The sequence below is a fragment of the Sphingobium sp. D43FB genome (assembly GCF_002312805.1).
Taxonomy (GTDB): Bacteria; Pseudomonadota; Alphaproteobacteria; order Sphingomonadales; family Sphingomonadaceae; genus Sphingobium.
The window spans coordinates 54,082-111,752 of sequence record NZ_NMUA01000014.1 but is presented as its reverse complement, the minus strand read 5'-3'; the positions used below and the strand labels follow the sequence as shown (position 1 = coordinate 111,752).

Annotated in this window: 39 protein-coding genes (2 of these 39 only partly in view); 21 read left to right on the top strand and 18 right to left on the bottom strand. The window is 61.5% G+C overall.

From position 1 onward, the window contains the following. The 6 genes from SxD43FB_RS13605 to rpoC all read left to right on the top strand — a co-directional run. Positions 1 to 902 carry the 3' portion of an MFS transporter gene (locus tag SxD43FB_RS13605; RefSeq protein WP_096062633.1) on the top strand. Its footprint begins 403 nt before the window's first position, so 902 of the gene's 1,305 nt are visible here — the last part of the coding sequence; the start codon falls outside the window, past its left edge; the stop codon is at positions 900 to 902. After that, on the top strand, positions 899 to 1,828 hold the full coding sequence (cysK, locus tag SxD43FB_RS13600) for a cysteine synthase A (RefSeq protein WP_069065095.1): 930 nt from the start codon (positions 899 to 901) through the stop codon (positions 1,826 to 1,828). Before SxD43FB_RS13605 ends, cysK begins: the two co-directional genes overlap by 4 nt. Positions 1,829 to 1,879: 51 nt before the next feature. Then, positions 1,880 to 3,175: a cell wall hydrolase gene (locus SxD43FB_RS13595; protein ID WP_096062632.1), complete on the top strand. Its 1,296-nt coding sequence runs from the start codon at positions 1,880 to 1,882 to the stop codon at positions 3,173 to 3,175. A 66-nt stretch (positions 3,176 to 3,241) separates the two neighbouring features. Beyond that, positions 3,242 to 4,585 (top strand): aminotransferase class V-fold PLP-dependent enzyme, encoded by a 1,344-nt coding sequence (locus SxD43FB_RS13590; protein ID WP_096062631.1) that lies wholly within the window; start codon positions 3,242 to 3,244, stop codon positions 4,583 to 4,585. 307 nt (positions 4,586 to 4,892) lie between these two features. Beyond that, complete coding sequence (gene rpoB / locus SxD43FB_RS13585) at positions 4,893 to 9,059, top strand: DNA-directed RNA polymerase subunit beta (protein WP_096062630.1); 4,167 nt, start codon at positions 4,893 to 4,895, stop codon at positions 9,057 to 9,059. Positions 9,060 to 9,138: 79 nt separating this feature from the next. Beyond that, on the top strand, positions 9,139 to 13,395 hold the full coding sequence (rpoC, locus tag SxD43FB_RS13580) for a DNA-directed RNA polymerase subunit beta' (protein WP_069066851.1): 4,257 nt from the start codon (positions 9,139 to 9,141) through the stop codon (positions 13,393 to 13,395). 155 nt (positions 13,396 to 13,550) lie between these two features. Here the strand turns inward: rpoC and SxD43FB_RS13575 are convergent, their stop codons facing one another. After that, positions 13,551 to 14,453: a hypothetical protein gene (locus SxD43FB_RS13575; RefSeq protein WP_141249515.1), complete on the bottom strand. Its 903-nt coding sequence runs from the start codon at positions 14,451 to 14,453 to the stop codon at positions 13,551 to 13,553. 230 nt (positions 14,454 to 14,683) lie between these two features. On the opposite strand from SxD43FB_RS13575, the gene SxD43FB_RS13570 reads away from it, so the two are divergent. Continuing rightward, positions 14,684 to 15,778 (top strand): GSCFA domain-containing protein, encoded by a 1,095-nt coding sequence (locus SxD43FB_RS13570; RefSeq protein WP_096062628.1) that lies wholly within the window; start codon positions 14,684 to 14,686, stop codon positions 15,776 to 15,778. After that, positions 15,775 to 16,467 carry a hypothetical protein gene (locus SxD43FB_RS24805; protein ID WP_141249514.1) on the top strand — a complete coding sequence of 231 codons (693 nt, stop codon included), beginning with the start codon at positions 15,775 to 15,777 and terminating at the stop codon, positions 16,465 to 16,467. The genes SxD43FB_RS13570 and SxD43FB_RS24805 overlap by 4 nt, the downstream gene beginning before the upstream one ends. A 23-nt stretch (positions 16,468 to 16,490) precedes the next feature. Here SxD43FB_RS24805 and SxD43FB_RS26300 read toward each other — a convergent pair whose 3' ends face one another. Genes SxD43FB_RS26300 through SxD43FB_RS13555 form a run of 3 tightly spaced genes read right to left on the bottom strand, consistent with a single transcriptional unit; the run spans position 16,491 to position 21,518 of the window. Then, positions 16,491 to 17,225 carry a CatB-related O-acetyltransferase gene (locus SxD43FB_RS26300; RefSeq protein WP_096062627.1) on the bottom strand — a complete coding sequence of 245 codons (735 nt, stop codon included), beginning with the start codon at positions 17,223 to 17,225 and terminating at the stop codon, positions 16,491 to 16,493. A 31-nt stretch (positions 17,226 to 17,256) separates the two neighbouring features. Further along, positions 17,257 to 18,144, bottom strand: coding sequence for a sulfotransferase domain-containing protein (locus SxD43FB_RS13560; protein WP_141249513.1), 888 nt, complete (start codon positions 18,142 to 18,144; stop codon positions 17,257 to 17,259). Between the two features lie 59 nt (positions 18,145 to 18,203). Beyond that, positions 18,204 to 21,518, bottom strand: coding sequence for a glycosyltransferase (locus SxD43FB_RS13555; protein ID WP_096062625.1), 3,315 nt, complete (start codon positions 21,516 to 21,518; stop codon positions 18,204 to 18,206). Between the two features lie 421 nt (positions 21,519 to 21,939). Between SxD43FB_RS13555 and SxD43FB_RS13550 the strand changes: the two genes are divergently transcribed. Further along, a complete protein-coding gene (locus tag SxD43FB_RS13550; protein WP_096062624.1) occupies positions 21,940 to 25,800 on the top strand; it encodes a glycosyltransferase in 3,861 nt (1,286 codons plus the stop codon). Positions 25,801 to 26,138: 338 nt separating this feature from the next. Here SxD43FB_RS13550 and SxD43FB_RS13545 read toward each other — a convergent pair whose 3' ends face one another. Beyond that, positions 26,139 to 30,428: a hypothetical protein gene (locus SxD43FB_RS13545; RefSeq protein WP_096062623.1), complete on the bottom strand. Its 4,290-nt coding sequence runs from the start codon at positions 30,426 to 30,428 to the stop codon at positions 26,139 to 26,141. A 268-nt stretch (positions 30,429 to 30,696) separates the two neighbouring features. Here SxD43FB_RS13545 and rfbA point away from each other — a divergent pair, with 268 nt between their 5' ends. The 3 genes from rfbA to rfbD are packed head-to-tail and all read left to right on the top strand — an operon-like array spanning position 30,697 to position 32,977. Continuing rightward, positions 30,697 to 31,581 carry a glucose-1-phosphate thymidylyltransferase RfbA gene (gene rfbA / locus SxD43FB_RS13540; RefSeq protein ID WP_096062622.1) on the top strand — a complete coding sequence of 295 codons (885 nt, stop codon included), beginning with the start codon at positions 30,697 to 30,699 and terminating at the stop codon, positions 31,579 to 31,581. Then, the gene (gene rfbC, locus SxD43FB_RS13535) at positions 31,578 to 32,123 is read left to right on the top strand and encodes a dTDP-4-dehydrorhamnose 3,5-epimerase (RefSeq protein ID WP_096062621.1); all 546 of its coding nucleotides are present in this window, start codon (positions 31,578 to 31,580) and stop codon (positions 32,121 to 32,123) included. Before rfbA ends, rfbC begins: the two co-directional genes overlap by 4 nt. Further along, positions 32,120 to 32,977 (top strand): dTDP-4-dehydrorhamnose reductase, encoded by an 858-nt coding sequence (gene rfbD, locus SxD43FB_RS13530; RefSeq protein ID WP_096062620.1) that lies wholly within the window; start codon positions 32,120 to 32,122, stop codon positions 32,975 to 32,977. Before rfbC ends, rfbD begins: the two co-directional genes overlap by 4 nt. Before the next feature lie 19 nt (positions 32,978 to 32,996). On the opposite strand, the gene SxD43FB_RS13525 is transcribed toward rfbD, so the two are convergent. From SxD43FB_RS13525 to SxD43FB_RS13510, 4 genes are read right to left on the bottom strand one after another with little or no spacing between them, the layout of a single operon-like run. After that, positions 32,997 to 34,223 (bottom strand): glycosyltransferase, encoded by a 1,227-nt coding sequence (locus tag SxD43FB_RS13525; RefSeq protein WP_096062619.1) that lies wholly within the window; start codon positions 34,221 to 34,223, stop codon positions 32,997 to 32,999. Then, the gene (locus tag SxD43FB_RS13520) at positions 34,220 to 34,876 is read right to left on the bottom strand and encodes an ABC transporter ATP-binding protein (protein ID WP_096062618.1); all 657 of its coding nucleotides are present in this window, start codon (positions 34,874 to 34,876) and stop codon (positions 34,220 to 34,222) included. Before SxD43FB_RS13520 ends, SxD43FB_RS13525 begins: the two co-directional genes overlap by 4 nt. Continuing rightward, entirely contained in the window at positions 34,873 to 35,679 is an 807-nt protein-coding gene (locus SxD43FB_RS13515) for an ABC transporter permease (protein WP_255245721.1), read from the bottom strand. The genes SxD43FB_RS13520 and SxD43FB_RS13515 overlap by 4 nt, the downstream gene beginning before the upstream one ends. Continuing rightward, the gene (locus SxD43FB_RS13510; RefSeq protein ID WP_343228846.1) at positions 35,679 to 36,593 is read right to left on the bottom strand and encodes a hypothetical protein; all 915 of its coding nucleotides are present in this window, start codon (positions 36,591 to 36,593) and stop codon (positions 35,679 to 35,681) included. The genes SxD43FB_RS13515 and SxD43FB_RS13510 overlap by 1 nt, the downstream gene beginning before the upstream one ends. 372 nt (positions 36,594 to 36,965) lie before the next feature. On the opposite strand from SxD43FB_RS13510, the gene SxD43FB_RS13505 reads away from it, so the two are divergent. From SxD43FB_RS13505 to SxD43FB_RS13485, 5 genes are all read left to right on the top strand, one after another. Beyond that, complete coding sequence (locus SxD43FB_RS13505) at positions 36,966 to 38,276, top strand: UDP-glucose/GDP-mannose dehydrogenase family protein (protein WP_096062616.1); 1,311 nt, start codon at positions 36,966 to 36,968, stop codon at positions 38,274 to 38,276. Between the two features lie 20 nt (positions 38,277 to 38,296). Continuing rightward, the gene (gene gmd / locus SxD43FB_RS13500; RefSeq protein ID WP_096062615.1) at positions 38,297 to 39,331 is read left to right on the top strand and encodes a GDP-mannose 4,6-dehydratase; all 1,035 of its coding nucleotides are present in this window, start codon (positions 38,297 to 38,299) and stop codon (positions 39,329 to 39,331) included. A 13-nt stretch (positions 39,332 to 39,344) separates the two neighbouring features. Further along, entirely contained in the window at positions 39,345 to 40,238 is an 894-nt protein-coding gene (locus tag SxD43FB_RS13495; protein WP_096062614.1) for an NAD-dependent epimerase/dehydratase family protein, read from the top strand. 125 nt (positions 40,239 to 40,363) lie between these two features. Next, on the top strand, positions 40,364 to 41,542 hold the full coding sequence (locus SxD43FB_RS13490; protein ID WP_096062613.1) for a polysaccharide biosynthesis/export family protein: 1,179 nt from the start codon (positions 40,364 to 40,366) through the stop codon (positions 41,540 to 41,542). Positions 41,543 to 41,588: 46 nt separating this feature from the next. Beyond that, a complete protein-coding gene (locus SxD43FB_RS13485) occupies positions 41,589 to 42,398 on the top strand; it encodes a class I mannose-6-phosphate isomerase (RefSeq protein WP_096062612.1) in 810 nt (269 codons plus the stop codon). On the opposite strand, the gene SxD43FB_RS13480 is transcribed toward SxD43FB_RS13485, so the two are convergent. Next, complete coding sequence (locus SxD43FB_RS13480; protein ID WP_343228845.1) at positions 42,395 to 43,477, bottom strand: mannose-1-phosphate guanylyltransferase/mannose-6-phosphate isomerase; 1,083 nt, start codon at positions 43,475 to 43,477, stop codon at positions 42,395 to 42,397. The genes SxD43FB_RS13485 and SxD43FB_RS13480 overlap by 4 nt on opposite strands. Positions 43,478 to 43,795: 318 nt before the next feature. Here SxD43FB_RS13480 and SxD43FB_RS13475 point away from each other — a divergent pair, with 318 nt between their 5' ends. Then, complete coding sequence (locus tag SxD43FB_RS13475; protein ID WP_096062611.1) at positions 43,796 to 44,587, top strand: sulfite exporter TauE/SafE family protein; 792 nt, start codon at positions 43,796 to 43,798, stop codon at positions 44,585 to 44,587. Here SxD43FB_RS13475 and SxD43FB_RS13470 read toward each other — a convergent pair. Further along, on the bottom strand, positions 44,584 to 45,672 hold the full coding sequence (locus SxD43FB_RS13470) for a chemotaxis protein CheY (protein ID WP_096062610.1): 1,089 nt from the start codon (positions 45,670 to 45,672) through the stop codon (positions 44,584 to 44,586). The two genes, SxD43FB_RS13475 and SxD43FB_RS13470, sit on opposite strands and share 4 nt — an antisense overlap. An 86-nt stretch (positions 45,673 to 45,758) precedes the next feature. On the opposite strand from SxD43FB_RS13470, the gene cysD reads away from it, so the two are divergent. The 3 genes from cysD (at position 45,759) to SxD43FB_RS13455 (ending at position 49,444) form a co-directional block, all read left to right on the top strand. Beyond that, positions 45,759 to 46,670 (top strand): sulfate adenylyltransferase subunit CysD, encoded by a 912-nt coding sequence (gene cysD / locus SxD43FB_RS13465; protein WP_096062656.1) that lies wholly within the window; start codon positions 45,759 to 45,761, stop codon positions 46,668 to 46,670. 105 nt (positions 46,671 to 46,775) lie between these two features. Next, complete coding sequence (cysN, locus tag SxD43FB_RS13460; RefSeq protein WP_037476644.1) at positions 46,776 to 48,689, top strand: sulfate adenylyltransferase subunit CysN; 1,914 nt, start codon at positions 46,776 to 46,778, stop codon at positions 48,687 to 48,689. Next, positions 48,686 to 49,444: a 3'(2'),5'-bisphosphate nucleotidase CysQ gene (locus SxD43FB_RS13455; RefSeq protein ID WP_096062609.1), complete on the top strand. Its 759-nt coding sequence runs from the start codon at positions 48,686 to 48,688 to the stop codon at positions 49,442 to 49,444. The genes cysN and SxD43FB_RS13455 overlap by 4 nt, the downstream gene beginning before the upstream one ends. A gap of 19 nt (positions 49,445 to 49,463) precedes the next feature. On the opposite strand, the gene SxD43FB_RS13450 is transcribed toward SxD43FB_RS13455, so the two are convergent. The 7 genes from SxD43FB_RS13450 to SxD43FB_RS13420 all read right to left on the bottom strand — a co-directional run. Then, a complete protein-coding gene (locus tag SxD43FB_RS13450) occupies positions 49,464 to 50,600 on the bottom strand; it encodes a glycosyltransferase (protein ID WP_255245720.1) in 1,137 nt (378 codons plus the stop codon). Beyond that, the gene (locus SxD43FB_RS13445; protein WP_096062608.1) at positions 50,579 to 51,667 is read right to left on the bottom strand and encodes a sugar-transfer associated ATP-grasp domain-containing protein; all 1,089 of its coding nucleotides are present in this window, start codon (positions 51,665 to 51,667) and stop codon (positions 50,579 to 50,581) included. Before SxD43FB_RS13445 ends, SxD43FB_RS13450 begins: the two co-directional genes overlap by 22 nt. 3 nt (positions 51,668 to 51,670) lie before the next feature. Then, positions 51,671 to 52,480 (bottom strand): NTP transferase domain-containing protein, encoded by an 810-nt coding sequence (locus SxD43FB_RS13440; protein ID WP_096062607.1) that lies wholly within the window; start codon positions 52,478 to 52,480, stop codon positions 51,671 to 51,673. Then, complete coding sequence (locus SxD43FB_RS13435) at positions 52,480 to 53,511, bottom strand: phosphoribosylglycinamide synthetase (RefSeq protein WP_096062606.1); 1,032 nt, start codon at positions 53,509 to 53,511, stop codon at positions 52,480 to 52,482. The genes SxD43FB_RS13440 and SxD43FB_RS13435 overlap by 1 nt, the downstream gene beginning before the upstream one ends. A 103-nt stretch (positions 53,512 to 53,614) precedes the next feature. Further along, entirely contained in the window at positions 53,615 to 55,237 is a 1,623-nt protein-coding gene (locus SxD43FB_RS13430) for an NAD(P)/FAD-dependent oxidoreductase (RefSeq protein ID WP_096062654.1), read from the bottom strand. 41 nt (positions 55,238 to 55,278) lie between these two features. Next, positions 55,279 to 56,550: a PepSY domain-containing protein gene (locus SxD43FB_RS13425; RefSeq protein WP_255245722.1), complete on the bottom strand. Its 1,272-nt coding sequence runs from the start codon at positions 56,548 to 56,550 to the stop codon at positions 55,279 to 55,281. A 22-nt stretch (positions 56,551 to 56,572) separates the two neighbouring features. After that, positions 56,573 to 57,671: the 3' portion of a TonB-dependent receptor gene (locus tag SxD43FB_RS13420; RefSeq protein WP_096062605.1), read on the bottom strand. It continues 932 nt past the right edge of the window; only the last 1,099 of its 2,031 coding nucleotides appear in the window; its start codon lies beyond the right edge, outside the window; its stop codon occupies positions 56,573 to 56,575.

Genomic DNA, 57,671 nt, shown 5'->3' with positions numbered 1-57,671 from the left:
ATGGCGCGCTCGCGCCCAATCTGGTGCCGCCCGCCGTGCTGCCCAATGCCATCGCCATATCGGCGGTGGGGTGGCAGGCTGGGTCGATCGTGGGACCGGCGCTGGGTGGCTATGCCTATGCAGCGACGCCCTGGGGTGCCTATGCACTGGCCGCCCTGCTCTATGCCGTGGCGTTCGGGGCGATGATGCTGATCGGCCCAGTGCCGCAGCCGCCGCGCGACCGGACCCGTCACCCGATCCGCCAGATGATCGACGGGCTGCATTATGTGCGGACCAATCGCCTGGTGCTGGCGACGATCACGCTGGATCTGTTCGCGGTGCTGCTGGCGGGCGCGACCGCGTTGTTGCCGGTCTATGCGCGTGACATATTGCAGGTCGGGTCGACGGGTCTTGGCCATCTGGCCGCTGCGCCCGGTATTGGCGCGGGGCTGGTGGCGCTGTGGTTTTCGATCCGGCCGATGAAGCGCGAGGTCGGCCTCAAGATGCTGGCCGCCGTCATGATATTCGGCCTGGCCACCATCGTCTTTGGCTGCACCGCCTTCCTGCCGCGCAGCATTGCGATGGAGGTCGGGCTTGGCGCGCTGGTGGTGCTGGGCGCGGCCGACATGGTGTCGGTGTTCGTGCGCCAGTCGCTGGTCCAGCTCCATACCCCCGATGCGATGCGCGGCCGGGTGTCGAGCCTGTCGCAGCTGACCATATCGGCATCGAACGAACTGGGCGAGGCGGAATCCGGTTTTCTCGCCGCGCTGGTCGGGCCGGTTGTCGCTGTCATTGGCGGGGGCATTGGTGCTATCGTCATCACCCTGTTCTGGGCGCGGCTCTTTCCCGAATTGCGCCTTGCACGCACCTTCGACCCACCCGACATAAGGGCGGCGGACCATAGCCAGGAGAAGGCCCCATGAAAGTCACCTCGATACTCGAAACCATCGGTCACACGCCGCATATCCGCATGGCGCGCCTGTTTGGCGATGCGCCCGAAGGCAGCGAAGTGTGGATCAAGTCGGAACGGTCCAATCCCGGCGGGTCGATCAAGGACCGGATCGCGCTGGCCATGATCGAAGCGGCCGAAGCGTCGGGCGAGTTGCAGCCGGGCGGCACGATCATCGAGCCGACATCGGGCAATACTGGCGTCGGCCTCGCCATGGTGGCGGCGGTCAAGGGCTATAAGCTGGTGCTGGTCATGCCCGAAAGCATGTCGATCGAGCGGCGGCGGCTGATGCTGGCCTATGGTGCGAGCTTCGACCTGACCCCGCGCGAAAAGGGCATGAAGGGTGCGATCGAGCGCGCGCTGGAGCTGGTGGCGCAGACGCCCAATAGCTGGATGCCGCAGCAGTTCGAGAACCCCGCCAATATTGCGGTGCATGCCCGCACCACGGCGCAGGAAATATTGGCCGATTTCGCCGAGACGCCGATCGATGCGTTGATCACCGGGGTTGGCACCGGCGGGCATATCACCGGCACGGCGGAGGTGTTGAAGGCGGTCTGGCCCGGCATCAAAATCTATGCGGTCGAGCCGACGCTGTCGCATGTCATCAGTGGCGGCCAGCCGGGACCGCATCCGATCCAGGGCATTGGTGCGGGCTTCATTCCGGCCAATTTGCATACCCAGTTGCTCGACGGGGTGATCCAGGTCGATCCCGCCGACGCCAAGGACTATGCCCGGCGCGCGGCGCGCGAGGAAGGGATGCTGGTCGGCATTTCTTCAGGCGCGACGTTGGCGGCGATCGCGCAGAAATTGCCGGACCTGCCCGCAGGCAGCCGGGTACTGGGCTTCAACTATGATACCGGCGAGCGCTATTTGTCGGTGCCCGATTTCCTGCCGGAATAAGCGGTCGTTACGACACTCGTGAAGAAGAGCGATACGCCTCACCCTTTGGCGATGGTCTTCTGGGCGCTGATGTTCGTCGGCCTGCCCATGCTCGTGGCTGGCTGGGACAGTCGGCAGAGCGTGCGGGCTGTTCCATCAGGCTATGCGGCGGAGGCGGAAGGGCGCGCGGTGCGGCCGCCCAGCCCGCCGCCACCAGTCGAGCCGGTGGCGGTCTATGCGCTGGATGCCGACCGGGCGCGGGCGGTGAATGCCGCCATTCCCTTTTCGCGCCTCGCCAATCCCCCGGCGCGGCCTTTCCTGTTTTCGGGGTCGGAGACGGATCTGGCGCGGGCGGTCGATTGTCTGGCGGCGGCGGAACTCTATGAGGCGGGCGACGATGCCGTTGGCGAGCAGGCGGTGGCGCAGGTGGTGCTGAACCGTGCGCGCCATCCTGCCTTTCCCAAGACGGTGTGCGGCGTGGTGTTTCAGGGGCAGGAACGGCGGACCGGGTGCCAGTTCACCTTCTCCTGCGACGGGGCGCTGACGCGGACGCCGTCGCAGGCGGCGTGGGAACGGGCGCGGGCGATTGCGCGGGCAGCGCTGGCGGGGCGGGTGTTCGCGCCGGTCGGGCATGCGACCCATTATCATACCAATTGGGTGGTGCCCTATTGGAGCGGGAGCCTCGACAAGATCGGGGCGGTCGGCACGCATCTCTTCTTCCGCTGGCGCGGCTGGTGGGGCACGCCGCCTGCTTTTCGCCGAGGGAGCGCGGGCGGCGAGCCGCTGATCGGGCGGATCGCCAAATTGTCGCTGGCGCATCAGGGGGGCGGGGATGTGCTGCCTGACGGAAGTGTTGCGCCGGTCGAGGGGATTGCCGCCAGTGCGCTGGCGGCCCAGCCGAAGCAGGCGATCGGCGAGGCGATGCTGGGGCGGACGATTGCCGGCGTGCGGCTGGCGGTGCTGGGGCCGGATGGCACCAGCTTCCTGGTCGAATTGCCGCGCAGTGGCGCGCCCGACCAATGGCCGGAGCTTGCCAAGACCTTTTGCGCGGGGCGGCCCGAATGCCGGATCATGGCGTGGCGGGCGGGCGCTGCCCCGGCCAGGATACCGCTGAGCGACGGGCAGTTGGAATCGATGAGCTTTGCCTATATCCACAATAGTGCGAGCGGGTTGCAGCGGGCGCTGTGGAACTGTGCGCAGACACCGCGCAGCAGCAAGGCGGAATGTATGCGCCAGCGGGTGCCGACCGCCGCCCCTGTCCCGTCGCCTGACGCCGCGCTGGCCGGGGTGCGGCGCAAGGAGCGGTTCGAGACGGTTAAGATCGCGCCGGTGGAGTCAGCGAACAGTATAGCGACCCGGACAAACTAAACGCATAGTGGCATAGCGAAGTTCGTTCGTTATGATATGCTGTTACATGTTGATGTGGGGCAGTTTATGGTGACGCGGCGGACATTTCTGGGCAGCGGCGGGATGGCGGTTGGCGGCGCGATGGGGCTGGCTGTGGGTAGCGGAACGGCGCGGGCGCAGGCGTTCGCTACGGATGTGAAATGGCCTGAAGAAGCGCGGTTTCACTTTAGCGGCGATATGGCCGATTTCGACGCGGCGCAGGCTGCGCTGGCGAGGCTCTATGCCGTCAATCGCGATGTCGGGACGTTCGATGCGGCCTATTATGGGGCGATGACCCTGCCGGTGCAGGCGGCCTATGCGGCGCGGTCCCACTGGGTCAATCACAACCATGCGCTGTTCCTGCGCAATGGCGCGGCAGGCCATCCGCGCGACGTCGAACTGGACAAGTCGCGCGCGGCGGTTGCCAAGATGCTTGGCGCGTCGGTCGAGGAGATCGCGCTGGCGGGCGGCGGGACCGAGGCACTGTACGCGTTGATCGCCAATTATGCGCGGCTCAAGGCGGGCGACGCGGTGATCTATGCCGATGTCGATTATGACGAGATGCAATTTGCCTGCGACTATCTGGAGCAGAGCCGGGGCGCGCACATCGTCCGCTTCGACCTGCCCGAACCACATACCGAAGCGAACATCCTGTCCGCCTATGAGCGGGTGTTGGAGGAAACGCCGCGCGCGAAACTGCTGTTGCTGACGCATTTGTCCAACCGCAACGGGCTGGTGCCGCCGGTCAAGGCGATCGTCGCCATGGCCAAGGCGCGCGGGGTCGACGTGATCCTCGACAGTGCGCAGGCGGTCGGCCACCTGCCCTTCACCGTCGCGGAGACGGGCGCGGACTTTATCGGCTTTTCGCTGCATAAATGGCTGGCCGCGCCTTTGGGGACCGGGGGCATCTATATCCGCAAGGACCGGTTGCAGGACATAGCGCCATGGCTAGGCAACCGCATCCATGGGGCGGACGATATTCGCGCGCGCATTCCGACGGGTACGGTCGATTTCGCGGCACGGTTGACGGTGCCCTATGCGATCGCGGTGCAGGAGGCGATCGGTCTGCCCGCGAAACATCGCCACCTGCTGGCGCTGCGCGATTACTGGATCGATCGGGTGCGCGATGTGCCGGGCGTACAGATCCTATTGCCCGAACTGCCGGGGCGGCATGGCGCGGTGGCGGCGTTCCGTTTGCCGGGCATGGGCGGGCCGGACGATGCGAAGAAAGCGGCGGCGCTGTTCCTGAACAAATATGGCCTGTTGGTGGTGGCGAAGGCGGGGCTGGCGTCCGGGCCGGTGCTGCGGGTGACCCCCGCCCTGTTCAATAGCAGCGCTGAACTCGACCGGCTGGTGGCGGCGATCCGGGCGGAACGGGGGCTGTTTGCCTGACACCCCCCTTCCCAAAGCCGGACAAGCAGACTATATGGGGTGCAATCCGGTCGTCTTGTCGCCAGTCTTGGCAGTGGGTCGACCGTCTCCCGTATCGTTCGGGGACCGGGGCCGGTTAGCGCGTGGCCAAGGGCAGTATTGAACGAAAACGGCGAGTCATCAGGTGCTGACAGTGCGGATCGGACAGTCCCGACCCGCACTTTTTTGCGTGGACGAAAGCGGTGCGAATCACCCCTTCTCCATCGCGCTTCGACTGAATTTTCGCTGCGATGCGGAAAAACGCGACGAATGAAGGCAAGGACCAAGCATGGCGACCAAAGCTCTCCCCCCGATCAGTAACACCGGCGCGAAGAAGCGCATCCGCAAGGTGTTCGGCGACATCCACGAAGTGGTGCAGATGCCGAACCTGATCGAAGTGCAGCGGGAGAGCTATGAACAGTTCCTCCGTTCGGACCACTCGATCGGCTATGTATCGGGCCTGGAAAAGACGCTGCGCAGCGTCTTCCCGATCCGCGATTTCGCGGGCACCGCCGAAATGGACTTCGTCCATTACGAGCTGGAAGACCCCAAATATGACGTCGAGGAATGCCGTCAGCGCGGCATCACCTATGCAGCGCCGATGCGCGTCACCCTTCGCCTCATCGTGTTCGAAGTCGATCAGGACACCGAAACCCGCTCCGTGCTCGATATCAAGGAGCAGGACGTCTATATGGGCGACATGCCCCTGATGACGGGTAACGGCACCTTCATCGTCAACGGCACCGAGCGCGTGATCGTCAGCCAGATGCACCGTTCGCCGGGCGTCCTGTTCGACCATGACCGCGGCAAGACCCATTCGTCGGGCAAATATCTGTTCGCCGCGCGCGTCATTCCCTATCGCGGTTCGTGGCTGGACTTCGAGTTCGACGCCAAGGACATCGTCAACGTCCGTATCGACCGCAAGCGCAAGCTGCCGGTCACGGCGTTGCTGTTCGCGCTGGGCCTCAATGCCGAAGAAATCCTTGGGCATTTCTACAACAAGGTGACCTTCGTCCGTGGCGAAGGCGGCTGGCAGATTCCCTATACGCCCGAAGCATGGCGCGGGCAGAAGCCGTCGTTCGACATCGTGGATGCCAAGTCGGGCGAAGTCATCTTCCCGTTGGGCACCAAGATTTCGCCCCGCGCCGCCAACAAGGCGGAGAAGGACGGCCTGACCCAGTTGCTGATCCCGACCGAGGAAGTCTATGGTCGCTACAGCGCCTATGACCTGGTCAATGACGCGACTGGCGAAATCTATGTCGAAGCCGGTGACGAAATCAGCCCGGAAAATCTGGAAAAGCTGGATCAGGCGGGCATCGACCGTCTCGAGCTACTCGACATCGACCATGTCACCACCGGTCCGTGGATCCGCAATACGCTCAAAGCCGACAAGGCCGAAGAGCGCGACCAGGCCCTGAGCGATATCTATCGCGTCATGCGCCCCGGCGAGCCGCCGACCAAGGAAACCGCCGAAGCGCTGTTCGCGGGCCTGTTCTTCGATCCCGAACGCTACGACCTGTCGGCCGTGGGCCGCGTGAAGCTCAACATGCGGCTTGAGCTGGATGCCGAAGACACGGTCACCACCCTGCGCGTCGAGGACATCCTCGCCGTCGTCAAGGAACTGGTGAACCTCAAGGACGGCAAGGGCGAAATCGACGATATCGATAACCTCGGCAACCGTCGTGTGCGTTCGGTCGGCGAGTTGCTGGAAAACCAGTATCGCGTCGGGCTGCTGCGCATGGAGCGCGCCGTCAAGGAGCGTATGTCGAGCGTGGACGTGTCGACGGTGATGCCGAACGACCTGATCAACGCCAAGCCCGCCGTGGCCGCCGTGCGTGAATTCTTCGGCTCATCGCAGCTGTCGCAGTTCATGGATCAGACCAACCCGCTGTCGGAAGTCACCCACAAGCGCCGCGTGTCGGCGCTTGGGCCGGGCGGTCTGACGCGCGAGCGTGCAGGCTTTGAAGTCCGCGACGTTCACCCGACCCATTATGGCCGTATCTGCCCGATTGAAACGCCCGAAGGCCCGAACATCGGTCTGATCAACAGCCTCGCGACGTTCAGCCGGGTAAATAAGTACGGCTTCATCGAAACGCCCTACCGCAAGGTCATCGACGGCGTGGTGAGCGATGACGTCGTCTATCTGTCGGCGATGGAAGAGGCCAAGCACACGATCGCGCAGGCGAACGCGGAGCTGAACCCCGACCACACGCTGGCCGAAGACCTGATCTCGGCGCGTGAAGCGGGCGAGTTCCTGATGGCGCCCAAGGATCACATCACGCTGATGGACGTCAGTCCCAAGCAGCTGGTGTCTGTTGCGGCCTCGCTCATTCCGTTCCTGGAAAATGATGACGCCAACCGCGCACTCATGGGATCGAACATGCAGCGCCAGGCGGTGCCGCTCGTCAGTGCCGAGGCCCCGTTCGTGGGCACCGGCATGGAAGGCACGGTTGCGCGCGATTCGGGCGCGGCCATCGCCGCCAAGCGTCCCGGCATTGTCGATCAGGTCGATGCGACCCGTATCGTCATCCGCGCGACCGGCGATATCGAACCCGGCCAGTCGGGCGTCGACATCTACACGCTCCAGAAGTTCCAGCGGTCGAACCAGGACACCTGCATCAACCAGCGTCCGCTGGTGAATGTCGGCGACCTGATCGAAGGCGGCGACGTGATCGCCGATGGCCCGTCGACCGAGTTCGGCGAGCTGGCGCTGGGCCGCAACACGCTCGTCGCGTTCATGCCCTGGAACGGCTACAACTATGAGGATAGTATCCTCATTTCCGAGCGCATCGTGAAGGATGACGTCTTCACCTCGATCCATATCGAGGAGTTCGAGGTCATGGCGCGCGATACGAAGTTGGGGCCAGAGGACATCACCCGCGACATCCCCAACGTCGGCGAGGAAGCGCTGCGCAACCTCGACGAAGCGGGCATCGTCTATATCGGCGCCGAAGTGGAGCCGGGCGACATCCTGTGCGGCAAGATCACCCCCAAGGGTGAATCGCCGATGACGCCGGAAGAAAAGCTGCTGCGCGCGATCTTCGGTGAAAAGGCGAGCGACGTGCGCGACACGTCGCTGCGTCTGCCACCGGGCGTTGCGGGCACGGTCGTCGAAGTGCGCGTGTTCAACCGTCACGGCATCGACAAGGACGAGCGCGCCATGGCGATCGAGCGGGAGGAAATCGACCGCCTCGCCAAGGATCGCGAAGACGAACGCGCCATTCTGAACCGCGCGACCTTCAACCGTCTGCAGGAAATGCTGACGGGCCAGGTGGCAACGGCTGCGCCCAAGGGCGTGAAGAAGGGCGTCGAAATCGACGAGGCCGTGCTGAGCGAAGTCGAGCGGCATGAATGGTGGAAGTTCGCGGTTGCGGACGACATTCGTCAGGCCGGCATCGAAGCCGTCAAGGCGCAATATGACGAAGCGGTGAAGTCGATCGTCGACAAGTTCGAGGATCGCGTCGACAAGCTGCAGCGTGGCGACGAACTGCCGCCGGGCGTGCTGAAGATGGTCAAGGTGTTCGTGGCGGTGAAGCGCAAGCTGCAACCGGGCGACAAGATGGCTGGTCGCCACGGTAACAAGGGTGTTATTTCGCGCATCCTGCCGGTCGAGGACATGCCGTTCCTGGAAGACGGCACCCATGTCGACATCGTGCTCAACCCGTTGGGCGTGCCGTCGCGCATGAATGTCGGGCAGATCTTCGAAACGCATCTGGGCTGGGCTGCCCGTGGCATCGGCCAGCAGCTCAAGCACGCGCTGGAAGACTGGCGCGAGGCCAATCCCAACCCTGAGCCGGGCGTCATGCCCGACGCGGTGCGGGATCGGTTGCTGACCGCTTATGGTCCGCAATATGCCGACGAGATCAACGCCCGCACGGCCGAGCAGATCGTCGACCTGGCCGAACATCTCCAGCGCGGCGTGCCGATGGCAACGCCGGTGTTCGACGGCGCCCGCGAAGCGGACGTGTCGGCGATGCTGGAACTGGCGGGGCTGAACACATCGGGTCAGAGCGACCTGTATGACGGCCGCACCGGCGACAAGTTCGACCGTAAGGTCACGGTAGGCATCATCTATATGTTGAAGCTCCATCACCTTGTCGACGACAAGATCCATGCCCGTTCGATCGGCCCCTACTCGCTCGTCACGCAGCAGCCGCTGGGTGGTAAGGCGCAGTTCGGTGGTCAGCGCTTCGGGGAAATGGAGGTCTGGGCGCTCCAGGCCTATGGTGCCGCCTATACGCTGCAGGAAATGCTGACGGTGAAGTCCGATGACGTGGTCGGTCGCACCAAGGTCTATGAGGCGATCGTCAAGGGTGACGACACGTTCGAGGCCGGCATTCCCGAAAGCTTCAACGTGCTGGTCAAGGAAATGCGCTCGCTGGGCCTCAACGTCGAACTCGCGACGATGGACGCGATCGCCGACGAGGACGACGGCTTCGCGGCGGCGGCGGAGTAAAGGGATTGCGGGCGCTGTTTGACCGCAGCGCCCCTTCCCCTCAGCCCATCAGAATTTCCCTCTCCATGAGGACATGAACATGAATGAACTGACCAACTTCGCCAATCCGGTCGCCAAGACCGAGACGTTCGACCAGATCCAGATCGGCCTTGCCTCGCCAGAGCGCATCCGGTCCTGGTCCTTCGGCGAGATCAAGAAGCCCGAAACCATCAACTATCGCACGTTCAAGCCCGAACGCGATGGCCTGTTCTGCGCGCGCATCTTTGGTCCGATCAAGGATTATGAATGCCTGTGCGGCAAGTATAAGCGCATGAAGTATAAGGGCATCGTCTGCGAGAAGTGCGGTGTCGAAGTTACCGTGAGCAAGGTGCGCCGCGAGCGCATGGGCCATATCGAACTGGCCGCGCCGGTTGCGCATATCTGGTTCCTGAAATCGCTGCCGTCGCGCATCGGCCTGCTGCTCGACATGCAGTTGAAGCAGCTGGAGCGCGTCCTTTACTTCGAAAGCTATATCGTCACCGAGCCGGGCCTGACCCCGCTGGAGAAATATCAGCTTCTCAATGAAGACGAACTGCTCGACGCGCAGGATCAATATGGCGAGGACGCTTTCACCGCCGGGATCGGCGCGGAAGCGGTCAAGATCATGTTGATGGATCTCGACCTTGAGGGCGAGAAGAAAATCCTGCTCGAAGAGCTGGCGACGACCAAGTCGGAGCTGAAGCCCAAGAAGATCATCAAGCGCCTTAAGGTCGTCGAGAGCTTCCTGGAATCGGGCAACCGCCCCGAATGGATGATCCTGGACGTCGTTCCTGTGATTCCGCCAGAGCTGCGCCCGCTGGTGCCGCTGGACGGTGGTCGTTTCGCGACGTCGGATCTGAACGATCTCTATCGCCGCGTGATCAACCGTAACAATCGCTTGAAGCGGCTGATGGAATTGCGCGCGCCGGACATCATCGTCCGCAACGAAAAGCGCATGTTGCAGGAAGCCGTCGACGCCCTGTTCGACAATGGCCGTCGTGGCCGCGTCATCACCGGTGCCAACAAGCGTCCGCTCAAGTCGCTGTCCGACATGCTCAAGGGCAAGCAGGGTCGCTTCCGTCAGAACCTGCTCGGCAAGCGCGTCGATTATTCGGGTCGTTCGGTCATCGTGACCGGTCCTGAGCTGAAGCTGCATCAGTGCGGTCTGCCTAAGAAGATGGCGCTCGAACTGTTCAAGCCGTTCATCTACGCGCGTCTGGACGCCAAGGGTCTGTCCATGACCCTGAAGCAGGCCAAGAAGTGGGTCGAGAAGGAGCGCAAGGAAGTCTGGGACATCCTGGACGAAGTGATCCGCGAGCATCCCGTGATGCTGAACCGTGCGCCCACGCTTCACCGTCTGGGCATCCAGGCGTTCGAACCCGTGCTGATCGAAGGTAAGGCGATCCAGCTTCACCCGCTGGTCTGCTCGGCCTTCAACGCCGACTTCGATGGCGATCAGATGGCTGTCCACGTTCCGCTGAGCCTTGAGGCCCAGTTGGAAGCGCGCGTGCTGATGATGTCGACCAACAACATCCTCTCGCCTGCGAACGGCAAGCCGATCATCGTCCCGTCGCAGGACATGGTGCTAGGCATCTATTATCTGTCGATGGAGCGCGAAGGCGAGCCAGGCGAAGGCATGCTGCTCGCCGACATGCAGGAAGTGCATCAGGCGCTGTTCGCCAAGGCCGTGACCCTGCACAGCAAGATCATCAGCCGCGTGCCGCAGACCGACGAAGCCGGGAACAGCTACCTCAAGCGCTACGAGACGACGCCAGGCCGCATGTTGCTGGGCGAATGTCTGCCCAAGGCGCACAAAGTGCCGTTCGACGTCGTCAACCGCCTCCTCACCAAGAAGGATGTGGGCGACGTGATCGACGAGGTTTATCGTCACACCGGCCAGAAGGACACGGTGCTGTTTGCCGACGCCATCATGGCGCTGGGCTTCAAGCACGCGTTCCAGGCGGGCATTTCGTTCGGCAAGGACGACATGGTCATTCCGGACTCGAAGGAAGGCACGGTCGCCGAAACCAAGGCGCTGGTGGCCGACTATGAGCAGCAATATCAGGACGGCCTGATCACCCAGCAGGAAAAGTATAACAAGGTGATCGATGCCTGGTCGCAGTGCGGCGACAAGGTGGCGAACGCCATGATGGACGAGATCCGCGCCCAGCCCAAGGACCCCAAGACGGGCCGTCTGGCACAGATCAACTCGATCTACATGATGGCGCATTCCGGTGCGCGCGGGTCTCAGGCGCAGATGAAGCAGCTGGCCGGTATGCGCGGTCTGATGGCCAAGCCGTCGGGCGAGATCATCGAAACGCCGATCATCTCGAACTTCAAGGAAGGTCTGACCGTCCTTGAATATTTCAACTCCACCCACGGCGCCCGCAAGGGTCTGGCCGACACCGCGCTCAAGACGGCAAATTCGGGTTACCTGACCCGCCGTCTGGTCGACGTCAGCCAGGATTGCACGATCGTCGAGGAAGATTGCGGCACCGAAAAGGCGCTGGAGATGAAGGCGATCGTCCAGGGCGGCAGCGTCATCGCGTCGCTTGGCGAACGTATCCTGGGCCGTACCACGGCCGAGGACATCGTCGACACCAAGGATGGTTCGGTCATCGTGCCGATCGGCACGCTGCTCGACGAAGCGCTGATCGTGCAGATCGAGGCGATCGGTACGCAGGCGGTCAAGATCCGCAGCCCGCTGATCTGCGAGAGCAAGATGGGCGTCTGTGGCAAATGCTATGGTCGTGACCTTGCCCGCGGCACCCCGGTCAATATCGGCGAAGCGGTCGGCGTCATCGCGGCGCAGTCCATCGGCGAACCGGGTACGCAGCTCACCATGCGGACCTTCCACATCGGCGGCGCGGCGAACTTCAACGAAACGTCGAACCTGGAATCGATGGCGGACGGCACGATCGAACTGCGTGACATGCCGACCATTACCGACAAGCAGGGCCGTCGCCTGAGCCTCGCCCGCAACGGCGAGATCGCGATCATCGACAGCGAAGGGCGCGAGCGCGAAACCCATCGCCTGCCTTATGGTGCCACCATCCTGTTTGCAGATGGCGACACGATCAAGAAGGGCGATCGCTTCGCGGAGTGGGATCCGTTCACCATGCCGGTGATCACCGAGCGTCCGGGTATCGTGAAATATGTCGACCTGATCGACGGCAAGACGCTGGCCGAACAGACCGACGAAGCCACGGGCATCGCCCAGCGCGTCGTCACCGAACATCGTGGTGCCGCGCGTACCAAGGAGGATCTGCGTCCGCGCCTGACCCTGCTGGACGATGGTTCGGGCGAAGCGGCCCGCTATATGCTGGCGGTCGGTGCGACCCTGTCGGTCGAGGATGGTGCCACGGTGTCGGCCGGTGACGTGCTGGCGCGTGTCAGCCGCGAAGCGGCCAAGACCCGCGACATCACGGGCGGTCTGCCGCGCGTGGCGGAGCTGTTCGAAGCGCGCAAGCCCAAGGACAACGCCATCATCGCCAAGGTGTCGGGCCGCGTCCAGTTCCTCAAGGATTATAAGGCGAAGCGCAAGATCGCCATCAATCCCGAGGATGGCGGCGAGCCGGTCGAATATCTGATCCCCAAGAGCAAGGTGATCGACGTCCAGGAAGGCGATTTCGTCAAGCGCGGCGACAATCTGATCGGCGGTTCGCCCGATCCGCATGATATTCTCGAAGTGCTCGGCATCGAGCCGCTGGCAGAATATCTGGTCGCCGAAATCCAGGAAGTCTATCGTCTGCAGGGCGTGAAGATCAACGACAAGCATATCGAGACGATCGTTCGTCAGATGTTGCAGAAGGTCGAGATCATCGAGTCCGGCGACACCACCTTGCTGGTGGGCGAACAGGTCGACCGCGAGGAAATGGACGAGATCAACAGCAAGCTGGCACCGGGCTTCCTGCCCGCCGCCGGCAAGCCCGTGCTGCTTGGCATCACCAAGGCTTCGCTGCAGACCCGCTCGTTCATCTCGGCTGCGTCGTTCCAGGAAACCACCCGCGTCCTCACCGAGGCAGCGGTTCAGGGGAAGAAGGACACGCTCATTGGCCTGAAGGAAAATGTCATCGTCGGCCGCCTGATCCCGGCGGGTACGGGCGCTGGCATGAACCGGATGCGGGTTGCCGCTTCGTCGCGCGATGCAGCGATGCGCGCCTCGCTGCGGGCCGCTAGCCAGATCGACCTGATCGCGCCCAAGACGGCGGCGGCCGAACATGCCGCCGAACTGCGCCAGGGGCCGGAAGCGGCGATCGGCGATGATCCGCTGGGCGCCGTGCAGGGTGAAGACTTCACCACGCAGGACGCGGAGTGATCCGATAGGGTGTTGGGGCCACATGCCGTTCAGGCTGTGGCTCCGGCGCTGACGGTGCTTTGAGCGCCCAGGAAAAAGCCCGCCGGAGCGTTTGACGCTCCGGCGGGCTTTTTCATGAGGGTGCGGCGGGGGCGGTAGCCCCCTGCCCTGCCCGGTTAGCGGTCGATGGTCACATCGTCGAAATAGACGGTCTGGTGGCCCTTGGCATCGGCGGAGCGGTAGCTGCCGAGTTCGACGCCCAGTTTCGGGCTGACGGCATAGGTGGCGGGGTTGAAACCCCATTGCACCGGCCGGTCGAACTGCTTTTGCCCGTCCTGCCAAAAGCCGATGCGGCCCTGCATGGTGCCGCGCTGGTCAGCCGATTGCAGTACGAAGGAAAAGCGGTTCCATTCGCCCTTGCGCACCGAGCCTCGGTAAAGGACGCCCTTGTCGCGGGTGTCGTAATAATAATAATTTTGCGCCTGAGGATTGCGCACCGCGATGATGAACTCCTGCACATCGGGCGACTTGTCCTTGCGCCGCGACAGCGGAACCATGCGCAGCGACAAGATGGGACCGCCCGGCTTGACGTTCTTCACCTTGGACGTCTTGCCGGCCATGGCGGGTTGAAAGACCTGGAAATGGATCATCTGGCGCGGCGGGGTGTCATAGCGCTGGTCCAGCTTCATCGCGAAGCTGATCCGCGTGGCCCCCTTGTCGCCAATCTGCATCCGCCCCTGTTCCCCACCGGGCAGCGGTTTGTAATGCGACCAGAAACTGTACATGATCTTGTTCTTGGCCGCGCCCTGGGCGCTGGGGTCCATCGAGATGCGCAGGCAACTGGGCGGGGTGAAGCATCCCCTGGACACGACCTGCGGCCGGTCAGCAGCCTTGGTGCCCTTGTCGGTGGTGGCGTTGAAGGTCAGGTTGCTGCGCGGATCGACGATCGCGTCCGAACCCTTGGCCTTCATATGCTGGCCCTGGTCGAAATCGACCGAGAGACGGCGTTGGGGTTCGGCGGATACGCCCATCGCGGTGCCGAGGCCTGCCACGAGCAGCGACCAGCGCAAGACTGTCATACGATGCGCCATCCTACCATCATCCTTTTATATGTTGCATACGCGAATATCATAACGTGCCATGTGCAAGCGCGATCCATGAAAAGTCTTAGTGTCACAATGTTGCACCGATGATGAACCGCCTTTTCATTACCAGGGCGATCCGATATGATCCGTTGCAGTGCAACAAACAGAGTTGGTGATCTTCGTTTTTTCCTGTTGCAACAGACAATAAGGTAGGTGAACCGGCGATGGCAAAGAAAGCACAGACAGTGGACGGTGTCAGTTCGACCAATCCTTACGAAGATCTGCCCAAGAAGGCCTTCTGGCGGCCCGCCATCGCTGAACGATCCATGTTCGACATTGCAGAATTATGGTCGCCCAAATTTCGCATTGCGCCGCGCGCCCCGGTGGCGACCTTTGGTTCCTGCTTTGCGCAGCATATCGGCAACGCACTGAAAAATCGCAAATTCAATTGGATGATCGCTGAAACGCCGCCCGTCGGGATGAGTGAGGAAGGCGCAAAGCTGTTCAATTATAATATTTTTTCGGCGCGCACGGCCAATATTTATACCACATCCCTATTGCGGCAATGGACCAGTTGGGCATTGGGGCATAGCAGCCCGCCAGAGGAATATTGGGAGAAGAACGGGCGTTTCTACGACCCGTTCCGCCCGGCAATCGAGCCCAATGGTTTTGCGACGCTGGAAGAGATGCTGCTGTCGCGCGAAGAGACCATCAAGGCCTTTCGCACCTGCATCACGGACTCGCACTTCTTCGTGTTCACGCTGGGGCTGACCGAAAGTTGGTTCAACCAGGAGCAGGGATATGAATATCCCATGTGCCCCGGCACGGTCGCTGGGGAATTCGATGCAGAGAAGCATCGGTTCCGCAATCAAACCTTTGAGCAAGTCCGTTCTGCATTAGCCGACTCAATCCGTATGATGCGGGCGGCAAATCCAAAACTGCGGTTTATCCTGACTGTTTCGCCGGTGCCCCTTACGGCGACAAAATCTGATCAACATGTCCTGATCGCCACCATGTATTCAAAATCGGTTCTGCGGGCAGTTGCTGGTCAGATCGCTGAAAATCAAAAAATCGTAGATTATTTTCCTTCCTATGAAATCATCAATAGCGCTGTTTTTAGAGGCAGTTTTTTCGAACCCAACATGCGGGGAGTTAATAAGCGCGGTGTAGATTTCGTAATGGATCATTTCTTCCAAGGGCTAGTGTACCAGTTTGGCGACTATTTCTCTGCAGGTCCTTCTCGTCCTGCGGCTTCAACCAAGAAGTTGGACGAAGTATGCGAGGAGGAATTGCTCGGTGCTTTTGGAGAAAAAAAGTGAAGATCGCAGTCATCGGCAACAGCCACATTGCGTCCCTCAAGCGTGGCTATGAAACTCTGTCACGTCGCTCCGCTCATGAACTCGTCTTCTTTGGCGGAAGAGGATTAGCTCTGAAAGATATGGAAGTTGACGACTGCTGCTTGGTGCCAACTAGCAATGCTTCTCGAAAATCCATATCTTTCACTTCTGGAGGGATAGACCGAATAAACGTAAATGATTTCGACGCATTTCTCTTATATGGATTGGAAGCGAAAGCGCTTATCGTTCCTCAAAGTCGGTTTTACTCAGACGCGGTCATACGAAGATCCGCGTATGACGTAGTACATGAAAAGCTATGCTACGAAATATTGCTCAAGCTACGGTCAATCACAGAAAAACCTATATTCATTGGCCACAATCCGTTGAGAGGCGCACATAAAAAGCCAGGAAACTCAGACACTTCTTCTTACGAGCGCGGAATAGAATATCTCAACCAAATTGTTTATGCGCATTTGAACGCACTTGTTATTCCTCAACCCAAAAAAACAATCGTCCATGGGGATAGTACGGACATACTATACGCGCAAGGTTCAAAGCGACTGGCGATTGGGGATGATAATGACGATGCACTACATCCCACAATAGACGTTACCCACATGAATGATGCCTTCGGCGCATTATGGCTGAAGTCATTTTTTAAGAAAATCTAATATTCTACGGAAAAGAGGGATCCCTATCCGCGCTTAACAAAAAGCTTTTGGGGGACATAAGGCTCTAGGCCCTTGTCGATTAGCTCTTCGAGTGTATCGAGCGCTTGTGATGGATGCGACATATTCAGATCTCGCAACTGCCACGTTGCAAATCGCCACCACTGCAATCGCAACAATCTCTCTATCAGCAGTTCGTCAAATCGATACCGAATGATACGGGCTGGGGAGCCAACGACAATGGCATAGGGTGGAACATCCTTAGTAACTATGCTCCGTGCACCGATAACAGCGCCGTCGCCGATGGTGACCCCGTTCTTGATAAAAACGCCCGTGGCTATCCAACAATCATTTCCGATTTTCGTTGGCTTAGGGCGCTCCATAACGGCATTTTTTGTATGGGCGCGTCGATCAGCATCATATTGGTCTTTAAATTCATAAGTATCGCGAACGTCGAAGATACCTGCCTGATACTGGAAGGGGTGCGTGCTCAGCCAATCTACAGGATGATTACCCTGTCCGATATGCAATTGATTCGAAAGGGAGCAATAACGGCCGATATGTGTATGGTATAGAAATCCGCCCGACACGTAAGAAAAAGCCCCCATGCTGAAATCATGGAAGATACGAGTTTCGGAAATTCTGATAGGCGGCTCAATATTTCCCCAGAAGCGAGCGATATCTTTAGGCGCCATATTGTGATTGATGCCAAATTTTCGCAGCTGCTCAACAGAATCCTTATCGCTATTCAAAATTTCCATTTTCGTCTTTCGCTGCAATTTGGATCAAATTTCAATAATCGGCTAAGGTGACATCCTCACGCCAGATTTCACCAGTCTCAGGATAAAGCCGCCGCATCTCTGCCATTTCCGACGCGTAGATTCGGTTCAGAAATTCAATATCCTCAGGCTCCACCACTGGCGGGTCGACTTCCAACATCTTTTTATAGCGGGGATCACGCTGCCTCAAGCTGTTGACCTGATCAATGCCATCCTTGAATGCGAGCACCCGGCCATCGAATGTGATGCGGAAGTTGGCATTGCTGTCCTCCTTGACCTTCGGCTTGCCCAAGTCGCTGACTTCGTCAGGATTGAGGGAAAGCCAATCAAAAATGATACGGTCATATAGAGGCTTGTTCGCGCCATATTTTTCGAGAAAGAATACCCGGATATTCTCTTCGGAAAACACTTTCCGGTAATTTTTGATGTGATCGGAATAAAAGCCGATATCGACCAGGCCAAACTGCCGCGGCAGATTGCGTATGCGATCGGCCGTGCCGATGCGGCCCATGCGAAACTGGTGAAAAAAGCCGGATATGGCGCGCATGGACGGATGCCGGAGGATCATCAAAATCTTCGTGTCGGCACCCAGAAAGGATCTGATCGATTCAGGGATCGGTGGCTTGGGATTCGACGTCGGCATGCAAAAACGCCGGTCCGTTCGATCCGTCCAGAGATAGCCCGGCGTTGCATCCAGGCGGTAGGCCATCTCGCCGCCACCGGCATAGCGCCGCAGATAGGATTCTATGTCCAGATACCATTTGGTCTTGGTAAAGAAGTTCAGTTCCTTTTCCGGCGGCATGAATATTTGTGGATGTGCCGCCAATCGGGTCGCCAATGTCGTCGTCCCGGCCTTTTGAGCCCCGGCGATTATCAGGTTGGGACGAACGTCGAGGCCCATTTTATGGTATTCTTTCCATAGATAACTGTCTGCGCGTTGCCGCTTTTACATTTCAACCATCAGGCGTCAATTGACGCGACAGCCTCGATCTTCGCGCGCCAGCAGGCGATGCTTTTTCCATCCAGTTCCGGGCGGTCGATCTGATATTCGGCGACGATGAACCCGTCCTTCGCATAATGATCGACGTCGTCGCCGGGGAATACATCGTTCCAGCGTGCGGCATAGCTGTAGCGGTTGTGGGTGATGAAGCGGCCACGCCCCTTGGTGCGACCTTCATGATGGGTGACGGTGGACGCGGCGACATATTCGAACACATTGGCGCCATGGCCGACGCGATAGCAGAGGTCGATATCTTCCTGTCCGTTGATGAACACCGGGTCGAAGCCGCCGACCGCCGCGAAGTCGGTGGCGCGCATCGCGAAGCAGGCGCCGGTGATAGCGCGGAAGCGACGGTTTTGCGCGACCAGCGGGGAGTCGGCGGCCTCATCGACATAGATGGGGTAGCCGAGCGGCGTCTTGCCGGAAAAGACCACGCCCATGCACTGGAGGCGACCGTCGGGGTAGAGCAGCTTGGGCTGCGTACCCTTGACGTCCGGGTCGGCGAGCGGGGCGAGCAGCGGCTCCATCCAGCCGGCCTTCACTTCGGTATCATTGTTGAGGAATACCACGCGCGCGCCCTGCGAGGCGGCAAAGCCGATATTATTGCCGAGCGAGAAGTTGAGATTGTCGAAATTGTGGATGACGGTGACGCGCCCGTCCCGCTCCGCCCAGCTGTCGAGTAGGCCCGACGTTTCTTCATCACTGCCATTATTGACCATGATGAATTCGACCTTCGCCCGGCCGCAATGGCGCGCGAGCGCGTTGAGGCATTTATTGGTCAGCGAATATTGGTTGAAGACGCACACGATGATCGAGACGAGATCGGGGTCGCGCTGGGGCGCCTGCCCGCGGATCGTATGCCAGTCGATCACCATCTTGTTGAGCGAGAGGAAGCGCTTTTCCGGGCCGGCGCGATAGCCGGCGCGATCGGTCGGTTCGCCGACCGGCGCGCTGTGCCAGGCAGGCTGCGTGGGCACCGGTGCGCCCTCGAACGCCTTGGCCGAGAGCGCGCGCAGCGCCTTCATCCGGCCCGACCCGAAGGCGGATTTTACCCGGCGGGCATAGTCGGGATAGCGTTGGTGGACGATTTCCATCGCCGTCTTGATGAGGCCGTCCTTTTCGCCGCCGAAGCTGGCGGTACGCTGGTGGAAGACATAGGCATGGGGGGTGATGAAATTCTTCCACCCAGCCTTCATCGTCCGCATGCAGAAATCATTTTCCTCGCCATAGCCGCGCGGGAAAGTCTCTTCGTCGAACAGACCGATATGATCCATCAGATCACGACGGATATAGAGGCAAAAGCCGTTTCCGGTCGGCACGTCGATCGGTTCGGAGACTTGGGTGAAGGCGATGATCCGCTTGGCCCAGTCGTCATGGCTCATATCGTCGGGCTTGGCATTGACGATATTGGCGACCGGGAAGGAGAAGCTGCCCGAATTGTCGCCCATCGCCGTCACCGTGCCCGCCTTGGGCGTGCCGAAGGCGACCTTGCGCATGCCGTCGATCCAGCCGTCATGGACGATCGTGTCGCTGTTGAGCAGCAGGATATCGTCACCCTCGGCCCAGCGGATGCCGCGATTGATGGTGCGGGTATAACCCATATTCTGGGGGTTCACGAGCAGGTGGAAGCCCGGATGGCGGGCAAAGCGATCCAGCAGCGGCTGCACCAGTTCGTTGCTGCTGCCATCATTGATCATCAGCACGCGATCACGGGTGAGATCGGTCTTGGCGAGCACCGACGTCAGGCAGCGCTCGACCGCTTCGGGCGCATTGTAGACCGGCACGATGATGGTGAGGCGGCGAGTCTCGTCTTCGCGCAGCGGCACGTCCTCCGCCAGGATCGCCGAGAGGGCATGGCGCAGATTGTTGCGCAGCACGACGGGCGAGAATTGGCGGATGATCTTTTCACGCCCGGCGGTGCCCATGGTCGCGATCAGGCCGGGATCCTTGCACAGCGTATTGACGCGCGCGACCACCGCCTCGACATCCTTGTAACCGACCAGGAAGCCGGTCTGGCCATCATCGATCAGTTCGGGCACCGCACCCCAGCGATAGCCGATTACCGGACGGCGCGCGGCCTGCGCCTCGGCCACGGTGCGGCCGAAGGATTCCGCGAAGTGGGACAGCGCCATCACGACATTGAGCTGCGCCATCGCCTCCGCCGGGCTGTCGGCATAGCCCGCAAATTCCAGATTGCCGGGCAGCCCGGCTTCTTTCAGTTCCTCGACATAGGCATTTTCCGGGCCGATGACGCGGAAGCGGGCGTTGGGCACCAATTCTTCGGCCCGGCGCGCGACTTCCACGAAATCGGCGATGCCCTTTTTGGGAATGTTGGAGCTGACGATGCCGAACACCACATGTTCGCCCACGACATTGGGCATGTCGAGCGAGTCGACCTTGGCGACGTTGGGGACGTGGAAGCTGCGACGGCTGTGCGCGAACAGCTTTTGCGTCGCGGCGGAATTGGCGATGACATAGTCGGTCTGGTGCAGGATGCGCTTGATGATCCCGGCCGCGTCCATGCCCATGCGGTCGCACAGATGTTCGTCATGGTCGATCAGTTCGCGTGCATGGATCGCGGTCAAGCGTCCGGCGCGGCGCGCGGCAATCAGTGGATCGACGAGGACGATGGTGTTGCAATAAACGAGGGCAATGTTGCGCTGCTCGATGATGTGGATGAAATCCTCGATCGAGGTTTCGTCGGGTCCGCGATTCTTCGTCCATTGATAATAGGGGAAGGAATAGAGGCCGCAGCTCTTTTGCCGCAGCAGGTCGATATAGTCGGGATTGCCTTCGCGCGGGACGGCGACATAGACGTTGAGCTTCATCTGCGCGAGCGCGTCGAGCATGTCGATGAAGCTGCGTTCGCCACCGAACATCTGCGGGTTCACTTCATGCGCGCACAGCAGCACCGAGGGCGCATCTTCGATGACATCGATCACGCCCTGACGCCAGGCGGCGGGGTCGGCCGCGCGGCGGCGCGGCGCGATCTTGCGGCCTTCGCGCTGGCCGTTCTTGGCATAATGGGCCAGCGGATTCGCGCCTGCGTCGCGGACGTCGGGATTGGCCTCGAAATAGCCGCTCGTGCTGAAATGGGGCGAGGGATCGCGGTTCAGCCGCGCGCCAAGCCAAAGATAATGTTCGACCGGGTCCATGTTAAGAATGGCGACATCGGGATAGGTCCGAACATACCATTCCTCGTCAAACAGGCCCGAATCCTTAATCCGCGCAACATCCTGCGCGGACACAGCGGTCGCTACACTGATCTGACTCACCTAATTTCCCCCGTACAATCCAAATCGATTCACCGGCATCGAAACGCCAACCGGCACGCTCCCCTGTGCAACCCGTATGGCCTTGCTCTTTCCGTAGCGAAAAGACACGCATTGTTATCAAGGCGAAAGGATAACCCGGACCGGCCGGAAGATCAACGCAGTTGCGAAGCGCAATAGTCGCCGACGTACCATTGCGACGCACATTCCGGCGGTCAAACGAGTTGCAAATGCGGCCAAACGACCTGTGAACACGGTAATATTCGGCAGCCCGTGAAGCGAAGGCGGCCAACGCTGCACTGCGCCAAAATTTCGCTTAGAAGCACACTAGACGGTCGATCTCATTCGTATATCAAGGGCACGAAAACTGGCTTGTCCCATCGCCAAGTATCTTTGCTTGTGCGACAATAATCAGAGTGGCTCCATGAAAGATACCCTGACGAAATTCGTTACATTCTCCAAAAAACCACGCGAGGTTGAGAATGTGGCAGAGCCGGAATCCGAAAATTTCGTCGGGTATATCGACGAGATCAAAAATGGCGTCATCGCAGGCTGGGTCAAATCCCACGACACGGACGAGCCGTTGGTGATCGATATCTTGATCGAAGGCAACCTCGTGGTCACGGCGCTGATCGCCGACGTCGAACGCCCGGACGTCGGCGCCGCAGGATTTGGCCAGGGACGCTATGGGTTCAAAGCGACCCTGCCGCTCCAACTGCCGTCTGGTAAGATGCTTAAGGATAGTGACAGTTTGATGGTCGAAGTCGTTCTGACATCCGATCAAGCTTTGGCACTCAAGCGAACGGTTTCCCCGGAGATGTCGCCATCAGCGCCTACTTCTGCATTTTTCTGCAAAGGGCGGATCGAAAGCGTGTCCGAAACAGAATTGCGCGGCTGGGCGGTTAATACGCATGATACGAAGGAATGCATTTCGCTCGACATTTTGATCGACGGCGTTTTGTTCTGCAAGACCCGCAACGATCAGCGTCGTAAAGATCTCGTCCGCGCCGGATTGTCGGACGGCATTGGAGGCATACGGGTTGCCTTGCCGTTGGCGGAACTGGGTTCGGGCACCTACACCATAGCCATGCGGATGCCAGACGGCAACGTCGTGGCGCAAGACGTCATGGTTGAAGGCGAAAAGCGCCGCGTTCGTCGACACGCATTTGCTGCTCCGATCCTTACCAGGGACACGGCCATCATCGTTCCGGTCTATAATGCCTATGACGATGTCGAAAATTGCATCAATCGTCTGGCCGCGTTTACGCCCGCTGATGTGGACATCCTGTTCATCGACGACGCCTCGCCCGACGAGCGCATAGGCAAGCTGTTGGAAAGAACAAAAGCCTATCCCAACATGCGCGTCCTGCGCAACGAAACCAATATGGGCTTTACCCGCACGATTAATCGGGGACTGACGGAAGTCGGCAAGAAACATGCGATCCTGCTTAACAGCGACGCACGCGTCACGCCCGGCTGGTTGGAAGGCATGCTGACGGCTGCAAGTTCACGTCCCCGCGTAGCGACGGTGACCGCCATGTCGGATCGTGCAGGCGCGTTTTCCGCGCCCACGATTGGTAACGACAATGAACTCCCGCCAGGGGTCGATGAAGTCACCTATGCACGCGCCTTCCGCCGCAGAAGCGCGGGACTTTATCCGATCGTCCCGACCGGCAACGGGTTTTGCATGTTCGTCAATCGCGCCTGCATTGACGAAATCGGCAGTCTTGACGAAGCCGCCTTCCCTCGTGGTTATGGTGAAGAAAATGATTTTTGCATGCGCGCGGGCCGCGCTGGCTGGCTCAATTTAATAGATGACCGCACTTATGTCTTTCATGATCGATCAAAAAGTTTCGGCGAGGCCAAGACAGATCTCATGAAAGCCGGTCGCGCCGTCATTGACGCGCGCTACCCCGAATATAAGACAGCTATTCGCGTTTTTTCGAACGGGACCGATCTGGGGCTAGCCCGAATCCTGGCACGGTGGGCGCAACGTGACTGTGCTACTCCGCGTGAGACGCAGCCGCGACTATTGTTCGTGGTCGCCACTCAGACCGGCGGAACGCCCCAAACCAACCTTGATCTGATGGGTGCGATTGCTGACGGATTTGATTCATGGTTGATGCGCTGCGACAGCGAGAACCTCATCCTGATGCGGCGGGAAGGAGATAATTTCGAAGAAATTGCTCGGCATGAGCTTCAAGAAAAATTGGAGCCGATCCGACACACATCAGCGGAGTATGAAGCAGTCGTCGGGGACTGGCTTCGTCAATATGATTTTGAGCTGGTGCATATTCGACATCTGGCGTGGCATAGCCTGAACCTCCCACGCATCGCCAAAGCGCAAGGCTGCACGGTTGTATTTTCTTTCCACGATTTCTACGCGCTGTGCCCTTCCATCAAACTGCTCCGTGCCGATGGCACTTATTATGGCGGGGATCTGACGCAACTCAACGGCCTGGCATCGTTCGAGCTTTGGCCGCCCGAATCGATGCCGCCCGTTGATGCCAAATGGATCAGCTATTGGCGCGATCGCTTCGTAGATGCGCTAACGCCCTGTGATGCATTTGTGACGACGTCTAATAGCGCTCGTGACACCATTTTGACCTGTTTGCCTGGGATCGCGCCTGATCGCTTTCACGTCATCCCGCATGGGCGCAATTTTGCCGAGCTATCCTTCTTACGGAAACGGCCACGCCACGGCGAACCCCTGCGCATCCTTGTTCCGGGCAATATCAGTACGGCCAAAGGACTGAGCATCATTCGAGATTTGCTGGCGGAGGATCGTGCTGGCCTGATCGAATTTCATGTACTCGGGAAAATTGACAGCACACAAGGCATTAGCCACCCACGTCTGATAATCCACGGCACCTATAAACGCGATGAGTTCGCGCAGCGTGTTGCGGCACTCCATGTCCATTTAGGCGCCGTTTTTTCCATCTGGGACGAAACCTATTGTCACACATTGACCGAGCTATGGTCGGTTGGCGTCCCCCCGCTGGTATTCGACTTTCCAACCGTCGCGAACCGCGTGCGCGAAAGTGGTGCGGGATGGGTATTGCCGCATGAAAATATCCAAGCTTTGTACCAGCAGATTCTCACGCTTGCTTTCGATTCGGCGGAGCAAGATCGCGTTGATGCTGCCGTTGCCGCTTGGCAGGATATGGCAGGATGCGGCGAGACGACACAATTGATGGGTGGCCGCTATCTCAACGTATATCGCCAGGCGCGTGGCTTAAAAGCGGCACCGATCATCGCTGTAACGGCACCATCCGATAAGCAACTGCAACGCGGCAATGCCTCCACCGATATCCGGTTGTGGGAACGCACTCGTAACAGTTTCGAACGCGATGTCATTTATGTGCGAATGACCCCAAACGGCTTGCGTGCCAATTTACAGAACCGATCGATCGATGGCGCCATCATTCAGCGCAACGTCATTCCTGCAACCATGGTAGATCCGCTAATTACGGCGTTCAAGCAGGCAGGCGTAGGCTATGCTATTGATCTGGATGATGATTTGCTGGATGTCCCTTCAGACAAGGATCCGAGCGGCAAGTATAAAGCCTATGCGCCCTACCTACGGCGGCTCTTGGCTGCTGCTCGTGCGGTAACCGTATCGACGCCCCAATTGGCAAATCATCTCGCCAACGTGAATGAACATGTACACTTGGTGCCTAATCGCCTGAGCGATCCAGTTTGGCGCGGCTATAGCGAGGCGCGTGAACCTGACGGCTTTGTGCGGGCACTGTATTTTGGAAGTGTCACGCACCGCAAAGATTTGGCAATGATTCAGCCAGCTATCGAGGCAATCATAGCGCGACATCCCAACTTTCGTTTGGCGGTCGTTGGCGTACAGAATGAGCCTATGCCGGATTGGGCGGAACGTATCATCGTACCAATTGGCGCCGTAAATTACGGATATTTCGTTCCCTGGTTGCGGGAACAGACAAAGGCTTTCGACTTTGCCCTCGCGCCCTTGGTCGATACGACTTTCAATCAACATAAGAGCGGCTTGAAGGCCATGGAAGGCACGGCACTCGGCCTGCCGGTACTCGCGTCCAATGTAGCCTCGTTCCAAGAAATGACAGCCGATCTAGAGAGCTTGACCCTCGTTGATAACGATACAAAAGCGTGGGCAGCCGCCATTGAAACCGCCATTGATCAGGTGGAATCAAACCGATCAAAACGCGATGTTATTAAAAAAAGCGCATTAGCCGCTTACGGAATGAGAGATAATATTCCGCAATATGATGCACTGATACTTGATATTATGAATAGATAATAATCTGATTTCATCAATAATTTATCGATAAAATATCGCATTCTCACACAGCATCTCCCGAGTTTAATGATTAGGTAGCGGGTGGTACGAAGCGCGGCTCAGTGCTTCGTACGCTATACTATCTGAGATGCTATCCGGTTAATGCATGGCAATTCGCATCGACGCGTCGTTTTCAGACGAGCGGGCGCGACGCGGGGTTGGAATCGAACGCTTTCCGAACATATCGGCGCATTCACGATGCCTCCTTGCCAAGCGGCGGATGATGATATGCGCATCGGGAGCGCATGTTCTGCGCGGCACATGTCCTGCGTCCAGAAATTGCCAGAGGGCGCCCCCGGTTATGTATCGCCGTTTGCGAACGCAGCCTGCCGCAATGCTTCCATGGCGCCATTGGGCGCGCGACCCTCGGCCATGCCGTAGCGGATGAAATGAATGGCAGGGTCCATGCCCGATTCTGCCACGTCGAGATAATTAGCCAGATACCAGCCTGCGTCAAACTCGGCATAATCGTCCAGAATACGACGCTGACGCTGCTCCGTGAGCTTTCCGGTCAATGCCGGAAATGGTAAAGCCGCCTGCGCGAGCATCACCTGCAGCGCGTTGATCATTTGCTGGTAGATATACAGGCTGGCAGCGCGCACATCATCGATTTCCTGATCGCGCTGACCCAATTCAGTGCGATTCGCCAGCACGGCCGCCCGCAACATATCCTTGTGCCGGGTCGAATCTTCCCGTGTTTTTTCCAGATCGGCCAGCAAGGCCTGATGCGCCGCTTCAGCCTTCATCAACCCCAAATTGCTATCCCTCAGCGCTTCCTCGGCCCGAATAATTTGGGCGGAGTGCGTGGCCAATTCTGTGCGCAGTTCCTGTAACGCCGTTTCGCGCGCGCTGATCCTGCTTTCGAGATCCGCGACCTTGGCATCGCGGTCGCCAACGACTGCCCGCATATCTTGGAGCGCTTTGCGATCTCGTTCCAGAGCAGCCTTTACCCCGGCCAGTTCCGTCGATTGACCCGCAACCGTCGTTTCCAGATCCAGGATGCGCGCCTGTCGTTCATGGGCGGTACGACTGACGGTTTCCAGCGCGCGCGCATGATCGTCCAGCGCGACCCTGGCGGCCGACAGGTCGCCTTCGCGCAGGGCGAGCTGTTCGCTGACCAGGGCTATTTCGCCAAACCGTGCCTGCAACGCGGCTTCGGTTTCGGCGCGAGCGCGCTCCAGATCGGCCGCCTTTCGACCCGCCTCGGCCAGGTGCTGCTGAAGGGCGGCCTCTCGCTGCTCCCATTCGGCGCGATTTTCATGCGCCTGCTTGCTGGCGGCCAGCAGCGCCTCGGCAGCCTGTTCTGTTTCAAGCTGACGCTGACGCAAGGCGCTTTCGGTCTGCGCCAGCTGATTTTGCAGCGCGGTGACGTCGGCTTCATGGGCCGTGCGCAACGCCTTGAGTTCTTCGCTCTGTTGCCGCGATCGATCTTCCCATTCGCGGGCGATCTGCTCCGTCTGACTGGCCTTCACCTGGCTGTCGGCCACCGCCTGCTCGGTAGCGGCAAGGGTTTGCGTCAGGCCGGCCAGTTCGCGATCGCGCGTCGCGATCGCGTCGTCCTTCTGCGCCAACACACGTCCCAGTGCATCGACCGCCTGATTGCGCTCTGCAAGCGCTGCGCGCGCTGCGTCGCGTTCCTGCCGCGCCGCCTGATATTCCTTTTCAAGCGCTACCTGCGCCTGCTCCAACACCCCGCCATGGCGGGTTGCTGCCCCCAGTTCGGTTTCCAAGGCCGTATTGGCCGCACTCAATGCGTCGCGCTGTTGGCGCGTTTCGGCCATGGCCTTGTCGAGGGCCAGCGCCTGCGCCTCGAAGGCCGCAACGTCCTGCAGCGCTGCGGCTTTCTCCGTTTCCAGCGCCGCGCGCTCTGCGCGCAAGGAATCCCGCTCCTTCTGCGTCGCGAGATGACGCTCCTCTAGCGCTTGTTTCGCGCGCTGTGTCGCTTCGGTCTGTTGCTTTGCCGTAGCGAGCTGACCTTCCAGTTCGACTTGGGCCGATGCCAGTTCGACCTGCTTTTCCTGCGCCTGCGTGACGGCGGCTTCCAGCGCCTGCTTCTCCGCGGCCAGCGCGGCCAATTGCTTGGCCGCTTCGGCCTGTTCGGCTTCAAGACGTGCCCGCGTCTCACGCAGGGCATCCCGTTCCTTCTGGGTGGCGAGGTGTCGTTCCTCCAGCGCGGTCTTGGCCCGTTCCGTTGCCTCCGCCCGCTGCTGCGCAGCCGTGCGTTCGGCTTCCAGCTCGACCTGCACCGCCGTCAATGCATCCTGCTTTTCGTGCGCCTGAGCGACCGCGGCTTCGAGCGCCTGCTTCTCCGCAGCAAGCGCGGCCAACTGTTGCGCCGCTTCGGCCTGTTCGGCTTCAAGACGTGCCCGCGTCTCACGCAGGGCATCCCGTTCCTTCTGGGTGGCGAGGTGTCGTTCCTCCAGCGCGGTCTTGGCCCGCGCCGTTGCCTCCGCCCGCTGCTGTGCAGCCGTGCGTTCGGCTTCCAGTTCGACCTGCGCCGCCGTCAACGCATCCTGTTTTTCGTGCGCCTGAGCAACCGCAGCCTCAAGCGCCTGTTTCTCGGCGGCAAGGGTCGCCTGTTGCGCGGCGGATTGGGCCTGCTCCGTTTCAAGGCGCGCGCGCGCCTCTCTCAGCTCATCCCGTTCTTTCTGCGTGGCAAGGTGCCGTTCCTCCAGGGCGGATTTTGCCCGCTGGATGGCATCGGCCCGTTCCAGCGCCGCTACGGCCTTGGCCTCGATCTCCGCATGAAGCAGTTTGAGCGTATTGCGATCTTCGCTGGTTTCCGCAAGCATCGCCTCAAGCGCCTGCTTTTCCGCTGCAAGCGCCGCCTTTTGCTTGTTCGCCTCCGCCTGCTCGGATTCCAGCCGCACGCGAACGTCCCTGAGCCCATCCCGCTCCTTCTGCGTCGCAAGATGGCGTTCTTCCAGCGCCGTCTTGGCCCGTTGGATCGAGTCTGCCCGTTCCAGCGCAGCGGCTGCCTTGGCTTCGATTTCCGATTGATGCGCCTTGAGCGTGTCGCGATCCGCACTGGTTTCGGCCAGCGCCGCTTCGAGCCGCTGTTTTTCAGCCGCAAGAGCGGCCTGCTGCTCGACCGCAGCGGCCTGTTCGGCCTGCAGACGGGCGCGATCGTCTCTCAGCCCATTGCGTTCCTGCTGCGTCGCGAGATGGCGCTCCTCCAATGCTGTCTTTGCGCGCTGGATCGCCTCGGCTTGCTTCTGCGCCGCAATTGCCTTGGCTTCGATCTGTGCATAGCTGGCCTTGAGCGCATCGCAATCGTCGCTGACCTTCTCCAGCTTCGCCTGCATCGTCTCGCTCTGCGCAAGGAGCGCATCCCGTTCCTGCATAGCCGACTGCAAACGCTGCTCGAAAGCCGTTTTTTCCGCCAACAGCGTGTCCCGCTGGCCGCGCGTTGCAAGGTGACGCTGCTCAAGTTGCGCTTTCGCGCTCTTGATGCCGTCGATCTCGCCGGCCAAGCTCGCTGCGCGCTGCTCCAGTTCGGCCTTGGCCTGGGCCAATGCCTCCATCTCCGCCTTGGCCGCACGCGCTTCGCGTTCGCTTTCGACCTGCTTGGCCTCAATCGCGTCGCGTTCGACCCGCAATTCGTTCAGTTCGATGTAGCGAGCGTCATTATCCTTGGCGATCGCACCCATAGCGTGGCCAGCGGCAGTAAATTCGGCATGGACAGCATCCAGGGCGGCGCATCCTGCTTCATCCTCGCCATCGGCGGCAAATCTACGCAGGGTTTCATAGGTGGTTTCCACCCATTTGGCTGCATAGTCGAGCGTCCGGAGCGATTTGCCATCGACCCGGTGGTGACGCAGATCCGGTGTGAGAAAGCCTGCAAGTTCGCGACGGAGCTTTTCGGAATTACGGGGCCAGAACAGGCCCAACGTCTCCTGCGAGCGATCAATGAAACCAACATAATCGTCCATCAGATCGTCGTAGGTGGTAAAGAAACGACGCAGTCCGCGCGTGCCTCTTTCTCCTTCCAGCGTATAGCGCAACCACAACAGCAAGCCTTTGGGCTGCAGGAACTGATTGCGGCGCTCCAACGACTGCGCGACTTCAATCGGATTGCGCAGGGTGTGGATGACGACCGGCTCGATCTCCATCGATTCAAAGACGTTACGCCAAAACGGCATCAGCAGGCTGATTCGGGGATCTTTGACGACAAAGAGATTGGATTTGCCGAATTCCGATTCGATGCACTCGACGGCACGTTCGCGAAACCGGTCCATGGCCGATGACCGGAACCAGTTGGGATTAAATTCCATCCATTCGGCCCAGCCACCGCCACCGGAACTGAGGATTTTCTGGTTCAATTCATAGATGGGACGCGATTCCCAATAGCCTGACTCGTTGAACGCATCGGCGGCCATGAGATTTGGCGATGTTTCACAGCCCAGCAGGTTGAGCGTGCGCGACAGGGCGCTGGTGCCGGAGCGATGCATCGCGACGACCAGGACGGCCGTGCGTTTCGCTCCCTTGGCGGCATCCACGACAGACTGGGGGTTTTGCTCAAGGGGACGCGCCCGCGATGGCTTGATGGTGGCCGCGCCTGTTTCCTTCGTCGATACGGTATCGTTCACCTAAAGCTCACCCCTATTGGCCCCGGTCAGCATATTTCTGACCGTTGCATTCCCCATGTCAATGACAAACCCCAGCCCTTCCATCGCCGTTGCCCCCTACGCAAACAGCGTGACGATTTGCCTACCAACGGCCGCTAGGGCATCGCGCAATCGCAATCCAGCCCCGCAATTTTCTATCATGTCTTGTCATATGCCGCATCGCAACATCGCCTTGCAATCGTAACCGGCGCAATTTACACCCGCATTCGCCTTTCATGGGGAGTGATACGTGCGCAAGGGAATAATATTGGCGGGTGGTTCCGGCACAAGACTATATCCACTGACCAAGGGTGTCTCGAAGCAGTTGATGCCCGTTTATGACAAGCCGATGATCTATTATCCGCTCTCGACGCTGATGTTGTCGGGGATTCGCGATATCATGATCATCACGACACCCCATGATGCACCGTCTTTCCAGGCACTGCTCGGCGACGGCAAGGAATTGGGCATCAACCTGACCTATGCGGTCCAGCCGGAGCCCAAGGGTCTGGCGCAGGCCTATCATATCGGCGCGGACTTCGTCGGCAGCGATCCGTCGACGCTGGTTCTGGGCGACAATATCTTTTACGGCCATGGCCTGGTCGATCTGCTGCAACGGGCCGGCGAGCGTGAAACCGGTGCCACGGTCTTTGGCTATTATGTCAGCGATCCCAAGGCCTATGGCGTCGTGTCGTTCGATGCGAATGGCCGCGCCGAGACGATCGAGGAAAAGCCCGAAGAGCCCAAGTCCAACTATGCCGTCACCGGCCTCTATTTCTACGATGGCCGTGCGGTGGACATGGCCCGCGACCTGGCCCCCTCGCCGCGTGGCGAGCTGGAGATCACCGACCTCAACCGCCTCTATCTGGAGGAAGGTTCGTTGTCGGTCGAAATCATGGGCCGCGGCTATGCCTGGCTCGATACCGGGACGCATGGGTCGCTGCTCGACGCAGCGCTCTATGTCCGGGTGACCGAAGACCGGCAGGGATTGAAGATCTGCTGCCCCGAAGAAATCGCCTGGCGGCAGGGCTTTATCGATGATGCCCAACTGGAAGAAGTGGCATCGCCGCTGCGCAAGAGCGGCTATGGCAATTATCTGATGGACCTTCTGAAAGGCAAGGGTGCGATCGCATGAACATCGTCGAAACCGCCATCCCCGGCCCGTTGATCATCGAACCGCGCGTGTTCGGCGACGATCGCGGCTTCTTTTACGAAAACTGGAATGCGGACGCCTTCAAGGCGGCCGGGCTGGACCTCGACTTCGTGCAGGACAATCATAGCAAGTCGGCGCGCGGCGTGCTGCGCGGGCTGCATTTCCAGAACCCCAATCCGCAGGGCAAGCTGGTTCGCGTGGTCGCTGGCCGGGTGTGGGACGTGGCGGTGGATATCCGCAAGTCCAGCCCGCATTTCGGCAAATGGGTCGGGCTTGAACTGTCCGCCGCGAACAAGAAGATGTTCTGGGTGCCGCCGGGCTTTGCGCATGGCTTCATCAGCCTGGAGGATGGCACCGAATTTCTCTACAAATGCACCGCCACCTATGATCCGTCGGCCGAACATTCGCTGATGTGGAATGATCCGGCTGTGGGCATCGAATGGCCGCTGGAAGGGATCGAGCCGATCCTGTCGGGCAAGGACGCGCAGGGTCAGGCGCTGGCTGAGATCGAGGCCTTCGCATGAAGGCGGTGATCGTCGGGGCCAAGGGCCAGTTGGGACGCGGTTTGCAGGCGACGGCACCGGCCGGAGCGGTATTGAGCTGCGTCGATGTCGATGAACTCGACATCACCAAGGCCGACGCGGTGCAGGCCTATCTGGCGCAGGAAAAACCGGACCTGTTGCTCAACGCCGCTGCCTATACGGCGGTCGACAAGGCGGAGCAGGACGAGGCGCTGGCGTTGGCGATCAACGGGACGGCGGTCGGCACGCTGGCCGATGCCGCGCGGGCCGTTGGTGCGCGGTTCGTCCATGTCTCGACCGATTTCGTGTTCGATGGGCTGGCGGGCGTGCCCTATGCGCCCGATGCGCCCACCGCTCCCTTGAGCGCCTATGGCCGCACCAAGCTGATCGGCGAGCAGCTGGCCGGGCCGGATGCGCTGATTGTGCGGACGGCGTGGGTCTATGCGCCGACGGGCGGCAATTTCGTGCGTACCATGTTGCGGCTGATGGCGGAACGGCCCGAAGTGCGCGTGGTGGCCGATCAGATCGGGACGCCGACCTATGCGCCGGGCCTTGCTGCAGCGCTGTGGACGATGGCGGGCGCAGGCGTGACGGGCCTGCATCATTATACCGATGCCGGGGCGGCCAGTTGGTACGACTTTGCCGTTGCGATTCAGGAGGAAGCGCTGGCGATCGGCCTGCTGACGCAGAAGGCGACGGTCATTCCAATCCCGACCAGCGCTTATCCAACGCCCGCGACGCGGCCGCATTATTCGGTGCTGGACAAGGCATCGACCTTCGAGGCGCTGGGCGGACCGACGCCGCATTGGCGCGACAATCTGCGCGTCATGATGGCGCAGATCAAAGAACAGGGTTGAAGGCGAAAGCCCCGGTCGGTCAGGCCGGGGCTTTTTTCTGGTCCAGACCCAATGTCCGCAGCAGGATGGCGACGCTGTCGTCCCACTCCTCGCCGACCGGAATCGGCGGATCAGCTTCCTGCAATGTGGTCAGGATGCTGTCGGCAAGCGCCGCCGGGCGATCATCGTCGAAATAGAAAAGCCCCGGCCGCGCCAGTTCCCGGAAAACCGGAAGATCGCGTGCCAGCACCTTGCGCCCCTGACGCAACGCCTCGACGATCGGCAAGCCGAAGCCTTCGCCGCGGGAGGGCATGACGACGAGGGCCGCGCGGGCATAGAGCGCGGCGAGCAGTTCGTCGGAGGCTTGGCTGAGCCAGGTCAACCGATGCTCTGCCCGCCCCTCCAACGCCGCGAGGCGGGCCTGCATCGCTTCGGTGCGCCAGCCCGGCCGCCCGACGATCAGGACATGCGGAGCGTTCTTGGGCTGCGTCCGCCACAGATGCTCCATGGCATCGAGGACGCAGTCATGGCCTTTGCGCGGTTCGATGGTGCCGACCATCAACAGGGTCTGCGTGCTTTGCGCGCGCGCGATCGCCGCGCGCCCCTTCTCGCCGATACCGCGGCTGGGGTTGGTCGCATCGACGGCACCGCTCAGCGGCATGACGGTCACTTCAATGGCATCGCGCCGCGCGACCTTGTTGGTGGTAAGCCAAGTGTCGAGGTCCGATGCGACCTGGTGCGAGATGCAAATGGCCCGATCCGCCAGGCGGCTGACCACGCCTATCCATTTTGCGAAATTGCGCCCTGTGCTGCGGGGAAACCAGTGCGGGTGCTGGAGCGGCAGCAGATCATAGATGACGATATTGATCGACGCGCCAGAGCGACGCCAGCGCGCCAGTTGCCGCTGATGCCGCGACAAACGATGCGCGGCGAGGTCCAGCCCCAGGAATATGTCCCCGGCGCTGGCATGGATCAGCGGCGCATTGGGCAATGGTAGCGACAAACGGCCGTCTGTGGGATCGACCTCTGCAATGGCATAGCCTCGCTTGGCGGTCGCAGCAATTGGCAGGACGGTGACGTCGTCCAGGCCCAGGTCCATCAGGTGCAACCAAATGGCGCGGACGACCCGTTGGATGCCTGTGCCGGCATCATGTTGGGCAATGGTGGACATATCGACCAGTAGGCGTCTTTGAGCCGCTGGCCCCATGTCCATCCGCCGGGTCGCTGGAGCTATGATCTTCTCAAGCAGCCCTGCTATCCAGCTCATTCTCGTTCATGCGCCTTATAGAAAGCGTAAGCCTCGTCCATGTCGGGGAAAGTCGTCAGGGTTTGCTGCGCCAGCACGCCGGCCCAGTCGCAATGTTCGCGGATATAGCCATCACTGTGCGACACAATGATCATCGCACGGTCCTGCCGCTTGACGAACAGTTCCTCATGACATTTCTGCTGAAAGCGGGCGTCGCCGACGGCCACGATCTCGTCGATCAGAAAACAGTCGAAATCCACCGCCAAAGATATGCCGAAGCCCAGACGCGCCCGCATACCGGCGGAATAGCTTTTGATCGGCTCGTGCATGTAGCTGCCAAGTTCGGCGAAATCATCGACCAGCGCGATGACGTCATCCACATTCTTATTATATACGCGACAAATGAAGCGGACATTGTCCACGCCCGTCAGCGACTGCTGAAATGCACCCGAAAAAGCCAGCGGCCAGCTGATCGACATATCGCTGACGATACGCCCTTCGTTCAACTGCTCGATCCCGCTGATCATGCGGATCAGGGTCGATTTGCCTGCACCGTTGCGGCCCAATATGCCGATCTTCTCACCGCGCCCGATGGTCAGATTGACATTGCGAAAGACCCAGCGCGGCCCCCGCCGCGTCTCATAGGCCTTGCCGACATTCTGCAACTGGATCATGCGGGAACCAGATTACGGCTTGCGCGCCGTATTTCCGAGAAGGCGAACAGGGTCAGGACCAGGTTGCAGATCGCCATATATTGCATGTCGTAATAGGGCGTGAAATGCGATCCGAAGAAACCATCCCGTACATATTCGACGCCATGGATCATCGGCAGCAGCATGATCCATTCCCGAAATTCCGGTGGCAGCGTTTCCAGCAGGAATGCCGCCCCTGAAAGGGGGAACAGCAGGTAAGCTAGCGGACTCCAGAATTTATCGACCAAGGCGCTCCGATGCGACAAAGCGCCGATGAACATTCCGAGCGCTGAACCAAACCATGCGAGCATAATCCAGCCGAACACCACCTTAATGGGATCTTCAGGCAGGCCTAACCAACCGATTCCAGCAAAAAATAGGGTCAGCACGAAAAAGGAAATGCCGACGCCAGTCCCTTCAAGCAGCAGGCGCGCTGCGAAGATATCCAATATCTTGACGTTGCGATGATACATGAGCGACAGGTTCGGCTCGATCGAATTGACGAGGCGCGATGGCATATTGCGCCACACAAGCACGCTCGAGTAACCCGTCAACGCAAAGGCTGCGATCGGCAAATCGGACCCATGAGCGCCTCTGGTCGCGGTCCAGATCAGGGTGATGCCGATGGTGAATACCATCGGCTCCACGAACAACCAGAGAAACCCGATATTCTTACGCCCGTAGCGTGTGATGACTTCGCGCATCAACAACGCACCAATCACGCGTCGCTGAATAGCCCAGGAACGCAGAAAACTGGTTGGTTGCGGCTCTTGCATCTGCGTCATCAGTCGCGATGTTCCTTGATACCGCTGACCAACATCGAAAGAACTGCAAACACCACCAGGCCAACGACGAACGTGCTCAAGATACCGCGCAGACGGCGCGGCTCGGCCGGATAATCAGGCGTGCTGGGTTCAACGATCCGTTCGACATAGGCGCGCTTCCGGCGTGCTTCATTACGCGCTTCCTGCAGCGAACTGATGGCGGCACCGAGTTGGCGGTCGGCCAGCTGGCTTTCCAACTGAAGCCGCTGGAACTGCGCCGCCGTGACGGCCAATGATTTCTGATTGCCCGCAACCAGCCCGGTTTGCTTGTCGATTTCGCGGCTCAAGGCCTGGACCCGCGACTGAAGGACCGGAATTTGGGGATTTTGCGGCGTGAAGGCGCGCAGCTGGACCAATTGGGTCTGCGTTGCGATCATCTCGTCCTGCAATTTCGAGATCATCTGCAGCTGGACCGTCGCCTGCTGTTCGGGGTCCACCACGCCTTCGCGGTTGCGGTAATCGGACAAAGCCAGTGCGGCGGTTCGCGCCAAGGCCTTCGCCTCTTCCAATTCCTTGTTCGCATATTCGATGACATCGGAGCGCGCGCGGCCGTTTAGCTGGTTGACCAGCGTTTCGGCTTGCACGAGCAGACGACGATTAATCTCATGAGCGTCGCGCGGGGAAAATGCTCGCACTCGCAACGCCGTGATCGAAGAAGCCGCATCATGGCTCACCTCGATCTTGCCCATATAATATTTGTAGAGCTTTTCCTTGACGACGACGCCGCCGTCTACCGCCTTGAACCGATTGAGAAACGAGATATTGTCATTGCCGTAGGCGTTGACGATCAGATTATCCTTGTTGAGCGCCGCCAATGCGTCGCGCGACAGGATATAATCCTTGGTCGCAAAGCCCTCGCTGGCATCATTACTCATGCCGCCCTTGAACAGCGAACCCAGTCCCCCGGAATTGCTTTTCTCAGGGCTGCGTACAACAAAGCGTGACTCGGAGATGTAAAGGTCCGAACTCATGCCGAAATAGAGAGCAGAAATCATCGTGGGGACAATTACCGCAACGATAAAGAGGGTCGGCAATTTGCCGATACGTTCGGGAATTTTTATCATCGCTACCTGGCATGCCCTTTGTTCGCGCTCGTGTTAGGAGGTGCGTTTCTCAAAGTCCAGCCTATTGAAACCCCGCCCCGCCTGCTGCGACGGGCCGTTGATCGCAGCTATTCTCGTCCTTTATAATCTCAAATCAGCGTGCTAGGGCACGGCGTTGTCTTACAGCAGGGGCTGTCTTAGCTTATGAAAATCACGATGATCGGCACGGGGTATGTGGGCCTTGTGTCAGGGGCCTGTTTTGCGGATTTCGGCCATGATGTGGTCTGCGTCGACAAGGATGCGGGCAAGATCGCGGCGATCGAAGCGGGGCGGATGCCGATTTTCGAGCCGGGGCTGGACAAGCTGGTCGGCGACAATGCCGCATCGGGCCGCCTGACCTTCACCACCGACCTCGCCGCAGGGGTCAAGGGCGCGGACGCGATCTTCATTGCTGTCGGCACGCCTTCGCGGCGCGGCGATGGCCATGCCGACCTCTCCTATGTCTATGCTGCAGCGCGGGAAATCGTCGCTGCGCTCGATGGTCCGGCGGTGATCGTCACCAAGTCGACCGTGCCCGTCGGCACTGGCGATGAAGTCGAGCGAATCGCGCGTGAATTGAAGCCCGACCTCGACATCCAGGTCGTGTCGAACCCCGAATTCCTGCGCGAAGGCGCGGCGATCGGCGATTTCAAGCGGCCCGACCGCGTCGTCGTCGGCACCACCGGCTCGGAACGCGCGATCGCGGTGATGAGCCAGGTCTATCGCCCGCTCAACCTCAATCAGGCACCGCTGATGTTCACCGGGCGACGGACTGCCGAACTCATCAAATATGCCGCCAACGCTTTCCTGGCGACCAAGATCACCTTCATCAACGAGATGGCGGACCTGTGCGAAGCGGTCGGCGCTGATGTGCAGGACGTGTCGCGCGGCATTGGCCTCGACAACCGCATCGGTTCGAAATTCCTGCATGCAGGGCCGGGCTATGGCGGCTCGTGCTTCCCCAAGGATACGCTGGCGCTGGTCAAGACCGGTCAGGATCATGACACGCCGATCCGCATCGTCGAGACGGTGGTGCAGGTCAACGACCTGCGCAAGCGCGCCATGGGCCGCAAGATCGTCAAGGCGCTGGGCGGCGACGCGCGCGGCAAAAAAGTCGCGCTGCTGGGCCTGACCTTCAAGCCCAATACCGACGACATGCGCGATGCGCCGAGCCTCGCCATCGTCCAGGCGCTGGAGGATGCGGGCGCGAAGATCGTCGCTTATGACCCCGAAGGCATGGATGTTGCCGCGCCGATGATGCCCAGCGTCACCATGGCCAAGGATGCCTATGAGGCGGCCGAGGGTGCTGATGTGCTGGTGCTGGTCACCGAATGGGATATTTTCCGCGCGCTCGACATGAAGCGCCTCGCCAGTGCGATGAACGGCAATGCGCTCGTCGATCTGCGCAACATCTATCCGCTCGCCGAAGTCACCGAGGCCGGCTTTACGCTCGCGCGCGTCGGCGCGGCGAGCTGAGCGACGGATTCGGTACGGCGATGAAAACGGCTATCGTAACGGGCATTTCGGGGCAGGATGGCGCCTATCTGGCAGAATTGTTGCTGGATAAAGGCTATAAGGTCTTCGGCACCTATCGTCGTACCAGTTCGGTCAATTTCTGGCGGATCGAGGCGTTGGGCCTGGAGGCCCACCCTAATCTGCATCTGGTGGAATATGATCTGACCGACCTGTCGACATCGATCCGCCTGCTCCAGAATTCGGGCGCGAGCGAAGTCTATAATCTGGCGGCGCAAAGTTTCGTCGGCGTATCGTTCGAACAACCCCTGACCACGGCCGCCATCACCGGGATCGGCGCGTTGAACCTGCTGGAGGCGATCCGCATCGTCGATCCGACGATCCGCTTCTATCAGGCCAGCACGTCCGAAATGTTCGGCAAGGTGCAAGCCGTGCCCCAGACTGAAACCACGCCGTTCTGGCCACGCAGCCCCTATGGCGTATCCAAGCTGTTCGCTCATTGGAGCACGGTCAACTATCGCGAAAGCTATGACATTTTCGCGTGCAGCGGCATATTGTTCAACCATGAAAGCCCCCTGCGAGGCCGCGAATTCGTGACCCGCAAAATTACCGACAGCGTCGCCAAGATCGCCTTGGGCAAGCTGGATTGCGTGGTGCTCGGCAATATCGATGCGCAGCGTGACTGGGGCTATGCCCGCGAATATGTCGAAGGCATGTGGCGGATGCTCCAGGCCGACGAGCCAGACACCTACGTGCTGTCGACCAACCGCACCGTGTCGGTTCGTGATTTCGTGCGTTTGGCATTCCAGGAAATCGGGAAGAACATCCTGTTTTCCGGCGAAGGCGGGGAGGAAATCGGTATCGATAGCACGACCGGACGGACGGTAATGCGGATCGATCCGCGCTTCTATCGCCCGGCCGAGGTTGATTTGCTGGTCGGCAATGCCGCCTATGCCAAGGCTAAGCTCGGCTGGGAAGCGCAGACCTCGCTTGAAACTTTGTGCGCCATGATGGTGAAAGCTGACCTGCGCCGCAACGAGACGGGGGCAAGTTTCTGAACAGGGACCGGCTATGAGCAATATATTGATCACCGGCGTCAACGGCTTTACCGGCCGCTACTTGGCCGAACGGCTGGCGGGGATGGGCCACCGCGTCAGCGGCCTGTTGCTCGAACCGGTTGACGAGATTTTGCCCGGTGTCACCCATAGTTATATCGGCGACCTGACCGATAGCGCGCGGATGCGCGCCGTGCTGGCCGAAGCACAACCCGATCATGTCGTGCATCTGGCGGCAATCGCCTTTGTTGCGCATGGCGATGTCGAGGAGATGTATCGCTCCAATATCATCGGCACGCGCATGCTGCTCGGTGAATTGGAAGATATGGCATGCAAGCCGCGATCCGTGTTGGTCGCCAGCAGCGCCAACATTTACGGCAATGGTCGCGCGGGCATGATTGACGAGACGATGCCCCCCGCCCCTGCGAATGATTATGGTGTCACCAAGACGGCGGTCGAACTGGTCTGCGCCCTGGCCAAACTGCCGGTCATCGTCACCCGGCCGTTCAATTACACCGGCGTTGGGCAATCCAACAGCTTCCTGATCCCCAAGATCATCGACCATGTGCGGCGCGGGGCGGCTGAAATCGAATTGGGCAATATGGATATCGCCCGCGACTTCTCCGACGTGCGTATGGTCGTCGATGCCTATGCGCGCCTGTTGGATGCGCCAGCGGCGATCGGCGGCACATTCAATGTCTGTTCGGGACATGCCACCAGCCTGCATGATTTGATCGATGCCGTACGCACCGTGTCGGGCCATGACTTCACCGTCCGCACCAATCCGGCATTCGTGCGGCAGGACGAGGTCAAAGCGCTATGTGGCAGCACCGCACGCATCGAATCGGTCATCGGACCGTTATCCCATATTCCCCTGAGCGACAGCTTGCGATGGATGCTGACGGCATGAGGTGACAGCGATGCGATCGAGCGATATGTAGCTTCGACCCCGCTGCGGGTGATTATTTGAATGGACGACATCTCAAAGGGCTATGCCGGGAGTGTCGGGTGAGCCGAAGGGCATTTGGAGATTTCATGAACTGCTTGTCGCACCTTCACAATGGCGCCCGCCTTCCCCGCCTTTGCCTGCTGGCGGCGCTGCTCGCCACAGCGGCATGTACGTCGGTAGGACCAGGAACAAAGCATGTCGTCAACGCTGGAAAGCAGGAAGGCAGCGCGATCCAGGGTATCCAGGTGATCCGACTGGACGAGCGATCGCTGGTGGAACTTCCGCGTCAAACGGAGCCTGATTTTGCAACTGGCCTGGGCTATTCGAATGCCGTGGGCGAAACAGTCGGATCCGGCGACGTTTTGAATGTCACCATCTGGGAGGCGCCGCCTGCCGTGTTGTTTGGCGGTATGATGTCGCCCGGCATCTCCATCCAGACCAGCGCGCCTACGAGCTTGCCGGAATTCCTGATCGGCCCGTCGGGCAGCATATCGGTTCCCTTTGCCGGCTTGGTGCCGGCAGCGGGCCGCACCCTGCCCCAGATCGAACAGGACATCGTCGCGCGTCTGCGCGGCAAGGCCCATTTGCCGCAGGTTGCGGTTCGCCTTATTCGCAATCTAAGCGCCAACGTGTCCGTGGTCGGCGAAGTGGCGGCCAGCACGCGCATGCCATTGACGCCCAAGGGCGAAACCATATTGGATGCCATCGCCGCAGCGGGTGGCACCAAGCAGCAATCGGACAAGATGACGATCCAGGTCAGCCGCGGCGGCCAGGTCTATTCCATGCCTTTCTCCGCCGTGATCAATGATCCCCGGCAGAATGTCGTCCTGCGGACAGGCGATGTCGTGACCGCCTTGTTCCAGCCCTACAGCTTCACCATGCTGGGCGCGGCAGGCCGCAGCCAGGAAGTCCCGTTTGAAGCCACCGGTCTTTCGCTGGCCCAGGCCATGGGTCGCGTGGGTGGCCTGCAGGAAGGGCGCGCCGATCCGAAGGGCGTGTTCCTGTTTCGCTGGGAAGACCCGACATTGGTGCCCAATCGTGACAGCAGTGTTTCCGCCCGGTCCGACGGCCGTATTCCGGTCATCTACCGCGTCGATATGAAAGATCCCGCCACCTATTTTGCGATGCAGAATTTTGCCATCCGCAATCAGGACGTGCTGTACGTGTCGACCAACCCGATTGCCGAGTTCCAGCGCGTCGTCGGTCTGATCGCATCGACGACACTGCCGGTCGTTTCGATCAACAACGCCGTCAACAGAAATTGAACGGATAGCAAAGCAGCATCACGACAAGCCGGGGTCAACCAGCGTCATGCGGAAATTGCACCCGCGCCAAGTGGAAAAGCCATGGGGACGCCTGGCCTTGCCTGCCACATTCGGGACTGCCGGACCGCGCCCGATCGGCGAAATATGGTATGAGGATGAGACCGGGAGCGATGACCTACCGTTGCTGGTCAAATATATCTTCACCAGTGAGCGATTGTCGATTCAGGTTCACCCCGATGACAGCGCAGCGAGGGCGGTCGGCCTGCCCGGCGGCAAGGAGGAGATATGGTATATCCTCGATTGCGAACCGGATGCACGGCTGGGCATAGGCCTCACCCGGCCTTTGAGCGCCGAGGCGTTTCGCGCGGCGGCGCTTGATGGATCGATCGAGCAATGGATCGATTGGAAACCGGTGAGGCCAGGCGATTGCTATTTCATTCCGGCCGGGACCGTCCATGCCATCGGCGCAGGGATCATGCTCGCCGAAATCCAGCAGAATGTCGATGTGACCTATCGCCTTTACGACTATGGACGGCCGCGCGATCTGCATCTGGACCAGGGGCAAGCGGTCAGTCGCCTGTTGCCCTATGACCGGCCCGTCATCCATGCGCCGTTGGGACAGGATGTGGGGATGCTGTCCCCGCCAGATGCACCCTTCCGGTTGGAATTGCGGCATTGGTCGGCCGGTGAGACGGTCCGGTTACCGGATGCCGACCATATCTGGTTCACGCCGCTCGACGGCAACGGCACGGTCAATGAAGCGCCATGGGCCAAGGGGGATTGCTGGTTGCTCGACAGCGAGAGCCGCTTGCGAACCGAAACCCCCTCCTCCGCCCTACTGGCGACCATGAACTAAGCTGCAGGATCATCCTGCGGCATCATGCCGTCGAGTGCCCCGGCCTGGATTTGTTCGACCACCAGCCTGACATCCTGCGACCGGTCGCGCGGCATGACGAGAACGCCATTGGCCGTCGATACGATCACGCTGTCGCGCAAGCCGATGGTCGCGACCGGCGGCCCGCCATCGACATAGAAGAGATTGCCAGCGCCATCGACGCTGACAACCCCGCCCTTGATGGCATTGTCGGCGGCATCATGTGCGCGGATCGCCCACAAGGCATCCCACGAACCGACATCGGACCAGCCCATATCGACCGGCACGACCACCGCGCGGTCGGTTTTCTCCATCACCCCGACATCGATCGAAATATTGGGGCTTTGGCAAAAGGCGGCCGCGTCGGGACGGATGATGACGCCATCCTGCTGCGCCTGCGCCATGGCGGCTGCGGCGGCTGCGGCGACAGCGGGTGCATGGGCCGCAAGCTGGTCGAGATACGCGCCCGCACTGAACAGGAAGATGCCGCCGTTCCAATAGTGCCGCCCGCCCGCCAGATAGACCTCTGCCTGCGCGCGTGGGGGCTTTTCTACGAATTGCGCCACCGCATAGACGGCGCCGGTAGCATCTAGCGGCTCACCCTTGGCAATATAGCCATAGCCGGTTTCGGGATAATGCGGTTGAATGCCGAAGGTGACTAGCCGCCCGGATCGCGCCGCCGGTTGCGCAGCCATGACGGCAGCATGGAAGCTGGCAAGGTCGGCGATGACATGATCGGATGGCATGACCAGCATCAACGCATCGCGATCCTGCGCGGCGATCCATTCTGCGGCGATGGCGATCGCAGGCGCGGTGTTGCGCCCTTCCGGCTCCAGCAGGATGGCGCATGGTGTCTGGCCAATGCCCGCAATCTGCTGTTCGACCAAATCGATATGTGCCGCGCTCGACACGATAAGCGGTGGTGTGAAACCGTCGGCATCTTTGGTGCGCAGCAGGGTTTCCTGCATCATCGACCGGTCGGTGACGAGCGCCAGAAATTGCTTGGGACGGTGCGCATGCGATAGCGGCCATAGCCGACTGCCCGACCCGCCGGACAACACGACCGGGCAGATGAGAGAAGGAGAAATTGCGGAAGAAATGGTTAAGCGTCCTTACTGGTCGGCTTGGCCCGCTGAACGACATGCCGTCGTTCATGCTCTGGGATAGCGCGTTTCAGCCTCTCGTTTATGGGCGTGCCATCGCTGATGCAATGCAATGGAATGATGAATATTTCGCCAAGATAGAGCCCCGAATGCGGGCGGGGAAGGGCGAGCCGACGCACCGGCCGCGCAAAAAAGGCTGTTCGCGGCCTTCGCCTATGGATATGGCTTTGACGATGGGGCGTGAAAACATCGCGGTTGCCATGTCGGGGGAATGGAATGGATTGGTTGCACGCGGTCGCCGGGCTGTTCGTTGGTGTCATGGTGGGCATGACCGGCGTGGGTGGCGGGTCGCTGATGGCACCGATCCTGATCCTGCTGTTCGGCGTCGCGCCGGTTACCGCCGTCGGCACCGACCTTTGGTTCGCAGCGATCACCAAGGCGGTGGGCGGGGTCGTCCATCATCGCCATGGCGGGGCGGAAGGCGGGCCTGATTATGAGGTGATCCGCCGCCTGTGCATCGGCAGCCTGCCCGCTGCGGTCATCGTATTATTGCTGTTGTCGCAGGTCGATACGCATCAGGTGAAGAGCGGCTTCATCATGACGGCCCTGGGCATCGTGTTGATCTTTACCGCCATCGCCACCCTGTTCCGCGGCCGGTTCCACCATTGGGCGGTCCATGCCCGGACTGATACCGCCAGCCGTTTCCTGCGTTATCAGGCGGGGCTGACCGTCGTGGCGGGGGGAGCGCTGGGCATCATGGTCACGCTGACGTCGGTCGGGGCCGGGGCGCTGGGGGCGACGCTGCTGCTGCTGCTCTATCCGTTGCGGATGCGGCTGCAGAAGTTGATCGCGACCGATATCGTCCATGCCGTGCCGTTGACGCTGGTCGCGGGCATCGGCCATTTGTGGATCGGCAATTTCAACGGGATGCTGCTGCTCAACCTGCTGATCGGATCGATCCCAGGGATCATCATCGGGTCGATGCTGGCGTCGAAAGTGCCAGAAAAAGTGCTGCAGCCGCTGCTGGCGATCGTGCTGATCATCGCGGGCTGGCGCTTGATCGCTTAGGCGATGGCCAGGACGCTGGTCAGGACGATCCGCACCAGTTCCGCCTGCCCCCGCGCGCCCGTCTTGGCATAGATGCGCTTGGAATAGTTGCGCGCGGTTTCGACCGTCAGGCCGAGCGTTTCCGCCGCATCGCTGATCGGGATGCCTTGGGCGATGACCCAGGCGAGCCGCGCTTCACTGGGCAGCAGGCCGAACAGATCGACCAGCTGGTCGCAGCGATCGGCCTGCGACCAGCGATCGCCGCTGAGATAAGCGATGGCGACCGGGGTCGATCCCGCCGCGACCGACCCGCCGCGCATCGGCGCGACCAGCATGTCCATCCAGGGGTCACGGCTCAGGTTCAGCGCCTTGGGCCGGGCATCGGGATCGGCGGCGAAATGCTTGATGATCGCGGTCAGTTCGCGATCCAGCGCGGGCGACGCCGGGGTCAGCCGGTCGTAGCGACCGCGCCGCAACAGGCTGGTACGCTGGAACAATTGTTCGACATGGGCCGTCATGTCGACGATGCGGCAGCGCGCATCCAGCGTCAGCCAACCGAAATTGAGCCGCCCAAAGGCTTCGGACGTCAGGGTGGATCGCAATTTCTCACGCTCCAGCGCGACGAAAGCCCGCAGCGCGATGCGCAGATGCGGCGCCAGCGCGGTGAGCAACGCGCCGACCGCTGGGCCGATCGACCGACCCCCCGCACAGCTGAGCCAGGCATCGACGCCGCTCGGCTCGGTCACGCGGACGGAACGCATGTCGCTCATCCCCTGCGGCACCATCAGGTCGGTCAGGAAGGATTGATGGACGGGATTATCCGCCTCGATCAGTTCGGCCAGCGCATAGACCCGCCCTTCGCGCATATGGCGATAGGGAAAGGGATCGCGCCGATATTTTTCCACGAACAGATTGTGGATATGCGCGGGCGGTGGCGGCCCGGCATGCAGTTCGACGATCGCATCCTCGTCAATGGGGCGAAAGACCAAGGTGGTGTAGACCGCGCCCGTTCGCTGGCGCAGCCGCTCCAGGAAATCCTGCCACAAGGGTTGCTGGAACATCCCCTCATGCAGAGCCGTCAACAGGCCACTATCGTCCAATCGCATGGGCCATTGCTATACCCTCCCATTTGGGAGGTCCATCGATTCGTGCGTCCTGCCATAGGATGACGCACAAAGATTGCGAGGATTGCATGGTGGACGCAAAAACCCTGACCCATTTGGAGCGACTCGAAGCCGAGAGCATCCACATCCTGCGGGAAGTGGTGTCGGAGGCAGAAAAGCCGGTGATGCTCTATTCCGTCGGCAAGGATAGCGCGGTGATGCTGCATCTGGCGCGCAAGGCCTTTTACCCCTCGCCCCCACCCTTCCCGCTGCTGCATGTCGATACCACCTGGAAATTCCAGGAAATGTACAAGCTGCGTGACCGGATGGCGCAGGAAAGCGGCATGGAACTGCTGGTCTATCACAACCAGGAAGCCATGGATCGCGGGATCAACCCGTTCGACCATGGCGCGCTGCACACCGACATGTGGAAGACCGAAGGGTTGAAGCAGGCGCTCAACCTCTATGGTTTCGATGCGGCATTCGGCGGCGCACGGCGCGACGAGGAAAAGAGCCGCGCCAAGGAGCGCATCTTCTCCTTCCGCACCGCCAGCCATGGCTGGGATCCGAAAAACCAGCGGCCCGAATTGTGGAACCTCTACAATGCGCGCAAGAATAAGGGCGAGAGCATCCGCATCTTCCCGATCAGCAACTGGACCGAGCTGGACATCTGGCAATATATCCATCTGAACGATGTGCCGATCGTGCCGCTCTATTTCGCGGCCAAGCGCCCGACGGTGGAGCGCGACGGCATGTTGCTGATGGTCGATGACGATCGCTTTCCGCTCGAACCCGGCGAAGTGCCGGTCGACCGCTCGATCCGCTTCCGCACGCTGGGCTGCTATCCGTTGACCGGCGCGGTGGAGAGCGAGGCGGCAACCTTGCCGGAGGTGATCCAGGAAATGCTGCTGACCACCACATCCGAACGCCAGGGCCGCGCGATCGACAAGGATGCGGGCGGGGCCGGCATGGAGAAGAAGAAGCAGGAAGGCTACTTCTAACGAAGCCTCCTCTTCCGTTCGGGCTGAGCTTGTCGAAGCCCAGTCCTTTTCTTCAAGAAGTATAGCCCTTCGACAAGCTCAGGGCGAACGGTGAAAGAAACCGACATGACTGACGTTTCCACAGACCCCATCTACAAGACCGACGCCCTCATTGCCGAGGATATCGATGCCTATCTGAAGGTGCATGAGCATAAGACGATGCTGCGCTTCATCACCTGCGGGTCGGTGGATGACGGCAAGTCGACGCTGATCGGCCGCCTGCTCTATGACAGCAAGATGATCTTCGAGGATCAGCTCGAAGCGCTGACCGCAGACAGCAAGAAGATGGGGACGCAGGGGCAGGAGATCGACTTCGCTCTGCTCGTCGATGGCCTCGCCGCCGAGCGCGAACAGGGCATCACGATCGACGTCGCCTATCGCTTCTTTGCCACCGAAAAGCGCAAGTTCATCGTCGCCGACACGCCCGGCCATGAACAATATACCCGCAATATGGTGACGGGTGCGTCCACCGCCGACCTCGCCGTCATCCTGATCGACGCGCGCAAGGGCATCCTGACCCAGACGCGCCGCCACAGCTATCTCGCGCATCTGATCGGCATCCGCAACATCGTGCTGGCCGTCAACAAGATGGACCTGGTCGGCTATGATCAGAGCGTGTTCGACACGATCGTCGCCGACTATACCGAATTCGCCAAGTCGATCGGCATCACGGCGTTCACGCCGATGCCGATTTCCGGGTTCAAGGGGGACAACATCACCGGCCCGTCGGAAAATACGCCCTGGTATACTGGCCCGGCCCTGATCGAACATCTGGAGACGGTCGAGGTCAACAGCGCGACCGACGCGGAAAAGCCGTTCCGCATGCCGGTGCAGTGGGTCAATCGTCCCAATCTCGATTTCCGGGGCTTTTCCGGCCTGATCGCGACCGGCACGGTCAAGCCGGGCGACGCGATCCGCGTGCTGCCATCGGGCAAGACCAGCACCATCAGCCGCATCGTCACGCTGGACGGTGATCTGGACGAAGCTGTGGCGGGCCAATCGGTCACGCTCTGCTTCGCCGACGAGATCGACTGTTCGCGCGGCGACGTCATCGCGCTGGCCGACAATCCGCCCCAGGCCGCCGATCAGTTCGAAGCGACCATTGTGTGGATGGCGGACGAGGAAATGCTGCCGGGCCGCTCCTATTGGCTCAAGATCGGCACGCAGATGGTCACCGCCACCGTCCAGCAGCCAAAATATCAGGTCAACGTCAATACGATGGAGCATCTGGCGGCCAAGACGCTGGAATTGAACGCCATCGGTGTCGCCAACCTGTCGACCGACAAGCAGATCGTGTTCGAACCCTATGAACAGAACCGGACGCTGGGCGGCTTCATCTTGATCGACAAGATCAGCAATGCCACCGTTGCGGCGGGCATGCTGCACTTCTCGCTGCGCCGGGCACAGAATGTCCATTGGCAATCGACCGACGTGTCGCGCGATTTCCACGCCAACCTCAAGAACCAGAAGCCTGCCGTGCTGTGGTTCACCGGGCTTTCCGGCGCGGGCAAGTCGACCATCGCCAATCTGGTCGAAAAGCGGCTGGCGCGGATGAACCGGCACACCTATCTGCTGGACGGCGACAATGTGCGGCATGGCCTGAACAAGGATCTGGGCTTTACCGATGCCGACCGGGTCGAAAATATCCGCCGCGTGGGCGAAGTCGCCAAGCTGATGACCGACGCGGGGTTGATCGTCATCACCGCCTTCATCTCGCCCTTCCGATCGGAACGCGACATGGTGCGGCAGATGATGCAGCCGGGCGAGTTTTTCGAGGTCCATATCGACACATCGCTCGCCGAAGCGGAGAAGCGCGACGTCAAGGGCCTGTACAAGAAGGCGCGGGCCGGGGATCTCAAGAATTTCACCGGGATCGACAGCCCCTATGAAGCGCCGGTGGACCCCGAAATCCATATCGACACGCTGACCATGACGGCGGAAGAAGCCGCCGATGCCATCGTCGCGCGGCTGATCCCATGAGCGGGATGAGCGACGCGGCGCTGGCCGCCCATCTGGCAGAAGTGGCCGGGCGCATATTGGTCGAGGTCCGCGAGTCCGGGGTGTTCGGTGCCAAGGCACTGGGCAAGGCGGGCGACCAGACCGCCAACCAATTTCTGTGCCACGCGCTGCGCGAAGTGCGGAGCGAGGATGGGCTGTTGTCGGAAGAAGAGAAGGACAATGACGACCGGCTCGCCCAGTCGCGCGTCTGGATCGTCGATCCGGTCGATGGCACGCGCGAATATGGCGAAGCGCGGGCCGACTGGGCCGTGCATGTCGGGCTGGCGATCGACGGCGCGCCGGTGATCGGCGCGGTGGCATTGCCGGGGTTTGAGGGCGGCGTCGTGCTGCGGACGGATGAACCGCGCGCCGTGCCGCCTGCGCCCGAAAAGCTGCGCATGGTGGTGTCGCGCACGCGGCCCGCCGCCGAAGCGGTGGCGATTGCCGAGAAATTGGACGCGGAACTGGTGCCAATGGGATCGGCCGGGGCCAAGGCGATGGCGATCATCCTAGGCCAGGCCGACATCTATCTTCATTCGGGCGGCCAATATGAATGGGACAGCATGGCCCCTGCCGCCGTCGCGCTGGCGCATGGCCTGCATGCCAGCCGCATCGACGGTAGTCCGCTGGTGTATAATCAGCGCGACGTCTATCTGCCCGACCTGCTTATCTGTCGGCAGGAACATGCGGACATGGTGTTGGGACATATTGCAGCACTGGCGCAGGACGCCGCCTGATCGCGCTGTCGCCGGGCGGTCAGGATCGCCCGGCGAGCAGGCGATTGACGAGATCACGCCACCCTTTGGATACCGCCTCCAGACCGAAGGCTTCGATCCGGTCGCCGGGGCGGAGGCGTATCGCCGGGTCGATCTGACGCGCCAGTGCGTCCGCCATCGCGCGCGGATCGGCCGGATCGACCAACAGGCCATGGCGGCCATTGTCGAGCAAGTGCGCCGCATTGCCCGCGCTCCGCGACGCGACGCAAGGTGCATTCACCGCCATCGCCTCCAGCAGCACATTGGCCGAGCCTTCCCACCAGGAGGGCAGCACGAAGGCGTCGCACCGCGCCAGCCAGGGAAAGACATTGGCGACCGTGCCGGGCAGCGCCAGATCGTCGGCAATGCCAAGCGTTGTGGCTTGGGCGCGCAACCGCGTGCAGGCATCGTCGCGGCTTTCGCCCAAGATGATGAGGCGCGCAGGCCGGGTCATGCGCAGATGAGCGAAGGCGGCGAGCAGGGTCGCGAAATTCTTTTGCGGGGCGAGGCGGCCGATGGCGAGGATCACGGGCACCGGGTCACCGAACCAGGGATGCGGGGCCGTATCGCCGATATGCTGGCGCGCGGCGGCGGCGTCGATCCCGTTGGCGATGACCGTCACGCGCCCAGCGCGCGCTGCCACGCGAAAGGCCGGCGTGTCGGCCAGCGTCGGCGATACCAGCACCAGATGCGCGGCATCGGCGGCGATCAACCGCGCCATGGCAGCGCGGCCCCAGCGCTTGATCCCGCCCGATGGCGCACCGGGGATGGCGCGCATGATGTCGTTGCTGATGCGATAGACGCGCTGCACGCCCCGCGCGCCGCGACTGCCCGCCCAGACGGTGCCATGGCCGTGATTGCCCGCCGAGATCAGCAGCGCCGGGCGGGTGGCACGCAGATAGCCGCGCAAGGCCCATGCGGCGCGCAATTTTTCCCACAGGCGCGAGCGGCCTGCGCCGGGCAGCAGGGGGTGATGGACGACGCCCGGCACTCCCTCCCCGCCCGGTAGCGCCGTGACGAGTTGCACCGCATGTCCCTGCGCCGCGAGATCGGCCGCGATCAGCCGGGCGTTGCGGACCACGCCGGTCGCGACCAGCGCGTGGACATAGACGCAGATCACGCCCGCCGCCGGTCCCATTCTATCGCGCGGGCGGCGCACCAGGCTTGCGCAGGCAGTCGGTCGAGATGATGGCGGTAGAGCGCGCCCAGCCGCATGTCCGCGACCCCGCGTTCCTCCACCAGTTGCAGGATGTCGGTGCCGGGGTTCCAATTGCCCTCGACCAGCATAGGCCCGGCGTCGGTCAGGCCGACATCCCAGCCGATCACCGTGAAGCCGGTGCGAAAGACGTGATGCGCGTCCAGCGCCAGCGCGATCGCGGCAGGCAGGTCGGGTAGGATAAAGCCCTCGATCGGCGCGCCTGTCTTGGGGTGGTGCACATGGACGCTAGGCGCACCTGCACCGCCGCCCAGCCAGGCGGGACCGCAGCGCCCGGCGGCATCGACGCCCAGCACCAGATTGCCCGCGTTGAAATTGTCGACCGGACGCGCGCCCCCGGCCGACAGCCGCAGCGCGAGGCCGCAGGCTTCGGGCACGCCGTCTTCATCCAGGCAAGTCATCACGCGCAGCGTCGGCAGTGCGCCGGGCGACAAGTCCACAAGCGCCGCATGGGTCGGCAGGCGGCGCTGGATCACGCCGCCGCCGCGCCAGACCCGCAGCAGCCGCGCCCGCAGCAGATCGTCGCCGACCGGGCCATCACGCCCAAGCCAAGTCTCGTCACGCCAGAAACGCTCGACCCCCTGCCCCTTCGAACGGAAACTGGGCTTGGCGATGATGTCGCGCTCGGTTGCCAGCCAGGCGGCGAGATCGTCGCGATCGGGATTGCAGGCTGGCGCGATCGTCAGCCCCGCCTGTTGCGCGACCTGCGCGAAAAGTTGTTTATTCTTGAGCGGGTTGGTGGCGAAGGGAAAGGCACCCGGATTGAGCAGCCGGTGCAGCCCCTTGCGATCGCGCATGCTCAGCCCCCGCTGCCGCACCGCATCGGAAAGGAGATGCCGCTCGGCCGGGGTCCAGCCCCCCTGCCCCGCCCCTGCGAGCAGACGCGCCAGCAGGTGCCGACGCATCGGCCAGTGCCGGGTCAGCCCCGTCCGATAGACGGCGAGCAGGTCATTGTCGCCCCGACCGGGCAACGCGCGCAGCGTGGGCAAATTCTATTCCGCAGCCTGGGCGATGGTGACGCGGCGACCAAGCACTTCGCTCGCTACCCCGCGCGTGCGGGCGTTGTCGACGTCGATCGCGACCGCCCCATCGGACAGGATCACGGGGGCAATGGTCAGGCGGAAGCGGCGCGAAAAGCGGGCGAAGGTCGCCGCCAGCGTGCCGATACCGAAGCGAAAACGGATAAGGTTGAGCAGCCCGAACGCCCCGATGATGCGCAGCGGATGCTTGACGAACTGGCCGCCCGACCGGAAAGTTTCGGCGGCGGCCAGTGCGGCTTTGTCCTTGAGCCAATAGCTGTTGCAGTTGGAATAGCTGTCATCGGCAAAGGCGTAGAATTTGCGCTGCCCCTCCGGGTGGGCGGCCAGCACCGATGCGCGCCGGGCGAAGGCGACGGCGGCGTCTGCCCCTTCGGCGACGCAGCCATCCAGCATCTCGGCGATGGCGGGCGGGGTCAGCAGCACATTGTCAGCGGTGGTGATCAGCAGCGGAAAGCGCGCGCCGTCCGCCGCCGCCAGCACCGAATCCACCAGATTGGGCCGCGCGCCGATCGCCACCAGCCGTCCGCTGGCGATCAGGCCGCGCAGTTGCGGCAGACCCGCCAGCACGTCCGGTTCCTCGATCGCGACGCGGATCTCGCCGATCCGCTCGCTCGCCGCCAGCGCGTCGATAACATGGACCAGCATCGGCTGGTCCAGCACCGGCACCAGGCATTTATGGGTGACGCCCGCTTCCAGCGCGAGCGGATCGGTCGCGCCATCACGCTTGCCCGCCAGCACCAGCGCGGTCGTGCGCCCGCCCATCAGGCCGCGACCCGCATCGGCACTTCGGTCAGCAGACCCTGGCGTTCGAGGCTATGGCCGATGATCGTTTCCACCAGCGTCTGATGATCGACGCCGATCGACGCGGCCGAACGCGAGATCGTCTTTTTCGACCAGAGGTTGCAGGACAGGTTCACTTCCATGAACTGCACCGCCCCGGTCGCCGGATCATAGCGAAACTCGAACCGGCCATAGTCGAACGGCCATAATTCAGGCAGCAGGCGACGGGTCAGGTCATCGAGCCGGGCGAGCAGGTCGCGATCCTCGACCAGCACCAGCGGATCATCGCCCGCGTCGATCAGGCCGCGCTTTTCTTCATGGCTGCGGGCGCGATGGGGGTCGGTGGGCACATACATCATTGGCGGCAATATCCATGGCTGCCCGCCGCTGCCGCCCACCACCGGCACGGCGATGTCGAGCAAGGGTGCCCAGGCTTCGACCAGCGCGTCATGGCCCAAGGCCTGGAGATGATCGACATGGGCGAGCGCTTCGTCCCAGCTATCGACCATCGCCAGCCCCCAGGAGGCGGAGGAGGCGTTGGGCTTGACCACCAGCCGTTCGGCCGCAAAGCCGGGCTGCGCGGGCAGGCCGCCGCGCCGGAAGACCTGCGCCGCCATGGTCGGCACGCCATGCGCCTGCGCGATCAGCTTGGAGAGATATTTGTCGTCGGACACGCCGCGCAGGATGGGGCTTGCGCCCATATGCGGCATGGCGCGCCAGCTGAGCAACAGGGGCGCGAGCATCTCGCTATTCTGAAAGCCGCCGCGATTGAGCAACGTCACCACGAAATCGACATCGGGCCGGTCGAACAGCGCTTCATAGCTGTCGGCGACGCGGACATGCAGGCCGATCGACTCCAGCGTCGATCGCATTTCATGATGATAGAGGGCGTGGTTGCCATCGACCGCATCGGGCTGGCCGGATGCGCGGGCATGTTTGGCGAGGAAGAGCAAGCGCAACCGGGCCTTGTCGGCCGGGGAAATGCGGATGCAGCGGTCGATATGGGTCAGCATGACACCCTATCTAGCCGCCTGCGATGACAAGGTGGCGACCGCGCGATGACGATGATGCGACGGTCAGGCGGCGGCGATATGACGGCGCGATGACGAACGCATGTCAGGCGGTGACGATCGCCTTCGCCACCGCTTCGGCCACCTTGATCCCGTCGATCGCGGCCGACAATATGCCGCCGGCATAGCCCGCGCCTTCGCCCGCCGGATAGAGACCGGCGACGGAGAGGCTCTGGAAATCCTTGTCGCGGGTGATGCGGATGGGCGAGGAGGTGCGGGTTTCCACGCCGGTCATCACCGCGTCGGGATGGTCATATTGCGCCAATTGCCGCCCGAATATGGGCAGCGCCTCGCGAAACGCCTCGACCACGAAATCGGGCAGGCAGCGCGACAGGTCGGTCGGGGTGACGCCCGGCTTATAGGACGGCGTGACCGATCCCAATGACGTTGACGGACGCCCGGCCAGGAAATCGCCGATGGTCTGTCCCGGCGCCCAATAAGAAGAGCCGCCCGCCACATAGGCCTGCGATTCCCAATGGCGCTGAAAATCGATCCCGGCGAGTGGTCCGTCCGGATAGTCCCGCGCCGGGTCGATGCCCACGACCAGCCCGGAATTGGCGTTGAATTCGGCGCGGCTATATTGGCTCATGCCATTGGTGACGACGCGCCCTTCCTCCGACGTGGCGGCGACGACGCGGCCACCCGGACACATGCAGAAGCTATAGACGGTGCGGCCATTGGCGCAATGATGCGCCAGGCTATAGGCCGCCGCGCCCAGATCCGGGTGGCCCGCGCAACTGCCATAGCGGGCCTTGTCGACCCAGCTTTGCGGATGCTCGATGCGCACGCCGATGGAAAAGGGCTTGGGTTCGATATGCACGCCCCGGCCATGGAGCATGGTGAAGGTCGGCCGCGCGCTATGCCCCACTGCCAGCACGACATGATCGCTCTCGATCACGCTGCCATCCTGAATGACGATGCCGCGCAACTGCTGCGAGCCGTCGCTCCGCCGCTCCAGCACCAGATCATCGACGCGCGTCTGCCAGCGATATTCGCCGCCCAGCGCTTCGATCTGGCGACGCATGGATTCGACCATGGTGACAAGGCGGAACGTGCCGATATGGGGGTGCGCTTCCCACAAGATATCGTCTGGCGCGCCCGCCGCGACGAACTCCGCCAGCACCTTGCGGCCCAGAAAGCGCGGGTCTTTCACCCGGCAATAAAGTTTGCCGTCGGAAAAGGTGCCCGCCCCGCCTTCGCCGAACTGGACATTGCTGTCGGGGTTCAGCTCACCGCGCCGCCACAGGCCCCAAGTATCCTTGGTCCGCTCGCGCACGACCTTGCCCAGATCGACGATGATCGGGCGAAAGCCCATCTGCGCCAGCAGCAGCCCGGCGAACAGGCCGCATGGTCCCGCCCCGATGACGATCGGGCGCTTGCCCTGCCAGCCATCGGGCGCATGGGTGACAAAATTATAGTGGGTGTCGGGCGTCGGCCGCACATCATGGTCATGGGCGAAGCGCGCCAGCACAGCCGCTTCGTCGGCGACATCGACGTCGAGCGTGTAGACGAGCTGGATCGCGCTGCGCCGCCGCGCATCATTGCCGCGCCGCACGAGGCTATGCCCGCGCAGCTCTTCGGGTTGCAGGCCAAGGCGCGCGCATATCGCAGGCGGCATCGCCTCGGCAGGATGGTCGAGGGGCAGTTTCAGGCCGGAAAGGCGGATCATGCGCTGCCCATAGTCGCTCTCCCGCCCAAACGGAAGCGGCGTCAGGCGGGGCGGACCTTCCCGACCAGCCATTCGCCGACTAGCGCCACGATCATGCTGAGACCGGTCAGCGGGAACAGCGCCCCCAGCAGCAGCATCGTGGCGGCGACGACCCGTTCCGCCCGACCGATCGCGCGCGGCGGTGCGGTCAGCCGTCCTTGTTTGCGCCGCTTCCACCACAGGACAGGCGCGGTCAGGCACAAGGCGAGCAGGCTCAGGCACCCAGCCAGCATCAGCAGCCGGTTGACCTCGCCATATTGCTGGCCCTGATGGGTGGCGATGCCCCATTCGACCGCCTTTGCGCCGGGGCCGAACATGCGCCAGTCCATATCCTGCACCACCGCGCCGCTGGCCGCATCTATGGTGATGGCGCGGGAATCGTCGGCGCGCGTGACGAGGGTGACGACCAGATAGGGCGCGCCGGGGGAGGCGGGTAGGATGAGTTGATAGCCGTCCGCCAATCCGCGCTTCGCGGCGATGTCCGCCACGGCATCGACGCCAATGTCGCCCGCTGCACCCGATGCCGCCCCGCCTTCGCGCAGGGTCCAGGGCAGTGCATCCTTGGCCGGGGCCGTCCAGGGAATGACCGCCATTTTCGGGCGACCCCAGTTATTGGCCGCGACCACCGCGCGCAAGCCTCCACCCCAGACATCCGTCCAGGGCATGCCAGTGATCGCGAGGAACAGGATGACGCCCGCCGACAGGAAGCCCAACGTCCCATGCAGGTCGCGCCAGAAGAGCCGCCCTGTCGCCCTACCCCGGATGGCGATGGCGGGCTGGCCGCGCCGGGGCCAGCGCAGATAGAGGCCCGTGATGCACAGGATGATCGCCCAGCCCGCCACCACTTCGACCAGCCGGTTGCCGACCGCACCGGTCAGCGCCAGGCTGTGCAGATCCTTGATCGTCTTCATGACGCCGCCGCCCTGCATGATCCCCAGCAGGCGACCGTCATGCGGATCGACGAAATGGACCGTGGCCACGCCATCGGCACCCTTGGTCGTCACCCGCCAGCTTTGCGTGGCGCTGGCGGGATGGGTGATCTGGGTCGCCTGTTCGCCGCTGGCCTGTTCGACGGCGGCGATCAGGCGGGCCGGGGTCAGCATCGGCACGCCCGGTCTGGCGGCGATCTCGACCGGATAGAGAAATGCCTCCACCTCCGGCTTGTAGAGGTAGAGCGCGCCTGTCACCGCCATCAGCGCGAGGATCGGCAGGACGATGATCCCGGCATAGAAATGCCAGCGCATCATCGCCCGATAGAAGGCACCGTCTGTCATCATCCTGTCCTCCCCCTGAGCTTTAGAAACGCGCGCGCACGCCGCCATAGATGGCGCGGCGTTCGAGCGGATAGAAAGCGACGCTGCCTTCATCCGCTGCGGTGGCGATATTGTCGGCGGCGTAGCGGACGAGCGCGCTGATGTCGCCGACGGCGCGCTTCTGCGTCAGGTTGCGCGCGTCGAGGAAGAGGGTCACGCCGTCGCGCAGTTGCGCCTGCGCACCGAGGTTGAGCAGCGCATAGCTCCCGACCCGCTTGCTGTTAACATAATCCACCCACGCCCCCTGCGGCAGCCATTCGACCGAGGGCGACACGCTGATCCGGTCATTGCCCAGCCGCAGTTCGGCGCGATAGAAATGGCGCGGCACCACTGGCAGGCGATTGTCGCCATAGACCGCATCGTTGCGGAAGCGAAAATCGCTATATTGATAGACCTGCCGCAGCGATGCCCAGGGGGTGAAGGCCAGTTGCAGGCCCGCCTCGATCCCCTGATGCCGGGTCTTGTCGGCGTTGAAGGTGGCGGCCGGGATGACGCCCGCGATCACGCTATATTGCAGCATCTCGCCCTTGATGTCGGCGCGGTAGAGGCTGATGTCCCAAGCGGCGATGCCGATGCGGCCACGCGTGCCGATCTCCGCCGTCCACGCCTTTTGCGCGCGGACGGGCGTGAAACCGGGCGCGCCGCCAGCGGGCGTTTGGCTGAGTTCGCTAAAGCCCGGCAGTTCGACCGAGCGGCTGTAATTGGCGAAGAATTGCAGTGTTTCGCTCGGTTCGTAAAGCAGGCCGATCTTGGGCGCGAAAGCATCGAAGCTGGCGTCGCCGCTGCGCGCCGGGGCGAAGCGGTTGTCGATCTTGCGCTCGCCATGGGTGTAGACGCCGCCGCCGATCAGCCACAGGCCCGGCATCGGGGCAATGCGCGCTTCGCCATAGCTGTTGATCGTCTGCGCGCGCTGCTGGACCAAAGCGGTTGGGGCACCACGGTCGCCTGCGATATTAACGAACTGGCGTGCGGTCACCTTGCCGAAGCGCGCCTGGCTGCCGAGTGTCACTTCCACCGGCATCCCACCCAGATCGCCCGCCAGGTCAAGGCTGGCGAACGCGCCGCGATCCTCGGATTTCTGG

Coding starts and splice junctions, on each gene's coding strand:
- rpoC (WP_069066851.1), top strand. CDS start 9,139: ATGAATGAACTGACCAACTTCGCCAATCCGGTCGCCAAGACCGAGACG.
- rfbC (WP_096062621.1), top strand. CDS start 31,578: ATGAACATCGTCGAAACCGCCATCCCCGGCCCGTTGATCATCGAACCG.
- SxD43FB_RS13525 (WP_096062619.1), bottom strand. CDS start 34,223: ATGAGCTGGATAGCAGGGCTGCTTGAGAAGATCATAGCTCCAGCGACC.
- SxD43FB_RS13510 (WP_343228846.1), bottom strand. CDS start 36,593: ATGAGTAATGATGCCAGCGAGGGCTTTGCGACCAAGGATTATATCCTG.
- gmd (WP_096062615.1), top strand. CDS start 38,297: ATGAAAACGGCTATCGTAACGGGCATTTCGGGGCAGGATGGCGCCTAT.
- SxD43FB_RS26300 (WP_096062627.1), bottom strand. CDS start 17,225: ATGGAAATTTTGAATAGCGATAAGGATTCTGTTGAGCAGCTGCGAAAA.
- SxD43FB_RS13550 (WP_096062624.1), top strand. CDS start 21,940: ATGAAAGATACCCTGACGAAATTCGTTACATTCTCCAAAAAACCACGC.
- cysD (WP_096062656.1), top strand. CDS start 45,759: ATGGTGGACGCAAAAACCCTGACCCATTTGGAGCGACTCGAAGCCGAG.
- SxD43FB_RS13505 (WP_096062616.1), top strand. CDS start 36,966: ATGAAAATCACGATGATCGGCACGGGGTATGTGGGCCTTGTGTCAGGG.
- SxD43FB_RS13440 (WP_096062607.1), bottom strand. CDS start 52,480: ATGGGCGGGCGCACGACCGCGCTGGTGCTGGCGGGCAAGCGTGATGGC.
- SxD43FB_RS13475 (WP_096062611.1), top strand. CDS start 43,796: ATGGATTGGTTGCACGCGGTCGCCGGGCTGTTCGTTGGTGTCATGGTG.
- SxD43FB_RS13430 (WP_096062654.1), bottom strand. CDS start 55,237: ATGATCCGCCTTTCCGGCCTGAAACTGCCCCTCGACCATCCTGCCGAG.
- SxD43FB_RS13515 (WP_255245721.1), bottom strand. CDS start 35,679: ATGACGCAGATGCAAGAGCCGCAACCAACCAGTTTTCTGCGTTCCTGG.
- SxD43FB_RS13470 (WP_096062610.1), bottom strand. CDS start 45,672: ATGCGATTGGACGATAGTGGCCTGTTGACGGCTCTGCATGAGGGGATG.
- SxD43FB_RS13490 (WP_096062613.1), top strand. CDS start 40,364: ATGAACTGCTTGTCGCACCTTCACAATGGCGCCCGCCTTCCCCGCCTT.
- SxD43FB_RS13485 (WP_096062612.1), top strand. CDS start 41,589: ATGCGGAAATTGCACCCGCGCCAAGTGGAAAAGCCATGGGGACGCCTG.
- SxD43FB_RS13595 (WP_096062632.1), top strand. CDS start 1,880: ATGGTCTTCTGGGCGCTGATGTTCGTCGGCCTGCCCATGCTCGTGGCT.
- SxD43FB_RS13450 (WP_255245720.1), bottom strand. CDS start 50,600: ATGGGACCGGCGGCGGGCGTGATCTGCGTCTATGTCCACGCGCTGGTC.
- SxD43FB_RS13570 (WP_096062628.1), top strand. CDS start 14,684: ATGGCAAAGAAAGCACAGACAGTGGACGGTGTCAGTTCGACCAATCCT.
- rfbD (WP_096062620.1), top strand. CDS start 32,120: ATGAAGGCGGTGATCGTCGGGGCCAAGGGCCAGTTGGGACGCGGTTTG.
- SxD43FB_RS13435 (WP_096062606.1), bottom strand. CDS start 53,511: ATGCTGACCCATATCGACCGCTGCATCCGCATTTCCCCGGCCGACAAG.
- SxD43FB_RS13575 (WP_141249515.1), bottom strand. CDS start 14,453: ATGACAGTCTTGCGCTGGTCGCTGCTCGTGGCAGGCCTCGGCACCGCG.
- SxD43FB_RS13425 (WP_255245722.1), bottom strand. CDS start 56,550: ATGACAGACGGTGCCTTCTATCGGGCGATGATGCGCTGGCATTTCTAT.
- cysN (WP_037476644.1), top strand. CDS start 46,776: ATGACTGACGTTTCCACAGACCCCATCTACAAGACCGACGCCCTCATT.
- SxD43FB_RS13495 (WP_096062614.1), top strand. CDS start 39,345: ATGAGCAATATATTGATCACCGGCGTCAACGGCTTTACCGGCCGCTAC.
- SxD43FB_RS13560 (WP_141249513.1), bottom strand. CDS start 18,144: ATGGGCCTCGACGTTCGTCCCAACCTGATAATCGCCGGGGCTCAAAAG.
- SxD43FB_RS13590 (WP_096062631.1), top strand. CDS start 3,242: ATGGTGACGCGGCGGACATTTCTGGGCAGCGGCGGGATGGCGGTTGGC.
- cysK (WP_069065095.1), top strand. CDS start 899: ATGAAAGTCACCTCGATACTCGAAACCATCGGTCACACGCCGCATATC.
- rpoB (WP_096062630.1), top strand. CDS start 4,893: ATGGCGACCAAAGCTCTCCCCCCGATCAGTAACACCGGCGCGAAGAAG.
- SxD43FB_RS13455 (WP_096062609.1), top strand. CDS start 48,686: ATGAGCGGGATGAGCGACGCGGCGCTGGCCGCCCATCTGGCAGAAGTG.
- SxD43FB_RS13520 (WP_096062618.1), bottom strand. CDS start 34,876: ATGATCCAGTTGCAGAATGTCGGCAAGGCCTATGAGACGCGGCGGGGG.